Source organism: Thermoplasmata archaeon, assembly GCA_038851035.1.
Classification (GTDB): domain Archaea; phylum Thermoplasmatota; class DTKX01; order VGTL01; family VGTL01; genus JAWCLH01.
Genome location: JAWCLH010000003.1, coordinates 57,672 through 115,342, shown reverse-complemented (window position 1 = coordinate 115,342; position 57,671 = coordinate 57,672). Strand labels below are relative to the sequence as shown.

49 protein-coding genes and 3 tRNA genes (2 of these 52 cut by a window edge) are annotated in these 57,671 nt (G+C 59.0%); 17 read left to right on the top strand and 35 right to left on the bottom strand.

Features of this window, described 5'->3' with window-relative positions; all coding sequences use genetic code 11:
* The 5 genes from QW379_01785 to QW379_01765 all read right to left on the bottom strand — a co-directional run.
* A protein-coding gene (locus tag QW379_01785; protein ID MEM2869139.1) for a hypothetical protein crosses the window boundary here: on the bottom strand, positions 1–1,650 show its 5' end (the start). 7,788 nt of this gene lie to the left of the window's left edge; the window shows 1,650 of its 9,438 coding nt (coding positions 1–1,650); the start codon lies at positions 1,648–1,650; the stop codon falls past the left edge of the window.
* Positions 1,647–2,555 (bottom strand): ThiF family adenylyltransferase, encoded by a 909-nt coding sequence (locus tag QW379_01780; GenBank protein MEM2869138.1) that lies wholly within the window; start codon positions 2,553–2,555, stop codon positions 1,647–1,649. The genes QW379_01785 and QW379_01780 overlap by 4 nt, the downstream gene beginning before the upstream one ends.
* Complete coding sequence (locus QW379_01775; protein ID MEM2869137.1) at positions 2,455–5,364, bottom strand: tandem-95 repeat protein; 2,910 nt, start codon at positions 5,362–5,364, stop codon at positions 2,455–2,457. The genes QW379_01780 and QW379_01775 overlap by 101 nt, the downstream gene beginning before the upstream one ends.
* A 766-nt stretch (positions 5,365–6,130) precedes the next feature.
* On the bottom strand, positions 6,131–6,805 hold the full coding sequence (locus QW379_01770; GenBank protein ID MEM2869136.1) for a hypothetical protein: 675 nt from the start codon (positions 6,803–6,805) through the stop codon (positions 6,131–6,133).
* A gap of 177 nt (positions 6,806–6,982) precedes the next feature.
* On the bottom strand, positions 6,983–7,258 hold the full coding sequence (locus QW379_01765; GenBank protein ID MEM2869135.1) for a hypothetical protein: 276 nt from the start codon (positions 7,256–7,258) through the stop codon (positions 6,983–6,985).
* A gap of 476 nt (positions 7,259–7,734) precedes the next feature.
* Between QW379_01765 and QW379_01760 the strand changes: the two genes are divergently transcribed.
* On the top strand, positions 7,735–8,838 hold the full coding sequence (locus QW379_01760) for an AAA family ATPase (protein MEM2869134.1): 1,104 nt from the start codon (positions 7,735–7,737) through the stop codon (positions 8,836–8,838).
* Positions 8,839–8,992: 154 nt separating this feature from the next.
* The gene (locus QW379_01755; GenBank protein ID MEM2869133.1) at positions 8,993–9,805 is read left to right on the top strand and encodes a hypothetical protein; all 813 of its coding nucleotides are present in this window, start codon (positions 8,993–8,995) and stop codon (positions 9,803–9,805) included.
* Between the two features lie 80 nt (positions 9,806–9,885).
* On the opposite strand, the gene QW379_01750 is transcribed toward QW379_01755, so the two are convergent.
* Positions 9,886–9,958, bottom strand: a tRNA-Pro gene (locus tag QW379_01750).
* A 264-nt stretch (positions 9,959–10,222) separates the two neighbouring features.
* Here QW379_01750 and QW379_01745 point away from each other — a divergent pair.
* Positions 10,223–10,296: transfer RNA gene (locus QW379_01745), tRNA-Gly, on the top strand.
* A 184-nt stretch (positions 10,297–10,480) separates the two neighbouring features.
* On the opposite strand, the gene QW379_01740 is transcribed toward QW379_01745, so the two are convergent.
* Entirely contained in the window at positions 10,481–10,723 is a 243-nt protein-coding gene (locus tag QW379_01740; protein ID MEM2869132.1) for a hypothetical protein, read from the bottom strand.
* Between the two features lie 263 nt (positions 10,724–10,986).
* On the opposite strand from QW379_01740, the gene QW379_01735 reads away from it, so the two are divergent.
* The 3 genes from QW379_01735 to QW379_01725 are packed head-to-tail and all read left to right on the top strand — an operon-like array spanning position 10,987 to position 15,057.
* Complete coding sequence (locus QW379_01735; protein MEM2869131.1) at positions 10,987–12,315, top strand: bifunctional lysine ketoglutarate reductase /saccharopine dehydrogenase family protein; 1,329 nt, start codon at positions 10,987–10,989, stop codon at positions 12,313–12,315.
* A 15-nt stretch (positions 12,316–12,330) separates the two neighbouring features.
* Positions 12,331–13,686: a saccharopine dehydrogenase C-terminal domain-containing protein gene (locus QW379_01730; GenBank protein ID MEM2869130.1), complete on the top strand. Its 1,356-nt coding sequence runs from the start codon at positions 12,331–12,333 to the stop codon at positions 13,684–13,686.
* A 39-nt stretch (positions 13,687–13,725) separates the two neighbouring features.
* Positions 13,726–15,057 carry an acetyl ornithine aminotransferase family protein gene (locus QW379_01725; GenBank protein MEM2869129.1) on the top strand — a complete coding sequence of 444 codons (1,332 nt, stop codon included), beginning with the start codon at positions 13,726–13,728 and terminating at the stop codon, positions 15,055–15,057.
* A gap of 98 nt (positions 15,058–15,155) precedes the next feature.
* Here the strand turns inward: QW379_01725 and QW379_01720 are convergent, their stop codons facing one another.
* Positions 15,156–15,356, bottom strand: a complete 201-nt coding sequence (locus QW379_01720) for a DUF6485 family protein (GenBank protein ID MEM2869128.1) — start codon at positions 15,354–15,356, stop codon at positions 15,156–15,158.
* A 198-nt stretch (positions 15,357–15,554) separates the two neighbouring features.
* On the opposite strand from QW379_01720, the gene QW379_01715 reads away from it, so the two are divergent.
* Positions 15,555–15,629: transfer RNA gene (locus tag QW379_01715), tRNA-Glu, on the top strand.
* Positions 15,630–15,811: 182 nt separating this feature from the next.
* Here the strand turns inward: QW379_01715 and QW379_01710 are convergent.
* From QW379_01710 to QW379_01700, 3 genes are all read right to left on the bottom strand, one after another.
* Positions 15,812–16,240, bottom strand: coding sequence for a PCI domain-containing protein (locus QW379_01710; protein ID MEM2869127.1), 429 nt, complete (start codon positions 16,238–16,240; stop codon positions 15,812–15,814).
* A gap of 97 nt (positions 16,241–16,337) precedes the next feature.
* Complete coding sequence (locus QW379_01705) at positions 16,338–17,438, bottom strand: hypothetical protein (GenBank protein ID MEM2869126.1); 1,101 nt, start codon at positions 17,436–17,438, stop codon at positions 16,338–16,340.
* A 91-nt stretch (positions 17,439–17,529) separates the two neighbouring features.
* Positions 17,530–17,991 (bottom strand): hypothetical protein, encoded by a 462-nt coding sequence (locus tag QW379_01700; protein ID MEM2869125.1) that lies wholly within the window; start codon positions 17,989–17,991, stop codon positions 17,530–17,532.
* A gap of 133 nt (positions 17,992–18,124) precedes the next feature.
* Between QW379_01700 and QW379_01695 the strand changes: the two genes are divergently transcribed.
* Positions 18,125–19,327: a saccharopine dehydrogenase C-terminal domain-containing protein gene (locus QW379_01695; protein MEM2869124.1), complete on the top strand. Its 1,203-nt coding sequence runs from the start codon at positions 18,125–18,127 to the stop codon at positions 19,325–19,327.
* Between the two features lie 72 nt (positions 19,328–19,399).
* Here the strand turns inward: QW379_01695 and QW379_01690 are convergent, their stop codons facing one another.
* Positions 19,400–19,768: a hypothetical protein gene (locus QW379_01690; GenBank protein ID MEM2869123.1), complete on the bottom strand. Its 369-nt coding sequence runs from the start codon at positions 19,766–19,768 to the stop codon at positions 19,400–19,402.
* A 106-nt stretch (positions 19,769–19,874) separates the two neighbouring features.
* On the opposite strand from QW379_01690, the gene QW379_01685 reads away from it, so the two are divergent.
* From QW379_01685 to QW379_01670, 4 genes are all read left to right on the top strand, one after another.
* Positions 19,875–20,153 carry a hypothetical protein gene (locus QW379_01685; GenBank protein MEM2869122.1) on the top strand — a complete coding sequence of 93 codons (279 nt, stop codon included), beginning with the start codon at positions 19,875–19,877 and terminating at the stop codon, positions 20,151–20,153.
* Positions 20,086–20,613 (top strand): GIY-YIG nuclease family protein, encoded by a 528-nt coding sequence (locus tag QW379_01680; GenBank protein MEM2869121.1) that lies wholly within the window; start codon positions 20,086–20,088, stop codon positions 20,611–20,613. The genes QW379_01685 and QW379_01680 overlap by 68 nt, the downstream gene beginning before the upstream one ends.
* Positions 20,613–21,446, top strand: coding sequence for a DNA-3-methyladenine glycosylase 2 (locus QW379_01675; protein MEM2869120.1), 834 nt, complete (start codon positions 20,613–20,615; stop codon positions 21,444–21,446). The genes QW379_01680 and QW379_01675 overlap by 1 nt, the downstream gene beginning before the upstream one ends.
* Before the next feature lie 577 nt (positions 21,447–22,023).
* On the top strand, positions 22,024–22,377 hold the full coding sequence (locus tag QW379_01670) for a hypothetical protein (GenBank protein ID MEM2869119.1): 354 nt from the start codon (positions 22,024–22,026) through the stop codon (positions 22,375–22,377).
* Between the two features lie 211 nt (positions 22,378–22,588).
* On the opposite strand, the gene rpl12p is transcribed toward QW379_01670, so the two are convergent.
* From rpl12p to QW379_01580, 18 genes are all read right to left on the bottom strand, one after another.
* On the bottom strand, positions 22,589–22,897 hold the full coding sequence (rpl12p, locus tag QW379_01665) for a 50S ribosomal protein P1 (GenBank protein ID MEM2869118.1): 309 nt from the start codon (positions 22,895–22,897) through the stop codon (positions 22,589–22,591).
* 68 nt (positions 22,898–22,965) lie between these two features.
* Complete coding sequence (locus QW379_01660; protein ID MEM2869117.1) at positions 22,966–23,826, bottom strand: 50S ribosomal protein L10; 861 nt, start codon at positions 23,824–23,826, stop codon at positions 22,966–22,968.
* A gap of 10 nt (positions 23,827–23,836) precedes the next feature.
* Positions 23,837–24,475, bottom strand: a complete 639-nt coding sequence (locus tag QW379_01655; protein MEM2869116.1) for a 50S ribosomal protein L1 — start codon at positions 24,473–24,475, stop codon at positions 23,837–23,839.
* 135 nt (positions 24,476–24,610) lie between these two features.
* Positions 24,611–25,087, bottom strand: a complete 477-nt coding sequence (locus tag QW379_01650; GenBank protein MEM2869115.1) for a 50S ribosomal protein L11 — start codon at positions 25,085–25,087, stop codon at positions 24,611–24,613.
* Between the two features lie 37 nt (positions 25,088–25,124).
* Positions 25,125–25,667: a transcription elongation factor Spt5 gene (locus QW379_01645; protein ID MEM2869114.1), complete on the bottom strand. Its 543-nt coding sequence runs from the start codon at positions 25,665–25,667 to the stop codon at positions 25,125–25,127.
* Positions 25,668–25,689: 22 nt separating this feature from the next.
* Positions 25,690–25,929, bottom strand: coding sequence for a protein translocase SEC61 complex subunit gamma (locus QW379_01640; GenBank protein MEM2869113.1), 240 nt, complete (start codon positions 25,927–25,929; stop codon positions 25,690–25,692).
* 3 nt (positions 25,930–25,932) lie between these two features.
* Positions 25,933–27,060: a cell division protein FtsZ gene (ftsZ, locus tag QW379_01635; GenBank protein MEM2869112.1), complete on the bottom strand. Its 1,128-nt coding sequence runs from the start codon at positions 27,058–27,060 to the stop codon at positions 25,933–25,935.
* A gap of 135 nt (positions 27,061–27,195) precedes the next feature.
* Positions 27,196–28,305: a cell division protein FtsZ gene (ftsZ, locus tag QW379_01630; GenBank protein ID MEM2869111.1), complete on the bottom strand. Its 1,110-nt coding sequence runs from the start codon at positions 28,303–28,305 to the stop codon at positions 27,196–27,198.
* A 104-nt stretch (positions 28,306–28,409) separates the two neighbouring features.
* Complete coding sequence (locus QW379_01625) at positions 28,410–30,017, bottom strand: PAS domain S-box protein (GenBank protein MEM2869110.1); 1,608 nt, start codon at positions 30,015–30,017, stop codon at positions 28,410–28,412.
* Positions 30,018–30,090: 73 nt separating this feature from the next.
* Positions 30,091–30,333: a hypothetical protein gene (locus QW379_01620; GenBank protein MEM2869109.1), complete on the bottom strand. Its 243-nt coding sequence runs from the start codon at positions 30,331–30,333 to the stop codon at positions 30,091–30,093.
* Positions 30,321–32,792 carry a hypothetical protein gene (locus QW379_01615; protein ID MEM2869108.1) on the bottom strand — a complete coding sequence of 824 codons (2,472 nt, stop codon included), beginning with the start codon at positions 32,790–32,792 and terminating at the stop codon, positions 30,321–30,323. Before QW379_01615 ends, QW379_01620 begins: the two co-directional genes overlap by 13 nt.
* Positions 32,793–33,134: 342 nt before the next feature.
* A complete protein-coding gene (locus tag QW379_01610) occupies positions 33,135–33,359 on the bottom strand; it encodes a hypothetical protein (protein ID MEM2869107.1) in 225 nt (74 codons plus the stop codon).
* 111 nt (positions 33,360–33,470) lie between these two features.
* Positions 33,471–34,526, bottom strand: a complete 1,056-nt coding sequence (locus QW379_01605; GenBank protein MEM2869106.1) for a tetratricopeptide repeat protein — start codon at positions 34,524–34,526, stop codon at positions 33,471–33,473.
* 69 nt (positions 34,527–34,595) lie between these two features.
* Complete coding sequence (locus tag QW379_01600; GenBank protein MEM2869105.1) at positions 34,596–35,189, bottom strand: hypothetical protein; 594 nt, start codon at positions 35,187–35,189, stop codon at positions 34,596–34,598.
* A 23-nt stretch (positions 35,190–35,212) separates the two neighbouring features.
* On the bottom strand, positions 35,213–35,902 hold the full coding sequence (locus tag QW379_01595; protein MEM2869104.1) for an ATPase domain-containing protein: 690 nt from the start codon (positions 35,900–35,902) through the stop codon (positions 35,213–35,215).
* 4 nt (positions 35,903–35,906) lie between these two features.
* On the bottom strand, positions 35,907–36,551 hold the full coding sequence (locus QW379_01590) for a hypothetical protein (protein ID MEM2869103.1): 645 nt from the start codon (positions 36,549–36,551) through the stop codon (positions 35,907–35,909).
* Complete coding sequence (locus tag QW379_01585; protein ID MEM2869102.1) at positions 36,548–37,111, bottom strand: hypothetical protein; 564 nt, start codon at positions 37,109–37,111, stop codon at positions 36,548–36,550. Before QW379_01585 ends, QW379_01590 begins: the two co-directional genes overlap by 4 nt.
* The gene (locus QW379_01580; protein MEM2869101.1) at positions 37,108–37,803 is read right to left on the bottom strand and encodes a hypothetical protein; all 696 of its coding nucleotides are present in this window, start codon (positions 37,801–37,803) and stop codon (positions 37,108–37,110) included. Before QW379_01580 ends, QW379_01585 begins: the two co-directional genes overlap by 4 nt.
* Positions 37,804–38,261: 458 nt before the next feature.
* On the opposite strand from QW379_01580, the gene QW379_01575 reads away from it, so the two are divergent.
* The 3 genes from QW379_01575 (at position 38,262) to QW379_01565 (ending at position 41,412) form a co-directional block, all read left to right on the top strand.
* Entirely contained in the window at positions 38,262–38,807 is a 546-nt protein-coding gene (locus QW379_01575; GenBank protein ID MEM2869100.1) for an ASCH domain-containing protein, read from the top strand.
* Positions 38,808–38,809: 2 nt separating this feature from the next.
* The gene (locus QW379_01570) at positions 38,810–39,913 is read left to right on the top strand and encodes a DUF835 domain-containing protein (GenBank protein ID MEM2869099.1); all 1,104 of its coding nucleotides are present in this window, start codon (positions 38,810–38,812) and stop codon (positions 39,911–39,913) included.
* Between the two features lie 95 nt (positions 39,914–40,008).
* On the top strand, positions 40,009–41,412 hold the full coding sequence (locus tag QW379_01565; protein ID MEM2869098.1) for a PAS domain-containing protein: 1,404 nt from the start codon (positions 40,009–40,011) through the stop codon (positions 41,410–41,412).
* Between the two features lie 72 nt (positions 41,413–41,484).
* Here the strand turns inward: QW379_01565 and QW379_01560 are convergent, their stop codons facing one another.
* Positions 41,485–45,810: an FG-GAP-like repeat-containing protein gene (locus QW379_01560; protein ID MEM2869097.1), complete on the bottom strand. Its 4,326-nt coding sequence runs from the start codon at positions 45,808–45,810 to the stop codon at positions 41,485–41,487.
* A 267-nt stretch (positions 45,811–46,077) separates the two neighbouring features.
* On the opposite strand from QW379_01560, the gene QW379_01555 reads away from it, so the two are divergent.
* A complete protein-coding gene (locus tag QW379_01555) occupies positions 46,078–46,461 on the top strand; it encodes a HEPN domain-containing protein (GenBank protein ID MEM2869096.1) in 384 nt (127 codons plus the stop codon).
* A 57-nt stretch (positions 46,462–46,518) separates the two neighbouring features.
* Here the strand turns inward: QW379_01555 and QW379_01550 are convergent, their stop codons facing one another.
* From QW379_01550 to QW379_01535, 4 genes are all read right to left on the bottom strand, one after another.
* Complete coding sequence (locus QW379_01550; protein ID MEM2869095.1) at positions 46,519–50,262, bottom strand: hypothetical protein; 3,744 nt, start codon at positions 50,260–50,262, stop codon at positions 46,519–46,521.
* Positions 50,263–50,389: 127 nt separating this feature from the next.
* The gene (locus QW379_01545) at positions 50,390–56,194 is read right to left on the bottom strand and encodes a tetratricopeptide repeat protein (protein ID MEM2869094.1); all 5,805 of its coding nucleotides are present in this window, start codon (positions 56,192–56,194) and stop codon (positions 50,390–50,392) included.
* A gap of 100 nt (positions 56,195–56,294) precedes the next feature.
* Complete coding sequence (locus QW379_01540) at positions 56,295–56,762, bottom strand: helix-turn-helix transcriptional regulator (GenBank protein MEM2869093.1); 468 nt, start codon at positions 56,760–56,762, stop codon at positions 56,295–56,297.
* The gene (locus QW379_01535) at positions 56,759–57,061 is read right to left on the bottom strand and encodes a hypothetical protein (protein ID MEM2869092.1); all 303 of its coding nucleotides are present in this window, start codon (positions 57,059–57,061) and stop codon (positions 56,759–56,761) included. Before QW379_01535 ends, QW379_01540 begins: the two co-directional genes overlap by 4 nt.
* Before the next feature lie 265 nt (positions 57,062–57,326).
* On the opposite strand from QW379_01535, the gene QW379_01530 reads away from it, so the two are divergent.
* Positions 57,327–57,671, top strand: partial view of a S26 family signal peptidase gene (locus tag QW379_01530; GenBank protein ID MEM2869091.1) — the start only. Its footprint extends 648 nt past the window's final position; only the first 345 of its 993 coding nucleotides appear in the window; its start codon is at positions 57,327–57,329; the stop codon falls past the right edge of the window.

Sequence of the window (57,671 nt, the reverse complement as noted above, 5' to 3'; positions counted from 1 at the left end):
AGAGACGTCCAGCTCCGCCATCAGGGCCTCGGTTACAGCCTCCTGGGCCTTCTCGAGAACGTCTTGGGCCAGGACACTGGCGCGGGAGTGGGTCGCGACCGCCTTCTCCAGAGCCGCGGCAGCCTCGGATATCTGAACTGCGTCGCCACTCTCAACGATACGGAGCGCTTCAAGCGCCAGGCTTTCGGCGTTCTCCAGAGGCGGGCCTTCGAGCTCCGCTCCCTCCAGAAGTGCCAGAGCACGTGAGACGCCCTGGGCTATTAGCCCGGTCCGTGCCTCGATTTCCCCGAGAGACTGCCTCGCGAGCAGGAAGGCTTCGGCGTATCTTCCGGCCTCGCTGGCGGTTCTCGCCCTGCGCAGTGTCTCCTCGGGCGCCTCCACACTCGCGCCCGTCGCTTTTAAGGCATCCAGCTCCCCCTGAACGGACTCAAGGACCTCCGCGACTACTCTCCTCTGGCTGGAAATCTGGGAGTCGATGACCTTACGCGCCAGTGAGAGAGCCTCCTCCGGTTTCCCGCCTCTGAGGCGCTCCTCCGCCTCATTCAGCTTCGACAAAGCATCCGATGTATCCAGACCCATCTTTCTGCTCCCTTCGACGAGCTCCCGGGCCTTTGATAGCTCGCCCGCAGCCTCGTCTCTCCTTCTGAGTAGAGACTCTAGGGCGACACGAAGTTCGACAGCGGCCTCGAGAGCAGGGCCGGCTTTCCCGGCAGCGGCCATGCCTTGGAGCCTCACGAGCTCCGCCCTCTGCTCCGCCACTGGAATTCCAGAGGCTTCGACCCGCTCTATCAGGCCGGCCACGGTTCTCAGGGTTTCTCCTACATCGGCGGTCTTCTTTGTAAAGGAAGCTGCGTCGCTCTCGAAGCCCTTCAGCAGCTCGTAAACGGTTTCATAGTCCCTGACGTCTATTAATGACCCTACCCGGGGCAACGACGCTTCCCAGCGTGATACGTCCATCCCCTGAGCCCGGGCCTCTTCCAGCGCCTTCGTCACCTTCGTCATTAGTTCCCTGAAATGTGCCCTGCGCTGCCTCTCAACCTCTTCATATAGGGAGTTCATTATCTCGACGGCCTGTATAAATGCGCGCTTTGCAATCAGGCCCCGGACCTTTTCCAGCGAGGCTCTGAACGAAGACACGTCCATGCCCCATCTCTCGGAGTCGTTGACAATGCTCTCGGAGTTGGAGAGCCACTCAGCCACTCCTGCCTCCAGAACCCTGGCACCCTCTTTGATTGCAGTCTGGGCGAGCCTGCGGGCCTCGTCAGGGTCCTTCCGTACCTTCTCCTCGGCCTGGACCTTCAGCTCCATTATCCTAGATGCGTCAACGCCCAGTCTCTCGATGTCATCTATGATGCTCCCGGCAAGGCTGAGCTCCTCCTCCACCGTCCTCGCCCTGAAGCTCCGAAGAATCTCCTCGCACTCCGTCAGAAGCTCCTCTACCCTATCGAACTCTTTGCGCTCGAGTGCGGCCTCTGCCTCCCGCAAGAGGCCTTCGAGGCGGGAGGTGTTAGCCCCCTCCTTCCTCGCCTCCTCCACCCTCCCGCCCATCTTCGCCAGCTCATCCTGGAGCCTCCGCCTACGAGTGGGGTCTCCGGCGAGCTTCTTCTCCAGCGACTTGGCGTACTTGAGCCCCTTGAAGCTCTCTTTCACGCCCTCACCTCCTTCGAGTGGTGGGGGCACTCAGGGTTGCGGTCCACCTCCAGAATTTCGCTGACATTTCTTTTTCCATCGTAGTAGAAGATGTTCCGGAAGCATAGCTCCCGCTGCCTGCTCGTCAGCTTCAGAGCCTCCCTGACCTGAACCGCCGCAACGACGCTCGTTGTGGTGATTTCAGCGGCAAGCTTGGGGTCGAAGAAGGTGAAGTCCCTGCCCGTGCACGAGAACCGCTTCTCCAATACCCGCATATGGGTCCTATTCATACCGCACTCCAGGCATGGCGTCTCTGGAGGCAGGACGTTCTGCACCTTCCCCACCGTCCCCAGCGTGGCGCCGTCGATGTACGGAATTCCGCGAGGATAGGTGTGGGCATTAAGGTGGAGGCGGGCAGCGATGTTGTCCAGGCATCCCAACACGACGCCGTGCCTATAGATGAACCTCTCCGGCATCTCCTCGATTCTGCACACGTGCGGCTCTACTTTCGCTCCGGGGTCGAGCCGGCGGGCTCTCTCGGCGAGCACCTCGGCCTTGAACCGCTTCTCTGTTGAGTCTTCCTCCGTGAAGAAGACGCACCGGTTAAGATTCGAGAGCACGACGCGGTCCATATCGACGAGGGAGATTCGTCGGTAGCCAGAGAGGATTAGATTCTTCACAACCTCATTGCCCAGCGCCCCAGCCCCCACCACAAGGACCCGCTCCTTTGCTATTAGCCCGAAGTCCAGCCAGCCTATTCTCTTCGCCCTCTCGAAGCGGTCCGCGTCCTGGTACCCGGGCCTCAGGACAACCAGCGCTCCACTCTTACGGGGCCTGCCTCCCTTTTCTTTTTTCGTCCATCCCCCTCCCGCAGACCGGGCATCGCCCGGTTTTTTTGAGGCACTGGATGTGATAGGCGGTTCCACAGGAACAGGTATAATTGCCCGGCGAGGCCTTAATACTTACCGCCTGCCTGCACAGCCCGCATCTGGTCTCCCTTTGGGCCACGACCTTCCGGACCCGCCTCTTTGCTCCCGCCCCCCTCTCGCGCTCCGCCTCCTCCCTCTCCGCTGCCCTCAACCTCCAGTAGTCCACCAGGAAAACCGCCACGACCACCGCCCAGACTACCGTCACGAACCAAGGGCTCAACCCGCCCAAACCGGCGAGCCCGAAGCCGGCCACCCTCCCGAGCTGAAGCTCGTCCCCTCTGCTCCTTACTTCAATAACCACCTCGGTCTCATCCACAAGCCCCTCTGGGTCCGTGACCCGAACCCTGAATAGATGCACTCCCACATCCCCCGGCCCTGGTGTGAAATAGAACTCACCGCTTGTGGCGTTGATAACGAAGAGTGCTGAGTCCGATGAGAAAACGAGTTCGTCCCCATCGGGGTCATAGGCCTCGATTCTGCAACTGAACCTAACCCCAACCACGGCCCGCAGGAGACCAGGGGAAACGACTTTCGGGGGCTCGTTTGTCGGGAGTAGTGTGATATTGAGAGGAGCGTCGACAAAGGCGCCGCTTGGGTCGGTTACCCTGACGATGATGTGGTACTCGCCCAGCTGGCTCGTGGGTGGGTACCAGACTAGCAGGCCGGTCCTTCTGTCGAGCTGCATGTCGGGGAGAGCCGTGAGAAGCGAGTAGTGGAGCTCGTCTCCGTCGGGATCGTACGCCTTCACCACGGCCACGTAAGGCCGGCCCTGATAGGCCGTGCCTGGAGCGCCTCCGAGGAAAATTGGCGGGTCGTTGACGTCCTGTACCATTATCTGAAAGGCCTGAACCGCCACCCCACCATGGCTGTCCGATGCGACTATGACAACCTCGCGTTTCCCGATCGATGCCTGGGAGGGTAGCCACTCGAGCACGGCCGCGTCCCCACCCTCCTGGGTGAGGCTCATTCCGTCGGGATGAGAGGCGAGGGTGAATTGGAGAGAATCGCCGTCGGGGTCCTGCGCAAGCACCCTATACGTGAAAAGGCTCCCCTGGCGCGCGGTCACAGGGGGAGAAGTGATGATGAACGGTGGGTCATTCACATTCATAACCCTGATATGGAAGCTCTGGCTCGCCCGCCCTCCTAAACCGTCGGAGACCTCCAGACCGACCAAGACAGTCCCTACCTGGTCCGCCCGGGGCGTCCACGCCACTAGACCTTTTTTTTGGTCAATGGTCATATTGGCCGGGGCTGCGCTGAGGAAATAGGAGAGCTCGTCGCCGTCCGGGTCGTAAGCCCGAATCTGGTACTCATATAGCACACCCTGCTGGGCGATGGTCGGAGGAAGGGAGTGAATCTGCGGGGGGTCGTTGGCATTGGTTACATTCACCTCGAAGCTCTGGTAAGCCGTGAACTCGCCGTCTGAGACGGCCAGCACAATACGGTTCAGCCCTACCTGCTCATTGGTCGGGGTCCAGCTGACGAGACCCGTGAATGCCTCGATGGACATTCCGCGAGGCCCCGCCACAATTGAGAACACAAGCTGGGCGTCGTGGTCCGGGTCCTCGGCCTCGGCTTGATAAAAATAGGGCCGCCCCTGAAGGGCGATGAGCACCGGGAGGCTCTTAAAATACGGTGGGTCGTTGATGTTCTGAACGGTGAGGAAATAGGACTGGCTGGCCGGTGAAGCTATGCCGTCCGTGACGCCAAGAACCACCCTGAAAGTACGGTTTGCGTCTGTGACGCCCGGTTTCCAGGAAACAAGGCCGGAGCTAGAATCCACAATCATTCCGTCCGGGCCCTCGAGTTTAAGGAAGGTGAGGGTGTCGCCGTCGGGGTCTATGGCTCTCATTAAATATGTGTAGTCCCTACCCTGGACCCCCGCGCTCGGAGGGATGGAGATAATCTCTGGGGGCTGGTTGATGTTCAAGACGGTCACAACCAGGGTGTCTTCATCAGAGTTGCCGGCCGGATCGGTGACGTTCAGCACAACGGTGTAGCGCCCAGGGGCTTTGTAGGTGTGGGAAACAAAGGAGCCGCTGGCCACGCCATCGGACCCAAAGTCCCCAAAGGACCATATAAATCGCGCAATCCCAACATTGTCCGTTGAGAGGCCCCCGTAAAATGTGCACTCCTCCCCCTCCTCTGCGGTAAAGTCATCGCCGGCGCAGGCGCGCGGCTCGATAGCATCAACAGTGATCACCCCAGTCCCCACCGACGAGAAAACCAAGGGGACGCCATCAACCCATACGTCTCCCGAGGCTAGCGAGGCGGTGAAATTGTCACCGTTAGAGGCTAGGGCACTTGTTCTGATGACAATGAAGAAATCCGGTCCTGAATAATTGGCGAGGTCGCTGGGAGGGATTTGAAGGCCGCTCATCTTGAGGACGGTCCTGAAGGTGTTGCCGACGACGGTCCAGGCGGGGACCTCCGAGAGTGGCGCAGGCTGGTCGTACTGGTCGAAGAGCCCTGTTGTGCCCTTCGTCTTGTTGTCAATATAAATAGCCACACCGCTCGAGGAACTCGTTGAGAGGGGCGCGAGGTCGGATGTATCGAAGTGGCCAGCCCCGCTGGCGTCCGTGAAGTTTACCGCCACGGCCGTCAGGAGCTCGCCCCCGTCCTGGTACATATTGACTCCAAATATCGCAACCGGCCCGGAGAGGGGCTTGACCCATTCAGGAGCAAGGGAGGAGACGCTGAGCTGATAGACCGAGGCCTTGGAGGTCGGAAGTACTGACCATCCAAGAGCTAGGCCAAGCGCCAGCAGCCCGACCGCCGCCCTTTTAAAGGGTGCCCCATGGGTCATAATCAATTACAATACAGAAAAGGAGAATTTATATCTTCCCTTGCTATCTTCTAAATCATTTATTAATTTCTATTTTACATGCAAACGCCTATTTTCCCGTCCTTCCAACCCGTACGAATTGCAAAAGCGCATGACCCCAACTGAAATGACTGCTTAAGGTAAGGACGGGCCCTAACCAACTGCGTAGTGGGCCCGTCCGGATTTAAAAATCGCCTTTTTTACTATCGGTGGACCCATTTTCAATCAGGCAAGTATTGAACCTCTGGGCCATGCACGAAAAACCCGGTCTCAATGGCCCCCGGATAGCATTCCGGGGAATTCCAGAACCGCCCTGTGTCCTGTTCTCCCCTGGTCCTAGAAACGGGGCCGGGGGTTTTTTCTTTTTTCAATGATTCAACCCAGGTTATAGAATTTTTCACAGCTGATTCACGGTTTGGCCATAAATCGATTTGCATTTGCCTAAAAGGCCATTTCTGGGCTCTGTGACAGGCCCAGGACAGAGGATAGTTGGGGAGAGGCTTGATGGTAGAAGAACTCGCAATACAGTTCAGTTCCGGGCATAATGAAGCATGTTTTTCACAGCATCAGAATGCGAGCATATGAATAAGCATTGGAGGCTTGTTGACTTTAAATACGCGCTCGTTGAGTGTCCAATAACCCGTGTTATTGGACGGAAGACGGTATCTTGTTACCGGTTCTATGATACCAAGAATGTCCGTCAGCAGGCTATGAGCAGGCCCCAGGTCACCGGCAGCAGACCGGCAGACTATCGCCCTTGAGGTGGATAATATGGCGGTTGGGGAGGCTGTTGTGGATACTGAGGCGGATATTGAACAGGGACATATTGAGGCTGTTGCTGATAATATTGCTGTTGCGGGTAGGGCTGCAGCGGTGGAGTTTTCTGGGATTTTCTCTTTACATAGATTACAATTCCAACAATAATAAGGACCACAATCACTATGAGAATCACTATGACCGCGAGACAGAAGAAACTGAGTGCTTCACCAGCTGCTTGTACATTCTCTGAGAAAGGGTCGCTACGAGTGAGAGAAATAGTCACCGGACCGACAGGATTCGCGCTGCCTTCGATATCATTGACTCTATTATCAATCACCAAGCAGTAAGATTGGTCATCGGGTTTTGTCCAGGAGAAATGCGCTGTTGTGACATTGAGCATCTGAAAGGTGGGCGTGAAATTCGAATAGATGCCGAGATAACCGCTCCAATATTGATTGTTGGATATGATGTAAATATCGATGTTGCCCGTTGATGTAACATCAATGTCTATCTTGTCACCCTTGGAGACTCCAAAGAGCCAATCGGAGTAATGATCATTTTCATTTACCGTCTCATTCTTGACATTCGTCTTCGCTGAGATAATATCCACAGGTGTCAATAAACACAATAGCGTAAGCACCGCCAATATCGTTCTCACCCTCATGGTCTCCACCCTCGATGCCTGGCAGTATCGGCAGTCCCAGAGCGCCCCCCGGGCGGACAAAATAATATACGGACGGGATATTAAAGATTATCCTGAAAGCTCCATACGGAAAAACTGACTCATCAAAAGGGGGAATAGCACTTTCTGAAAAATGTTCAATTCCCGGATGGCGAAATGTCACGAAGGCTTCAGATTCGGTCCGATATAGAGAAGCTTTCTCAATAACCCGAACCTCATTTCATTGATTCTTTTTGTCTCATCTCCTGAGAGCCCCCCTCTTCCGAGAGATTTATCGAGGTCATTGATTTCATTAATTATTTTTTCGACAGGACGATTGTCAACATAGACATAAGTGGGCCCCCTTCCAGGACCCATTTTTCCTTGGTTAAAAATGTAGTGAGCAGGGTCTTTTCCCTTATCTCGCTCCCCATATTCGCGTCCAATTTTCTCCAAGTGTGTCCGCTGCTTTTTTAGATAACCGAATTTGACAAGTTGTTGGATCCATCATAAACATCGGGCCGGGATGATTTCGGAAGATGAAGAAGTTCCATAATATGCGGGATTGAATAAGGTCCGGAGTATTAAACGAGTTGATATATCTCATATTGAAGATATGAGAGGCCAACAAACCTTTTCCGCTTCCCTGCCCTGCGATTATCTCCCATGCCCATCACCTATTGTAGGATTCTATTCCTACACCACGCAACGCATATTACCCTTATTAAATATATTATAAAATAGCCAAATATAGGGGGTGAGGGCACGGGGGATATTTCAGTTGTTTATCGCGACCCGGACGAGGGTGTGCGGCGATGCAGAGGGATCCAGCTTATTGAGGATGACCCTCAGTTTCTGGTCTTGGTCCGCCGTGATAATACGCGGATTCGGTTCAACCGCTCAGCAGTTCTGAAAATCGAGGAGGTGCATTCATGACCGAGGACCTGAGAGGCCAGGACCATCAGGTCCAGGAACAGCAGGGCTCGGAGCCGCAGCAGCAAGGCGGCAAGGACCCCAATGCTTGGAAGGAGAAAACTGCCGGGGTTATTCCAGATAAATGTGGGGGGATAATTCATTGCCTCATCCCCTCAGCCAGGGAATACCGCAGGCAGTGCTTGGAGAAACCTCGACCGCCATTTATTATTGAGGACCTGATACCGGACCCCATCGAGCCCGGATACATTATTATCGGCGGAAGAGAAGGCACGGGGAAAACCCAATTTGCTTTGCAGATGGCTTACGCTGTGGCCAGCGGAGAACTATTTCTCGGGTTAAAGACTCGACGGACTGTGGTTGCTTATCTTGACCTGGAATCTTCCCAGTATGATTTGGTTCAGCGGACGGAAAAACTGGAGAGGATGTATCCAACCGCTAGAGACTATATTCGATGTCAGCATTTGGACCCTTTGCGTCTGCCCACCAGGGAGCAGGATTTCCGGAGATTGATAAAAGGTGCAGAGTTGGTGATTCTTGACAATCTTCAGCTGGCAGTCGCCGGAAATCCGGACGACCCTGGCGACGCCAAGCGGTTCATTGACAGCATAAAACAAATATCACAAAAGGAGAAGGTCTTTTTCGTTTTAATCCATCACCTTCGTAAAAAATTCAGGAGCAACGGGCGAATAATGGACACGGATGCTGATGACATTCGTGGTCCCTCTATATATAAGGATTTGGCCACTACCAATATCCTGTTTGAGGAGACGGCACAACCAAGAGACGCGCGAGGTAATTCTAGGCCGAAGACCCCCGATGAACAAAACAGCAGACAGTTTACTTTTTGGAAGGTCAGACTGGGGAAAAAATCCGACGCGGCGACAAGAAGATTCTTGACTATGACCCCCAGACCGAAACCTATTATCCCAAGGAAGTATCCGAGTCCTCAAAGAATCCTGAGGAAAAAGAGCGCAACCGGAAAAAAGGTACAACCGGATATCTATGGTGCAACCGGCGCAAGCGGTGCAACCGGCAGTATAAGGGCCAAACCAGACCCACCATCCCCACCGGCCATTCCGGTTGCGCGGGGGGTCTGCTAATGAATTCAAATGTTAACATGGGGGCGAGATATACCCCAATACCAAATTCCCCTGTGTTAGAGGTAACAGTCATACGGAACAGAGCCGAAGCCGGACCTGGCAGGCAGCAGGGTTCAGGCCCTGTACCCCGGCAGCATGGGCAGAGGGGTCTCTCTTGACCAGGATGTCCCCTGAGGCCCGCCTGAGCCTCAAAGCAGATATCCTTAAAGGAGACCAGCCCGCCACTGTACTGGCCCGGAAGTATTCCACAACGCCAGCAAATGTCCGCCAGCTCGGGCACAGGCTCCATAAGCCCGCAAGCGTCATAGTGAATGTCACACAACCCATATTGGTGGCAGAGGACCGAATAGCCCGGAAGAACGGATGTCACACTTCTTCAGATGTCACAAGTTCAGAAATCGATGTTGGCTGGGAACTTGCCAGGTATCTTGACCGACTCAAGGGGCTCGAAGCCGATTTGGCCTCTGGCGGCCATGCTCCGGTTCAGGTCCTTTTGGCCCTGACGGAGCAGATACGGCGTGTCTTGGAAACCCAGTTGAAAGCAAGGTCTCTTGGTGCCGGAGCAAAAGAACAGGAAGATGGCCCGGTTTTCCTAGGTGAGCCGCGGCTCAAAAAAGCGTTTATGCAGGGATACCGGCAGCGTGATGCCGAACTTCAGGACGGCGAATGGATTATGGAGAGAATGGGCAGAATTCTGATAGGGGAGGAGAAGCCGGGCGAGTGTCCCTGGCCTGGCAGCATCCTTTCGGAGGCTCAGACACCCGCAGCACCGGAGACGCGCTCTATTCCGGCCAGGATTAAACCGGAGGCCTCGGGCCAGCACCCCCCACAGGAATGCCCTCCAGGACCCCCAGAAACCCCTCAGGAAATGCAGTCTGTCCCGGGCCAGGCTGATGCCCCCTCGGAAAGAAAAACAAGGCCAGGGCCAATTCCAGGCCCTATAAAGAAGGAGGAAAGTCAAGATTGACCGACAGCTCCCCAGTCCCCGGAAGAGAAAGCTTATCCCCTTCTGGACCTTCATTCACTATCGGTAAAAGGGGGTGAAAATGGGCCCGTCCGGATTTGAACCGGAGTCTGAAGCTCCCAAAGCTCCTAGGATACCAAGCTACCCCACGGGCCCTTGGGCAGGGAATATGGCTGGAGCTAATAATTGCTTCCGGTCGTACTCCACTCGATTCCCCATCCCAGTCAGATGTAGGAAAAGGGCCGGATGCAGTGGTACGGCGTGATGCCCTGCAGAAGAGTAGGATCCCCTCCGATTGCCCCTGTATAGAATTTGGAAAACCCCGCGCGATCCTTTTTCTGAAAACCCCGGGGCAATCCTTATGCCCGGAGAGGACCAGTAAAACCTTTAAAAGGGGCAAGATGATACACGCTGGCCGGTGCGGGTGTAGTGTAGACTGGTTATCACTTGAGCTTGCCAAGCTCAGAACTCGGGTTCAAATCCCGACGCCCGCACTTCAACTTTATTGGAGGGCGTCGGATTTGAGAGGGGGACCTTCCGATACGGTAGAGAGGAAGGGGCCCAAATCAACAATTAACAGGAGCCTAGCGAGCCGTTAGTTGTTGCCCGAAGGGAAAATCCCCGCACCCCCACTTCACCATTTCCCGGCAGGGCCTGTGCACCCCCAGCAACGCGGCGCTAGATTTTTTCCCCTTTTTCTCCAGAACCGAGGTTTCTCTCGACCTTCCTCCGGCGTTCCAGCTCCATGCTCTGGAGGGTATCTTTTAAGATGAAATATACTATGAAAAATATTATGCATAAGCCGATTGAGATAGTCGCCCACCATCCTATGCGCGTGGGTGCGTCCGGGAAAGCTTCATATATATAATAATAAAGCAAGCCGATACCCACCAAGCCGAAGAGCACCCCGATCCCGCCCACAAGCTTAGAGATAGCGGTAACAGTCTCGATATTTCTGTCATCGGCACCGCGCGTCCCTATCCCTCCCCAATGCTATTGCCCTTCACGACTATTCAATTTTGTGGTATTTTCAAAGGATAACATTTTCGCACCGTATGTTTAGGTGGGCACCGAGGACCTCCGAATGTGCAGGAGCGCTTCGAGTGGCCCTTAATGGAACTCCGGGTGTCCCATTCAACAACCCCCCCGTGATAGCGTATGTCCAATAAAGATTATCTAACCTAATCTCGATTGCCCATGGGGGTAGAGCACTGGTAGCGAGGATAGGCATTCGCCGGGAGGATATCAACCGCCGGGAGCGGAGGGCCCCTCTCACCCCACAAGACGTCCGGTGGCTGATTTCTGAGCACGGGCTCGAGGTCATTGTTGAAGACTCAAGCCTGAGGGTCTACACGAACGTGGAATACGTGAGAGCCGGCGCAAGGGTGGAGAAGAGTCTTAAAGAGTGCCCTGTGATATTTGCGATTAAAGAAATTCCCGTGAGCGAGCTCGAGGAAGGAAAAACCTACATTTTTTTCGCACACGTCATCAAGGGCCAGGAGCATAACATGCCCATGCTCAGAAGGCTCATGGACCTGAAATGCCAATTAATAGACTATGAGAGAATAGTTGACGATCGCGGGCGGCGGCTGATCTTCTTCGGCCGACACGCCGGTCTCGCCGGAGTTATAGAGACGCTCTGGGCCCTCGGCCAGAGGCTCAGGTGGGAGGGCCTCGCCACCCCATTCCTCAACCTAAGGCACGCGTTCGATTACGATAACCTCACGGCGGCGAAGAGGGCCCTGCGCGAGCTTGGCAATCTGGTCTCGAGGGACGGTCTTCCAGAGAGCCTCTCCCCTCTCATCATCGGTGTCACTGGCTACGGGAACGTGGCGGGCGGGGTCTGGGAGATGCTCAGGGAGCTGCCCGTTAAGGAGCTCTCACCCGACGAGATAGAAGAAGGGCTAAAGGCGCCGTCCAGGCACTTGATCTATGCAGTTACCTTCAAAGAGGAGCACATGGTGGAGCCGGTTGAACCGGGCAGAAAGTTCGAGTTGCAGGATTACTATCAGCATCCGGAGAAGTACAGACCGCGCTTCGAAAGGTATCTTCCCCACTTGACGGTGCTCCTGAATTGCATATATTGGGACGCAAGATACCCGAGACTTGTGACCAGGGAGTACCTTAGGAGGGAGGGCCAGCACCGCCTCAGGGTCGTTGGGGACATCAGCTGCGACATCCGGGGCTCTATTGAATTCACTTATAAAGCTACGGAGCCAGACAGCCCCGTCTTTGTCTACGACCCGGAGAGCGACACTATCAGAGACGGGGTCGAGGGGAATGGGGTTGTTGTAATGGCCGTCTACAACCTCCCATGCGAATTTCCAAAAGAATCGTCTGAGAGCTTCAGCGCTGCTCTCAGGCCCTTCGTCCCAGAGATTGCGAAAGCTGACTATTCAGCCAGCTTCGAGCGAATAGCTCTCCAACCGACCCTGAAGAACGCAATGATACTTCACAAGGGAGAACTTACACCTCCATACCGATACATTGTTAAATTCTTGGAGAAACGATAGAGCGGAGGCATGACAATGGGCGGCGTGCTTGTTCTAGGCGCGGGAATGATATCGAGGCCTATGGTCAGTTACCTTCTGGACCATACGAAGTACCCCGTGGTCGTCGCTAGCAGAACAATCAGCAAGGTCCGGAGAATTCTCGGTGGCCACCCGCGAGGTGAGGCAAAGGAGGTTGATGCCACAAAGGCTGATGTCCTCGAGCCGCTGGTCAGAGACGCGGAGCTTGTCGTCAGTCTACTTCCTTATGTACACCATCCAATGGTGGCCCGTATATGTCTGAAGCATGGGAAGCACCTAGTCACCACATCTTATGTGAGCCCTGCAATGAGGGCCCTAGATCCAGATTTTAAGAGCGCTGGCCTCATCAGCCTCAACGAAATCGGTCTCGACCCCGGCATAGACCACATGTCGGCAATGAGGGTGATTGACAGCGTAAAGAGGGAGGGAGGGGAGATAGAGGCATTCAGCTCATACTGTGGCGCCCTGCCCGCCCCCGAGGCCGCCCTCAACCCCTTCGGCTACAAATTCTCCTGGAGCCCGAGGGGCGTCCTCCTCGCCTCCCGCAACGCCGCCCGCTTCCTCAAGGATGGGAAAGTGGTCGATATTCCCGGAAACGAGCTCTTTGAAAACTACACCTTCAAGGAAGTCCCGGGGGTCGGCTGGTTCGAGGAGTACCCCAACCGCGACTCCATTCCCTATCTTGACACCTACGGCATCCGGAGCGCGAGGACAATGTACAGGGCCACCCTCCGGAACATCGGCTGGTGCGAGACGATGAGAAAGATCGCGGAGCTTGGCCTGCTGGACGACACAGAGAGGGGCGGCCTCGAGAACCTCACCTGGGCCGGATTGATGGCCGAAAAGCTGGGCTGCGGCTCCGGCGACATAAAGTCCGCCCTAGCCAGAAGACTTAAAGTCCCTGTTGGCTCCACCGTCATTAAGCGGCTTGAGTGGCTGGGCCTGCTTGCCGATGAGAGAGTACCTGCGGAAAAAAGCGTTCTGGACGCCCTCACAGCGCTGATGCTCCGGAAGCTCAGCTACGGCGATCGCGAGAGGGACATGGTCGTGCTCCACCATGAGTTTGTGGCGAGGATGGGAGACGGCGCGACGAGGTACCTGACCTCCACACTCGTGGACTTCGGCGTACCGGGCGGAGACACGGCCGTGGCGCGGACCGTGAGCTATCCTGCGGCGATAGCCGTCCGGCTGATTCTGGAGGGAAAGATTACTGCCCGCGGGGTTCAGGTGCCCGTGATACCAGAAATATACGAGCCCGTTCTGAAGGAGCTGGAGGGGCTGGGAATTAAGACCGTCGAGAGGAGCGGGGCCTCGGGAATGGAATTCCGGGACGAGTCCAATCGCACAAAGTAATTATACGCGGTCTCCATCACTCACAGGAGGTCGAGCGGGATGGAGCAGAGGCCTTTCGTAAGGGGAAAGCTGCCGGGACAGCGGGGAAAGGAGATAGTTGCTAAGGATAGTGAGTTGCTGGCCACATCCACAAAGGCTGCGCCCGTAGTGGCGGCGCGGGGTAGGGGGATTTATATTGAGGACGTTGATGGAAACGTTTTCATGGACTTCACCTGCGGCGCGGGCGTGACAAACACCGGCCACTGCCACCCGACGGTCGTCGAGGCGATTCAGAGGCAGGCCGCAGAGCTGCTGCACTTCGCCGGCACAGACTTCTACTACGACGTTCAGGTTAGGCTAGCCGAGAGGCTCGTGGGGATAACGCCTGGGAAATTCCCGAAGAGGGTCTTCTTCACCAACAGCGGGGCCGAGTCTGTCGAGGCCGCCGTCAAGCTGGCGCGGTGGACGACCCGCAGGCCCCTTTTCATCGGCTTCATAGGCGCGTTTCATGGCAGAACGATGGGCGCTCTCTCGTTTACCGCAAGCAAGCTCGTTCACCGGGCGAGGTACTTTCCGACCATGCCCGGCGTCACCCACCTTCCCTACGCTTACTGCTACAGATGCCCATATAAGCTGGAGTATCCGGGCTGCGACCTCTGGTGCGCGAAGATACTGGAAGAACTCTACTTCCAGACCCTCGTGCCGCCAGACGAGGTCGCGGCGATCGTGGTCGAGCCGATTCAGGGCGAGGGGGGCTATATGGTCCCTCCCGATGACTTCTTCCCGGCGCTGAAGAGAGTCGCTGAAAAGCACGGGGTCCTTTTCATTGACGACGAGGTCCAGGCGGGCTTCGGGAGGACTGGGAAGTGGTTCTGCGCGGAGCACTACAGCGTCGCCCCCGACATCATCGCGATGGCGAAGGGCATGGGCTCCGGGTTCCCAATCGGGGCGATAGTCTTCAGGAGGGAGCTGGACTGGAGCGTCAAGGGCGCCCACTCTAATACCTATGGGGGCAACCCCGTTGGCTGTGCAGCCTCGCTGGCGACAATCGAGGTGATCGAGAAAGAGAGGCTCTTGGAGAACGCGGCTAGAGTCGGGGCGCATCTTCACAAGAGGCTCCTCGAGCTTCAGGAGAGGCACGAATGCATCGGTGATGTCAGGGGGAAGGGGCTGATGCAGGCGACGGAGTTTGTGAAGAGCAGAAAGACGAAGGAGCCCGCGCCGGAGCTGCGCGACAGGATAGAGCTCGAGGCGCTCAAGAAGGGCCTGATTCTGCTGGGCTGCGGCCGGAGCACGATAAGGTACATTCCGCCTCTGATAGTAACCGAAGAGCAGATAGAAACGGCCGTTGATATTCTTGACGGAGCAATTAAAAGGGCGGTCAGGGCATAGAGGAGCCGGAGCGTCCTGGAGAATGGCTGAATGCCCAGGCGGGTGATCTTGGTGACGGCGCAGGGAACTCCCTAATTCTTCGAGCCTCTGCCCTTACCTCATCTGCTGTAGGCCCGGACAAAGGCCTCGATGCTGCGGTCGTAGGTCTTTTCAATGTCCTTTGGGAAGAGGCAACCGGGGAGCTCCCCGTGGGCGCGATGGTGGGCTATGCACTCGCAGCACAGCCCCTTCCTCGAGCAGGTCGGGTAGGTGCAGGTACATTTCTGGAGGTTTCTCTCCTGGGTGCAGGTTCTGGGCATCGGCGTCACCGGGCGTTGATTGGCCTACGCGGTGATAACATTTGCCTATTATCAAGGGGCTTTGCTCCCAGGACCCCTTCGTGGGGGGCTGGTGCGTCCCCGGGGTGGTGGTGGGAAAGGCTAAATACCCGCGTGTTCCGTTCGCTGAACGGTTGCGCGGGGCCTGAAGGTGTCGATGCCCGCAGGCGCCGCCTCAATGCTCCCGTAGTGTAGTCCGGTCAATCATGCCAGCCTTTCGAGCTGGTCACCCGGGTTCAAATCCCGGCGGGAGCATCAGACTTTATATTGAGCGCACAGAAAGTCTGATGCGAGGAAGAGCCACTTCCGCGGCAGAGAAGCGGCTCTTCTGAAGCCACAGGATACGGGAGCGTATGTGAGCCGTATCCTGTGTTTGCACATGGATGCGATTTGGAGGGTTGAATTGCGAACCCTGAAGCGCACTCATTAGCTGAGACTCACCTGTTGCTGTCGGCGGTGAGCGGACTCCCACAGTAGGGGCACTTCCCCGTCTCGCCCTTCATGAGCATCTGTTCAACCGGTCCACCGCACCGGGGGCAGCTGATGAGAACCCTCCCATCCATTCCTGGGGGGTTGAAGAATTCGTCCGAGGCCCTGTCGATATAGCCCGTGAGCAGCCGCAGCCTCACGCACCTGATTATGCGCCTCTCGGTCTCGTACTCGCTGAGCTTCATCTTCGAGGCTAGGGCAGGTATTTTTATTCTCCGGTAGGCCTTGAAATAGGCCGCGAACTTCTTGAAGTCGCTCACTTCACGCTTGGCTTTCAGGCCAATGTGCAGGAGCAGAATTCCAAGTATCAGCGCGAGTGGCAGACAGACTCCGAAAGCCTCGTAGCCGAAGTGGGCGGTTTCCTGGTTTCTCATCATGTCCCAAGCGAACGCCGCCAGCCCCAGTCCGAAGGCGATGGACAGGATGCCTAGCCACTTGCAGGTGGCTTCTCGGATGTTGAAAAGGAAGCCAGTCTCAGCTCACCTCCGGGAAATATATCAGCCCGCTGCAGTAGGGACACTTCTCGCTCCCGCCCCTTATTACCTGAATGTTTATGTTCGGGCTGTGGCAAATAGGGCAGACCCTCACCGACCTCACGTCCTCCGGCCGTAGGCTGACTACAAACTCGCTCTCGTCGGGGGTGAGGTAGCCATCGACAAGCTCGAAATCAAGACGAAGGACCAGGCTCCGACCCAGAGAGGAGTCGCTGATATATATTGCGGCTGCGAGAGCTATAAGACCCAGAATGAAAAGTGAAAAACCGACGGCCTTCATTGTTCCCGATTTCATCGAAAAGAGAAGGAACCTGACCCTTCTTTTCCGTCTGGGCATCACAGGTGGAGCGGGTGGTGCGCCCGCGGGATAGGATAGAACGGTCCCTCCCCCCGTGCCCGGTATCGGAAGGGCCGAAGGCTGCGAGGGCGGGACTGCGCGCGCACCGGGAGCCTTGCCCGCATACTCCGACGGAGGACCGGGGGGCGCTGCCCGATACTGGGCCGGTGCTCCCCGTGGAGGAGCGTAAATCAATGGCACATGAACTCCGTGCTGGGGAGGCGAAACGAAGTTTGGCCTTGGCTCGGAGTTGCAGTAAGGGCATTTCGCCGGTTCCCTCTTTGAGACCCACGCCGAGATTATGGCGCCGCAGGACCCGCACCTCGGGACGAACTCCATGCTCTCCAGGCTCGCGTCTGTAAAAAACTCCCTCGTAACGCGGTCGAGATTTCCAGCGACCTTGTTCTCTGATATGGCGGCGACTATGCGCTCCTCGGCCTTGGCCTCTGTCCATTTGAACTCAAAGGCCACCCCGGAAACACTGGCGCGGCCCTTTTTCGCCAGATAGAGACCGAGCCGCTCCAGCTCCATTCGCTCCTTCGCGAGCCGGACCGCGAAATGGAAGAAAATTATAGCGGGTAGAAGGCCGGAGAAGGCGCAAACCCCGAGAACATAACCAGCGCTGGCCGTATCACCCTGCACCAGATACATCGCTCCGGAGACAAGCCCCAGGCAGAAGAGCAGAAGGAATACAACGCCCAGGACGATGTGAGCGCTCTCTCCGAGACCAGGTATTTTTCTCAAGGGTGGAGGCAACCCCGAAAAGCTGTATCCACGGTCAGCAGATAAGGATTCTGTCCTCCCCAAAAGGTATGTTGCGTTTTCAGAATTCGCCTCAAAGCGCTTTTAATTCAGCCGGGGCTCCGTCCCAGGTCCTCAATTGCCCATTCAAATCCTCCTTTAGTTCAGAGAGCGCCTTTTCCAGTATATCAATAAGAACCTCCCTCTCTGTGGGGTGGTCCGGGTAGTCCGTGCTCCAGCCCCGCCAGTGGGGCCTCTTGTGCGCCACCTTATGCTTCACTCCCTCCATAAACGTCTCATAAGTGTCCGCATCCAGCTTCCGCACCCTCTGGTGCGCCATTATGAACCAGTGGAACTGCGTTCCGGGCGGGGCGCCGGAGCCCTCCGGGGCGCCCGTCGCCCTTCTCTTTATTGATGAAAACGTGAACTCCCACCTGTCGGGGGCGACCTTGCGCTCCTTCCACAGGCCGTTGGGGTATTCCCATACGTGTCTCCCCCCGACGGGCATGCCGGTGTAAACGCGGTCCCCGTGCCGCTTCAGGTCGTCGTAGACCACGGGAATTGAGGAGGGGGCAGCGGTCTATCAATCTTCCGGGGTGGTCTGTGAAAGTGCTCGTGGGTTTCGGGTGGAGGATGGGAGAGTGAAAGTTGGATATATCCGGAATGAAATCTGTGGAGGGCGATAAAGGATGCGCGCTCTCGTGCTCGGCGCCGGAATGATGGGCAGGGCAATCGCCTACGACCTCTGCAGGTCGGAGGAAGTCGAAGAGGTGACTCTCGGGGATATCTCGCTGAAAGTAGCTCGCGAGGCCGCGCGCTGGTGCCGGAGCAGGAGGGTGAGGCCCATCAGGGTAGACGTAAGCAAGGAGAGGGATGTCCGGGTGTTGATGAGACACAACTTCGACGTTGCTGTCGGGGCGGTCTCCTACCGGTTCAACCACGCGCTCGCAAGGGCGGCCATATGGGCGGGGGTGAATTTCTGCGACCTCGGCGGCAACAATGAGGTCGTGAGGAGGGAGCTCGGGCTGCACGAGCGGGCAAGAGAGGCCGGTGTGAGTATTATTCCCGACTGTGGCCTCGCGCCCGGCCTCGCAACAATCCTCGCCGCGCACGCCGTTAAGAGACTGGGGGGGAGCGCCGACGAGGTTCGAATTCGCGTGGGTGGCCTGCCCCTCCACCCGAGGCCTCCCCTGAACTACAAGCTCGTCTTCTCGCCAGAGGGGCTGACCAATGAGTATCTTGAGAGAGCGGTCGCGATTCGGGAAGGAAGAATCGTGGAGCTCGAGTCCCTGACTGAACTCGAGGATATCGAGTTCCCGGAGCCTTTCGGGAGGCTGGAGGCCTTCGCGACCTCCGGAGGCGCCTCGACCCTCCCCTGGACCATGCTCGGGAGAGTGCGAAATCTGGACTACAAGACCATCCGCTACCCGGGCCATTGCGCAATGATGAGAGCTATATTCTCCATCGGCCTAGGCTCGACGCTGCCCGTGAGGGTCGGGGAGTCGAAGTTCGTACCCAGAGAGCTGCTCCACGAGCTCCTCCGGAGAAGCCTTGGAGATGGGGGAAGGGACGTGGTTCTCCTGAGGGTGACCGCTGGAAAAGGCTCCATTCGACTGACATATCAGATGGTGGATGAGGGGATGCCGGGGAGAGGAATCAGCGCGATGATGAAGACCACGGCCTTCCCCGCTTCTGTGGTCGCCTGGATGCTCGGCACCGGCCGAATCAAGAAAAAGGGAGCCGTGCCTCAGGAGCTCTGTGTACCAGCTGGTGATTTTTTTAGGATGGTCCGGGAGAGACGCATCGTGATCTCCGAGGCGCGCGGGAGGGCAGCCAAATCCGACCCTATTAGTAATGGACGAGGTAGCGGGTGTGGTATTTTCCCCTACTAGTCACTGGGGGATGAGGCGATTTTTCTGCAGAATGTACGGCAAAGTGAGTTCTTTATCTAGCGGTCTGCGAGTTCATTCCTCCTCTTCTTCCTCCACACCTTCTGTACTCCACCCAGAGATATGGTTCTTTATTCTGGTCAGATTCCCCTCCCCGCCGGTTAGAATATACTCCTTTTCCCGGTATCGCAGGACTAAAGCCTTATCGCTCGACAGATAATACAGCGCGAGAAGAACTACCCCGAGGCCGAAAACGGGAATAAGGATGGCGCCCATCGCCAGAATCGCCCTGCCGTACCGGTACCTTTTGCACCATTTCATTGATGGAGGAGAGGACCTCGGCATCTCAACTCGCCTCTCGCCCTTTCTGATCACCACCCGGTCCTCCGCCAGAATGGCCGAGAAGCCCTCCTCGCCATCAACAGCAATTCCTCGGATTCTCATCGCTATCCGCCTCCGGGTGGTTATTGCGAAAGCCGCTGCTATCCTGTGAGTAAATTGCAATATTGATTTAATAAGGTTCCCAGCTGATTTAAGTATCCCGAGAGCAATGGACGGGATGATTCCCATGGAACCAAGGAACGATACGGATGTGCCTGACGCGTGGTCCCGCAGCCCCGTTGCCCTCTGCCCCCGCTGCCATACCCCTATGGAGAAGTTCGACGGTGCCGATGTGAAGGAGAGGAACTACAGGGGTCTGCTCTGTCCCAAATGCCATTGGTTCAAGGGCACCCGCTCCCTTGGTTATGGCATGAGGCGCGTTGGACCGAAGTCGGACGGAAGGTACGACGAGCCCTTCGAAGGGAGAATTCGACCCAGACGGAGGTGAGTGTACGAGGGGTTGCTACATCCTCCTCATCCGTGTCCCGCGGCCCCTCAGGGTGCGAGTGGGGGCACTCGGGAAAATTAGTTTCGCCCTCGGGAGCTACGCTTACGTTGGCTCGGCCATGGGCGGCCTCAGCGCGCGCCTCTCCCGTCACTTCACAAAAAGGAGGAACAAGCGGTGGCACATAGACTATCTTCTGGAGAGTGCGAAGCTCGATGGCGCGACGATCTTTCCATCCACGGATAGGCTCGAGTGCGCGCTGGCAGAGGCGGTCTCCTTCATTCCCGGCGTGGTGGGCGTTAAGGGCTTCGGGAGCAGCGACTGTGGCTGCCCGGCCCACCTTTTCTTTCTCAGAAACACATCCATAGGAGAGTTTCTGAGCGCAATATACGGCGTTGGTTCCGGCCAACTGCCCTACATCCTCGGAACAACTCTAGGCGCCGATTCGGGAGATTCGAGCTGATGTTCATACCCTTCGAAGGGCCTCTCAACCTATCGCACACGCTTGGGTGCGGCCAAGCATTCAGGTGGAGGCAAGAGGGGGACTGGTACCTCGGCACCGTGGGGGGCTTTGCCCTGAAGGTCCGGGTCAAGGGGAGGACTCTTGAGGCTCGCTCGAATTCCCCGCTGTCGCCTGGCCAGCTCAGCTCCTATTTCCGCCTCGAAGACGACCTCGACGAGATCTACGACAGCATCGCCGTGGACGACCATATTCGTGTTGCAATACGGAGGTACCGGGGTTTGAGGCTCCTGCGCCAGCAGCCATGGGAGTGCTTGGCTTCATATATCATCTCCATAGCCTCGAACATCCCGAGGATATCCGCGACAATTGAGAGAATATCGGAGAGATATGGGAACAGACTCCAGCTTGAGGCATGGGAGACGCACTCCTTCCCATCTCCCGGTGCCCTTGCTCGCGCGGGGCCTCGAGCTCTAAGGAGACTGGGGCTGGGCTTCCGGGCGCGCTATCTCTGCTCCGCGGCGAAGGCTGTCCAAAACGGCCAGCTGGATTTTGACGAGCTCAGCAAGCTATCCTCAGGGAAAGCTAGGGAGGAGCTGATGGCCCTCGCGGGTGTCGGGCCCAAGGTCGCCGACTGTGTCCTCCTTTTTTCTCTGGGCAGGCTCGAGGTCTTCCCCGTGGACAGGTGGGTAAGAAGGGCGGTCGAGCGGCTTTTTTTCAACGGGAAAGAGCTCACAGAGAATAATGTTAGAGAATGGGGCATGAATCGCTACGGTCCCTTCGCGGGCTACGCCCAGCAGTACCTCTTTCACTATATAAGACATCTGGGGCTCTGAGCCCCGGTTCCCTCCCGTGAGCACCATCCCAACCAGCCAAACCCACGCCCCATTCAGTGAGCGCTTTCGCCCGCCTTGGCAGCTTCATCATGCTTCGTCGGGCAACTTGAGCCTCCCCACCCCGAGCAATTCTCGCAACTTCTGTTTCCCTACCTGCCCCTAACCCCGCTCTCCCCCCCCCCATCCCCAACTTTCACCCACCCCCCCTCCGCGGGTATATAAAGAAGCGGTTCCAATTTACATTCCAGAATGAAAGAGGCAGAGGGGATGCCTGAGGACGAGGACTGCAGCTGGGAGGAAGTATACAGCAGCTACGGCTGCGACACCCATTACGACTGAACAGAATTCTCGTAAAAGCGGCGGGCCGCGGGCACCCACCCTCCCGCAAATGGCTCTCGGTCATCCCCCGGGAGGGGCTCCCAGACCGCTCGTCAGGCCCGCTGCTTTTTATTTGGCCGCCTTTTTGCGTCCGCTTTTGAGCCCCATTTGGCCTCGTCCTGTTCTCAATTTAACTCCGTTTAAGCTATCATTTAAATTATTAATACTCAAAGCGGCATCAGGTATCTGGGTGCTGTAGATGAATAATGAGGAGAAGAATATTGCTCCCCTTATAAAATCAGCCCTTTCCGATGTCATCGGAGCAGAGGATCTCCTGCTCGAAGCGACCAGGGATCTTGTCAGGGATGAAATCAAGAGAGTTATCCGAGCCAAACTCGAGGAGAATCCCGCACTGAGGGACGAAATCAAAGAGGCAATATCGATGTACCTTGAGGCCCGGGGCCGCCAGGTCTTCGCCGCGCTCAAGCTCGGGGTGGCCGGGGCCAGACTGGGGCTCGAGCTCCTCCCCCCAGCATTGAAAAAGGACGTTTCCAAGGAGCTCATGGCAATGTTTGAGAAGGAGCTACGGGAGATTCTAGCTAGAGGACTTTAAAAAGTCAGTGAGGGAGCTGCTAGGGAGGGTCTTGGACTTTCCACCGCTCCGGGGGGTTCCGGCGTTCGGCTCGAGGCGCTCGCGGAACCTGTGGCATGGCGACCGGGGGATGTGCCCGGGCCCTCCGGTCCGAACCACGCGGTGCTGACGCCTCGGGAGCCCGAACCGCTCCATTTTTTCCCAAGTGCCTGAGGGAGGGGACTAAGAGAATTCAGCCGAAGAGGGCGCTGAGGCCTGCCGCGGCCTCCTCCTCCGTTACTGTCTTCTCCTCCTTCTTCTCCTTCTTCTCCTCCTTCTTCTCCTCTTTTTTCGCTTCGGGGGCCGGCGCCGCCACCACTGGTGCCGCGGCCGCCGTCGCTATCGCCTTGGCGATATCAACTCCCTGGAGGGCTGCGACAAGCGCCTTGGCGCGGGTGGCGTCCACGGCCACGCCCGCGGCCTTCAGCACATTGCTCAGACTCTCCTCGGTTATGGGCTTTCCTGCGGAGTGCAGGAGGAGCGCACCGTACACATACTCCATCTCTCACATCCTCCTTTTTAGTCCACGGTCCTTCCCATTATTTATTGTGATCATAATTCTGGAATACCTCACAGTCCTATTGTTGCCGAAAGCGCGGCCGCCCGTGCATGGGCAGCACCGAGCAGGAGCTCGATTGTGTCTCTGTTGGCGACGCCGGCCTCTAGTGCGAGCGATAGGGCCTCCAGTCTGGCCCTCCGAATGAGGGGCTGGATGGTAGCAGCGGTCGGATATGCGGCGAAGACCGCCAAATTGAAAGCATAGAGGGCCGCGGCGGCCAACTCTGCGGCCGTCTTCTGCTCGTCTATTGCCAGCATGCTCGCCGGATAGACCGTGCCCGCTTCCCAAGCGAGTCGCAGGTCGAGACCGACGGTCAGAGGGAGTATCTCGAGCTTGGTCAGCATCGGGGCGAGCTCTCGTGGTATCTTCTCACCCTTTTTCACGAGAAGCTTGTCTTTCTTTATGACCACCTTGCCACCCTCGATGCCCGCCGGTATCCCCGCCTTCTGGAGTTCCCCGACGATGGGGCCCGGCTTAAAAGAGGTCTCGCCTGCCGGGACTATGATGTCCTCCGGGGCGGTCTCCCCTCCCCTAGCCGGCGACCTCTGTTTGGTCGCTTCTAGCTCCTTATACATGAGGAACGGGCTGAGGCCCGTGGCAACAAGTGCGGTCTGGCCGCTAACCCCCTCCGAGAGCCCCCCGATGCCTGGCTTGAGCTGTTCGCCTTCCCTGAATGCTATCTCGAAGAGGTTGTTCTTGGAAACCAGAATCTCCGCCTTTCCCCTCAGCCGCCTCCGGATGGCTTGGAGCTGGGGGCCGGGGACGCCGGCGACGCTGGCAACTCCTATGACTGGGTATCTCTGGATTAGCTCCGAGATTCGCCTCACTGTCTCCTTCTTCTGCGGAGCCACATGAGCTTCCCTCTTCGCCATTCCCCTCACCTCACATTATCCTGACCGCGGGCCCCATTGTGGTCTTCACGAAGACCGACTGGATGTTTCCCTCCCCCCTTTCCAGCTTCGAGGTCACCCTCTTCAGAACCGCCTCGATATTGTCGGCCAGGTCCTCGGGGGACATTTCGCGTGTGCCCACCGTGGCGTGGAAGGTCCTGCGGTCCTTGCTCCTCACCCTTACCGAGTTCCGGGCGGCGTTTATTATTGGAACAGGGTCGGCTTGGGGTGGTATGGGCCGGGGCATCTTTCCCCGGGGAGCGAGAATTCTGCCGAGCTTCTTGCCTATGGACGGCATCAGGGGAGCTTCGGCGATGAAGTAGTTGTAAGTGGAGGCGAGCTTTCTGCTCTCCCGCTTGTTTTCGGCTAGCTTTTCCATCTCCTCGGGCGTCAGCACACGGTCTGCCACGCTCTTCGCCCTGAATGCCAGCTCTCCAGTTCCGAAGACTGCGACCTTCACGGGCTTCCCGCGGCCCTTTGGGAGCGGTATCTCCTCATCTATTCTGTTCTTCGGCAGGGAGAGGTCGACGTCTTTGAGGTTGATACTTATCTCCACGCTCTCCAGGAACTTCCTCGGCTTGCCTGCCTGGAGAGCCTTCCGGACCGCTTCAACTATCTTTTCCTCAGCCATCTCATCACCCCTGTAGTGCCATTTGAAGACCTTGGTCGAGGGGTCTCCCTCTCCTACAGGGCCGTTACTTGGACTTCCGGTGGGGGGGCACAGAGCGGTGGAGGTATATCAAAGTTTCTGACTGGCCACGGGCCGTCAGCCAGAGAGGAGCCGGTCGTGCTTCCCCTCGTCGATCTCCTTCTGGACCTCTCGCGGGTCCCTGCCCTCCACCGTGACGCCCATCGAGACGCAGGTACCCACGACCTCCTTGACCGCCTTCTTGAGATCCCTGCCGAGCATCGACTCCTCCTTCATTTTCGCGATCTTCTTCGCTTGCTCGAGGCTGAGGTTTCCGACCTTACTCGCCTTCGGGTTTCCCGACCCCTTCTCGAGCCCGAGCTCCTTCATTATCAGGGCGGAGGTTGGCGGGGAGCCCACCTCAATGGTGAAGCTCCTGTCCTTTTCAACAATCACTTTCACGGGAACCTTCATGCCCGTGAAGGCTTTCGTCTTCTCGTTTATCTTCGCGACCACTTGGACGACATTCACCCCCAAAGGCCCCAGCACTGGGCCTAGGGGGGGGCCCGGGGTGGCCTTTCCGCCCTCCACCAGAACCTCGATTTTCTCAGCCATCCGATGCACCTTCCGTGAGCGCGAGCGGTAAGCGGCGCTACTTCTCCTCCTCCTCTTTCTCTATCACACGAACGCAGTCGCCCTTGACCGTGACCGGAATCGATATCAGGGCCTCGAACAGCTCGACGGTTATCTCCTCCTTGGCCTCGTCTATCTGCTGGACCCGCGCCTTCTCGCCCTTGAAAGGTCCGCTGACGAGCTCGACGATGTCGCCCTCGACAATACCCGAGACTAGAGGCTTTGGCGTGAGAAAGTGAGATATCTCCCCCATTATCGTGCTGCCCTCGACCATTCCCCTTACCCTTGGAATTCCCTTAACGAGGTTCTTGAACTCGTCCTTGTCCAAGGTCTCGACTAAGAGGTACCCGCGTAGATTGGAGGGGGAGAGAATCGAGAACACCTTCGCTCCCCTCCGCTTCACCCGCCCCGCTATGGCGTCGGCCACGATCTTCTCATGCCCTATTGAGGTCTTCACAACGACTATCTGGGGCTTCGAGGGAGCCTCCTCCTCCTGCCCGTGCCCGACGCCCTTCTCCACCGCCTCCCTTTGAGAGTCCGTCCCCTTTATACCCTCTTCCAACCCGCTCACCCCGCGATTCCGCTCAAATCCCCAGAGCGCTGCGGAAGATACCGGGACCGTAATTCCATATCAGGTATATGAGAAAACCTAGGCCGCCGATCAGCACGCAGCCGGCGCTGGTTATCTGAAGGGTTTTCTTGTACTCCTCCGGCTCGGGCTTCTTGGCCATCTTGAGCACCCGGCCATACTTCCCCTTCCCGAACTGCTTGAGCTTTTCGTCGAATCGGTTCTGAATTCTCCAAGAGCGCTCTATGATATCCATTTCCTATCTCCTTACGAAATCTATTCCGTGCAGCTGTGAGTAGACCGGCCGGGAGGTTGGCCCCAGTATCTGCCGGCTCTTCACTCCTGTGACCACTATCATCACTCTCAAAGTGCGCTCGAGCGCGGGGTCTACCGCCGCCCCCCAGATGATTCTGGCTCCGGGATTGATGCGGTTGTGGACCTCCTCAACCACCCTGCCCGCCTCGGCTATCGTCATGTCCGGGCCGCCCGTGACGTTTACTAGGGCCCCGTTGGCGTCTGATATGTCCACCTCGAGCAGGGGCGAGTTGAGGGCCTCGTTCACCGCCTCGAGGGCCCTGTTGTCCTCGGAGGCCTCCCCGAGACCAATCATCGCCACCCCCCCGCCCTTCATTATCGTCTTAAGGTCGCTGAAGTCCAGATTCACGAGGCCGGGCTTGGTGATTATCTCCGATATTCCGATTATCGAGCGCATCAGGACCTCGTCCGCGACCTTGAAGGCTGCGTTGAGCGAGAGCCGGGGGACGAGCTCCAGAAGCTTGTCGTTGGGTATCACTATGACTGTGTCGGCGTTCCTCCTAAGCTGCTCGAGGCCCCACTCGGCATTTTCCATCCTCACGATGCCCTCCGCCTTGAACGGCAGGGTGACGACGCCGATGGTCAGTGCCCCCAGATCCTTGGCGATTTTAGCTACCACAGAGACAGACCCCGTGCCTGTGCCCCCGCCCAGGCCGCAGGTGATGAAGCATATGTCTGCCCCGTTCAGGGCCGCTTTGAGCTCCTCCTCCGACTCCCTCGCCGCCTCCTCGCCGACATGGGGTATCGCGCCGGCGCCCAAGCCCCTGGTTGTCCTCCTTCCCAAGAGAATCTTCCGGGGGGCATGAATCGCCAGAAGGTGCTGGGCGTCTGTGTTGGCGGCAAATAACTCCACCCCCGGAATTCCAGCCTCAACGATTCTATTTATCGTATTGCAGCCCCCGCCCCCGCAACCGATTATTTTTATCCGGGTCTTAAGACCCTGGAGCACCTTCTCCAGCTCCTCGTCGTCCGCCCCGGCGGGCCCGGGCTGGGGCGGCGGGGTGCCGGTGGGGGCCAGGCTCGGCCGCTCGCTCGCGGGCCTGGAGAGCATGTCTCGGACGATTGACTTCATTTCGGTCCCTTCCCTCCCGCGGGCCAGCCGCGCTGGGATAGACCGGACTAATCTATCTCTGAGGCGCGCCCTGCCGGCGGGCTCGCTGGGTCCTAACGGGGTTTATATTTTAATACGTTTCGGTTTGTCCCTGACCTACCTGAGGAACTCGAGCCCCTTCTCCGCCCGGTGCGATATCTCCGAAAGCTGGTACCGGCTCTTCACGCCGGTCACGACAAGAAGCACCTTCATGCCGTGCTCGAGGCTGGGGTCCACGGAGCAGCCCCAGATGATTCTTGCCATCGGGTTGATTCTGCTCCCGACGATTTCGGCCATCTTCTCCGCCTCTGCCACGGTCATGTCCGGGCCCCCGGTCACGCTGATCAGCGCTCCCGTGGCCTCCGATATGTCCACATCGAGGAGCGGTGAGTTCAGGGCCTCCTGGATGGCGTCGTTGGCCTTCTCGTCGCCCTCGCCCTCGCCCATACCTATCATCGCCACCCCGCCGCCCTTCATTATGGTCTTCAGGTCGCTGAAGTCCAGGTTGACCAGCCCGGGCTTAGTTACGACCTCGGTTATTCCCTTTATCGCGAGCATCAGCACCTCGTCTGCGACCTTGAAGGCCTGGTCTAGGGGGAGCCGGGGGACGAGCTGAAGCAGCTTGTCGTTGGGAACCACGATCACTGTGTCAGCGACCTTCTCAAGCCTCTCAAGTCCCTCGAGCGCATTCTGCATCCTCATCGCGCCCTCGGCGTGGAAGGGCATCGTCACGACCCCGATTACCAGCGCGCCGGCGTCCTTCGCCATCTTCGCAATGACGGGCGCAGCACCCGTTCCAGTTCCACCGCCCATGCCGCAGGTGATGAATGCGATGTCGGTGTTCGCCATCACGGGCTTTATCTCCTCCTCGGCCTCCCTCGCAGCCTCCTCCCCGACTTGCGGTATCGCGCCTGCGCCGAGGCCCCTCGTCAACCTCTTGCCCAGCAAAAATTTCCTCTGGGCGTGGACCGTCAGGAGGTGCTTGGCGTCGGTGTTGAGCGCAAAGAGCTCCGCCCCGAGCACTCCCGCTTCGACGAGCCGGTTTATCGTGTTCGAGCCGCCGCCCCCGCAGCCGAAGACCTTGATCCTGACCTTCATCCCCTGAAGAATCTCCTCGAGCTCTCGGTCGTCGGCGCCAGGCTCCGCCGGGGCGGACGGCTGGGCCAGCGCCAGCGGCATTCCCTCGGCTCCCCGTCGGGAGAGCGCGTCCGTGATTATCGACTTCACGCCAGCAGCCTCCAGTTGCTTTCGCTTCTCTGTAATGCTTAGAGAAGATTAATATTTATCTCTCAACCCTCGGCCCCGGCCAGAGACACGCACGAGCCTCGCTCTCACCTTTTTCCGCGGAGCTGTCTGAACTCGAACCTGCAGCACTTCCCGCCGCCGGCGATTGTGCTCTTCACGCCCACAGCCCCGCCCGGGCAGGCCCATGAGAAGCTCCGTGAGACCATCGTCCTGCACAAGATGCAGAACACGGGGTTGTTCTTCGAGTATTCTATCCAGGGGCAGCTGTGGAACTCCAGATGGCCAGAGCCGGCCTCTGAACCCGAGCTGACAGTGAGGCCGAAGCTCCTGAAGAGCTCCGCACACCAGTGAACGTATTTGTCCATGGTAACTGCGCGTCCATTTCTCTTCGCGGCCCCGCTTTCTGACGCCTCACCCTCCGCCTCCATTTCTTTTTCGTATCTGGGCCTGAAGTAGGCCTCGAAGCGCTCGGCGAAGGTCTTGAGAAGATCCATCCGGATCTCCTGGTAGGGTCCGGGCACAATCAGAGGGAGGGCGCTGACCACGAGGCCGTAGAGCTCGGACCTCTCCCTCTCCCTCCTGAGCCTTTCGACCTCCTTTCTCTCGCTGATGTCCCTAAACGAAGAAACGAAGAGACGTCTGCCTTCGTATGGAATCTCCCGCCCTACGACCTCAACGGGCAGGGGCTCGCCGCCCTTCCTGAGCAGAAGGAACTCGTGGGGCCAGCTGAGGCCTTGGGAAAAGCACTCCCTCGCTAGAGCCCTCTGCTCCTGTGATATCAGTTCGCAGAGATCGGTCCCGACGAGCTCGGCCGGCTCCCTCCCGACCATCTCTGCGAACCTGAGGTTGCAGTCGATAATTCCCTCCGGGCCGTGAATCACTATTCCCTCAAAAGCTGCCCCGGCAAGCCTTCGGAACCTCTCCTCGCTCTCCCTAAGCGTCTGCTCCGATATTTTTCTTTCAGTTATTGGAACGACGAGCTCCAGAACGGCCTCGATCCCGCCGCCCTCGCCTCTGATCGGAGAGGCCATTATCTGGTTCCATCGTACCTCACCATCCCTCTCTACGCTCTTCTGTTCCTTGACGACCGCATCCCTTCCGGTGAGGAAGACCTCCATAACAGCGCACTTTGGGCACAGGGCCCGCCCGCGGCCATGCGCGAGAGGGCATATAGTCCCCTCTATTTCTCCATAGCGCCTTTTTAGCACGCTGTTGGCCCAGATTACCCGTGATTTTTTTGATATTAAAGCGAGACCCGCACCGAGGAGCTGGGTGACCCTCTCGACAACCTCCAATTCCCTTTTTTTCCTCCTTTCCTCCTCCATCTGGAGAGTTATGTCCAGCTGGGTGCCGATATAGCCCTGGACTCTTCCCTCCCTGCCCCGGAGCGGGACCGCCTGCTCCAACACCCACACCTCCTTCCCCATCCGGCTCCGGAGCCTGTGCCGGCTCTTCCATATAGCGCCCCTCTTCACGGCAGCGTACCAGTCTCTGACCGTCGTAGCCCTATCTTCCGGATGCAACCCCTCTTCCCAGCCCCTGCCCCTCGCCGCCTCCATCGAGATTCCAGTTATCTCGGACCAGCGAAGGTTAACATACGTGTAGAGGCCCTCGGAGTCCGCCGCGAACACCCCGACCGGGAGGATGGAGAGCAGGGTCCGGATGTCCGCCTCGCCCCATTCCCGCTCACTCATCGTCTTTCCAACCTCCTCTTTCCATACCGGTTACCGGTGGCTTCTAAAGTTCCGCAATGGGCCTCCGTACCTTTCATTCTTCTTCCTCCGCACTCGCCCCGACCTTGCGCAAAGGAATCAAAAAAATCGCGATTCCGACCCCGCAGGAGACAAGGCCACCAATGACCACTGAGAGCTGGAGTGGCCCAATGGCCCCAGTCCCGAGGCCGCGACCCCAGAACGAGTCCCAGAGGAGACCTAGCGTGAACCCTGCAAGGCCGAGGGCCGACAGTGCAAGGGCCGTCCAGAAGAGCGTCCGCGCACTCAGCCAGACCATTCCCTCAACGCCCCCTCAACGGAGAACGCCACGGTCACCGCTCCATCATTCCTTTTTTCTCCCCTTCGGACGCGCGCGTTCCTCCGTCTCGCTCCTCTGGCTCCTGCGAATATGCCGATGACTCCTGCTATAGGCAGGAGAAGCTCACCGAACTCAGGGGCGTGAAGGGGCTCATCGCCCGAACCCTCTGGCGACCCAAGGCCCGGCCCGGCCCCCGGCGGGTCGCCGGCGCCGGCTCCCCTCCCCCATCCCCCGCCGCTAAGGCTGTACTCGATTTCCGTCCCGGCATCCCGGCTCTGGCCCCAGCCGGTCATGTAATAGAACAGGGAGACCACTCCCACTGGGCTCTCGATGGTTTCCAATGCCACGGCTAGCTCGATTCCGGTCCCGCCCGCCGCGGCGGGGAGCTCCGTCCCCCTGCCCCAGCTCCACTGGCTCCGGTCCGCCCCACCCGTGAAGGGCATAACGAGGTGGGATGTTATTTTCCCACCCCGACCAGTTATTTTGACCAGATAATCCGCTCCCGGCGGAGCCCCCTCGCCTGCGTAGCCTGTCTCAGAGAGACCATCGATGTCGAGGAACACAAAGAGGGCGTCCTCTCCCGTCAGCTCGGGGAGGGGCGCGGGCACGCCGCCACCGCCCCCGCCTCCTGGCTGTGGCCTCTGCTTCGTCTCCGGCACCCACGCGCCCGCCATTATCTCTCCGTCAACAGCGGCGTAGAGAAAGAGTGAGGCTGAGTCGTTGGTCACCCTGAAGTCCCTGAGGTCCACGGAAGGGTTGGTCGCGTCGCCGATGGGGTCTGGGTGGCCCGGGATGCCCTCCCAGTCCTGAAACGCTCCATCAATGATGATTCGACCGGGCTGCGCCTGCTCTCCGATTTGCGTCAGATTCCCCCCGCGGCCCTCCACCATCACGGTGTCCGCGCTGGAGATGATGCTCTGCGGCCCTTCGAGCGAGAGCCCGACCGCCCGACCCCTCTCCGCCTCAAAGGCTATCCAGGCCACCACTGTGAGGTTCATCGACTCGCCGCGCCTGAGCTCCAAGGGGCTCCCAGGGGCGAGCAGCGCCGACCCATTTGCAATTGGGGCCGATGCCCCGGGCACCTCCGCACCAGAGGCGGTCATCAGCGAGAGCCGGCTGATGTCGCGCGCCCCTGTTCCCTCGTTCACGGACACCCGTAGCGATGAGACCCTCACGGAGCCCCCTTGAGCCCTGAGCTCCACCCTGAGCAGAGGCACACCCGCCTTGCCAGGAGGGACGGAGACGGGACCGACGCGGGCCCAGACCGCCGTAAGCGCGGCCCGCCCCGTCCCGACGACCGGCCCGATGTCCTCCCCGCCCCCGCTGTGCCGCGCTAGGGTCTGGACGTTCGGCCCGGAGCCAGGTCGGAGCCCGAGGTCCGAGAGAGCGACTTGGGCCTCGAGTTCGGCCCCGGAGGCGGCCGCTCTTGCGGAACCGACGGGGGTCCTCGAGTTCCAGTCGCTAATGGACCGCCCCGCCCCCCCGAACCTGTAAAGCCCGCAGGCCGAGACGCGTCCATCGTATCCGTCCACGACGAGAACATACTCCGCCCCGACGCTTGGCGCGGGATATCCCGTGGCTGGGTTCCTGTCCGTGTCGAAAAAGAAGCAGAACATGTCCACACCGCCGTCCCTTCCAGCCAGGACCCTCCCCCCAACTCGTACATAGAGCGAGACCGATGAGTCCTCCACGGCCAGCGCGAGTTGTGTGATGTCGATGTCAGCATTCCGCTGGTCGCCGGCCTCGTCGTGGTACTTGAGGAAGGGGGTCCAGTCCGAGAACCCGCCGTCGACCCTTACTCCTCTCTCGGTCGAGAGGAGGGCGTAATATGAGACGGTGATGAGAACCAAGGCAACGATGATGGCCAGTGCGGCTAAGGGCCCCTTCTTAGTGAGCCTGCGGGGCGGGGCCTCGACCACTCCTGTATCGCTCCCGTTAGTGATTCCCTTGTCATTGACGATGCCTCGGCCGTTGATTGCGCCCCTTTTTCCACCGTTTATTAAACCCGTTTTGGCGCCGTTGACTAGGCCGTTGCCGTTGACTATGCTCCGACCGTTGGTCAGGGCCCTCCTGTTCAGAAGCCCATTGCTCCGGCCCCTCTCACCCCTCCTGTCGCCCGGAATCTCAACCGGTCCTTCAGCCCCACCCAAGGGTGTTCCGGGGGAGCCGGCACCTGTCTCCATCGCCCCCTCGCTCTTCCTAAAGGCCTCCTCACCCTTCGCCTGCTCGACCTCTGCAATGTCCTCTTCCACCTCCACGGCCTCCGCTTCCTCCATCTCAATCTCCTGAATTCTCTCAGGAGGGGGCACGGGCCTCAGGACGCTCTCCTGTTCCCCCGGACACCCATCAGTGGTCGCATCCTCTTCTCCTCCGGCTCTCCCCTCCAGCCCATCTTCCTCCCTATCACCCAATTTCTCCTCGCCTCTCTCTCCGACCATGCGACCACCACACTCGGCATTGCCCGTTTCGACATTGCAGATCGCCCAACGTCGACTAGATATATTTACTGGCCATTGCTATGATTAACAGCCGATATATATTGATTTTGTGAGTTCGCGAAACACATTGCGCGGTTGAGCCATATTCTACTCGACCGTGGCCCGGGGCACCAGCCTGGAAAATTATCCAGCACCGATAGTAAATTCGAAGTGACATGGCCAAGTGACCTGGCATTGCCCGCCGCTTCGCACCCTTTACATACGACGCAACTTAACCGTGGAAGGAGGAAAGCCTCACGACTGCCGCTCCCTCTCCAAGAGGACCGCCGCCCGTCTATGCGCCTAGCCATCTCCGGAACTTTTCTGCCCCTCTTCCCTTCGCTCCCTGTTTGCTATAAGAAGGAACTCCTGCCCCGCCGGCACGAGCTCCTCCACCCTTGCAATAATCACGCCGTTGCAGTTCACAATCGAGACCTCTTCGAAGCCGCCGGGGCAGAAGCGCTGGTGGAGGCCCTTTATGACACCGATCCTCCGGCCCTCTGCATCTCTCACGGGACGACCCAGCATATTTACAGGTGTGGGCTCCATCATTTTTACTCTATAGGAATTCTTTATATGCCCGAGTATTTAGGTTTTGCTCTGACTCAGGGGGGCGCCGGCCCGGAAACCCTTCACGGGTCACTCGCGAAGCCACTCCGCCCTCACGCAAATTCTCTCTCGACAGAAAAAGGGAAGGAGCCCAAGCAGCTCCAGCGCTCTTCTCGTGGGAACAACTACGAAGCAGAAGATGTTGAGCAACGACAGCTCCCCCAAGAAGCCCGCGACGAACCTCCTCACGACCTCGCGCCCGTTGTAGAATTCCATCGCTGTTATATCGTCTATGATGACGAAGTGCTCCTCCCCGCCGTACATCTCCGCGACCTTCTGGAGCCCCGCCCTGACTGCGGCGTCTATCCTATCGGGCTCGAAGGCGGAGAGGCTTGTGACCCACTCCCGTGCCCCCTCGGCCTCGGGCGAGGGTCCGCCCGCCACCACCTCGACGAAGTGTGGGGGGTGGCGGGTGTGAACCCTAGCGGCAAGCGCTCTCCGGTAGACGTCCGCGGGCCTGCCAAGCGAAACCAGGACGCCGTCCATGTCCCAGTCCCTGAGAAGAATCGAGAGAAGAAGGACGCTAGTCCTAAAGGTGAGTGCGGGGTCTGTCTCGACCCGCACGCAACCGCCGCCCTTTTCCATCATTCCGGTCATCAGCTCGTGAATTCTTGTCTCGAGCCCGGATGGCGCGGGCCCGGACGGCACGGGAACGCTCAGCTCCGGCGCCCTGCCACTGGCCCGCTCGTAGCACCGGAAGGCCTCCTCGAGCCTTCCCATCCTACCCAGAGCGATTCCCATCCATTTCCAGGCCTCGAGCAGTTTCGGGTCAAGCTCCAGTGCCCTCCTGAAGGCTTCCACGCTCTCCTCATACCTGCCCGCGGCGCTCAGGCACACCCCCAGCTCGTGGTGGGCTCTCGCCGAGCCGGGGAGCGCGGAAGCGAAGGCCTCGGCCGAGGCGACGGCCTCGCTCCGGCGGTCGAGGGCCCTTAGAATTCCGCATCGAAGGATGTGGGCGCGCTCCAGCGCAGGTGCAGCCTCAAGAACCCTGTCGAGGAGCGAGAGAGCCTCCTCCCACCTCCTGCCCCGGGCCGCGAGCTCCGCGACCTCCAGGAGTGATTCGTCAGGATGTAGCGCGGGCTGCAAAAGGGTTTCCCCCCTTCCACTGGCTCTTGAAGCTCCGGGGTGCTTCCCACTTAGTGCTCCCCTCAGCGCTCAAATCAGCCACTCGTCCTTTATGTCCACCTCGACGGGACATACTCTCCTGGCAAGTGCCATGACCTCCGGAGGCGCCCCTCTTGCCGTGACGAAGACGCATCTTAGGTTTGGGAAGCGCAGGAGGAGCTCCTCCATGCCCCTAAAGAATCGCTCTAGATTGCGAGGGCCGCTATAAAGAGCCATAGATGAGAGGTTGTCAACCATTATGAATTGGAAGGACCTCAGGTCCTCCTCGAGCGCAGGGGCCCTCTCCCTGTCCGAGAGGCGGGCGAGGACCTCGTCTAAGAACTCCACGGGGCTGATGACGCCCGCGGCCACGACTATTTTCTTTGGCCTCGTCTCCTGCGAGGAAGATGCCTCGCCAGGGGCGGCGAGGTTGTGCCTCTCCAGAAGCTCCAGCATGTGCCTGTCCGGCCTGTCGAGGGAGAGAAATATTCCTCGCTCCCCCCTCTCTGTAAGAAGAACCCTGAGGACCGACAGATTGATTCTTGTGACCGACGTGGCCCTTACCGTGACAAGAACACCGCCCGCCCCCGGCCGCTCCAGAGCCCTCCGCAGCTCCTGAAAAATCAGCTCAGACCTGTAGGACATGGCGGCTCCGTCTCGAATGAGCCCTACTTCAGCCCCATCGTGACCGTTATTCCGTCTCTCGATATGTCCATCAGGTGCTGGCCCGTCGCGTGAGTGGTGCCGCGCATCTTGAGAATCTCGCAGTACTTCCTGCGCGCACCCTCGGGGGTGAGGCCGAGACTCAGGATGATGACCGTGTCCACGATGTACGATATCTCGACCGGGTAGGGCTCGTTGGGCAGGACCTCACCCGTCAGTATGGACACGGCCTGCCAGTTCTTCAGGTGGGTGGTCAGGTCGTATAGGAACATCCTGTAGTCCCCCTTGATCATTCCTCCTATGACTGAGACGGGGTCGATAACGATTCTCTGGGGCATGTGCTCGGCGATCTGGTCGTCTATGAACTTGAGCATAGCCGCGGGGTCCCTCTGCTCCCTGAGGAACGGTCCGAGGTCGACGTACTTTATCTGCTTGCCGAAGGTGTCTTTGTCCAAAAAGCTGAATCGAGAGACGAACCTCAGCATCCATTGCGTGGGCTCGCTCAAAGTGGTGAAAAAGATTCCCTGCTCTCCCTCCCTCGCGCCCTGGCTTAGGAACTGGAGGGCGAACGTAGTCTTCCCCGTTCCAGCGCTTCCGGCAACGAGCACTGTAGAAGGGAAGGCGAACCCGCCCTCCATCATCTCATCGAGCCCGTGGATCCCAGACTTGATTCTTATCAGACCGATCTCGCCCATTCCCTCACCACCCGATGTCGACCGATTTTTCAGTAAATATTTTTGCTTCGTTATATATATATTGCCCCTGACCGTCCATTATTATCGCAATCTTCTTTATTCGTCCCTCGTCGACTTCTCTGCTTAGGGCTGCAAGAAATTCTCGGACGCGGTCATTGCTGTTGTAGTAGCTCAGCGCGGAGACGTTCGAAACCACGACCGAGGTCTCTCCGCCTTCTACTCGGGAAAGGTGGTCGAGGGCATCTAGAAGTAGCTTGGGGGCGAAGAGACCGGCAACATGGGAAACCCTCGCTTGATTTATCATCGTATAGTCCCTCCAGACCACTTTCCCGCTTGCAGGGCAGTACCTCTCTACCATTTTTGACATGTATCCTTTGGGTCGGTCCACGGAGATGAACAGAACGCTTCCGGGATGCTTCTGGAGATAACAGACCACGTACAGGCTCACTAGATTCAGAAGGCGTGGGGAGGTGGTTACGAGCAGTTTCCTCCCGGTGCTTAGTTCTCTGACAAGGCAGGCCCACCTGTCCGCCGGGAGAAGGCTTGAGCCCGACGTGGGGAGACGGGGCCTGGGGCGCTCCCCGCTCGCCACTGCCTGGTCCGTTCGGGCGCTTTCCCATGGGGCGGCAGGCCTGGGGCCAGCATTCAAGGGCTCACCTCCCTCGCACCCATCGCCCTAACCATTTCGTAAATTCTTGGATGAGCGTCTTTGTCCAGAACAAAAACGCACCTCAGCCCGGGCGTCTGCCTACTCAGGACGAGGAGGCTTTCCAGGAATCTCTTGAGGCACTCCTCGGAAACGTACGACGTGAGAGCGCTGAGGTTGTCAATCAGCAGGAAGCCCGGTCTCTTCTCGCTGAACCTAGGCCCACAGACGTTGATGAAGTCCGATAGAATGTTGATGCAGAAGGGCGCGGGCAGCATCTCCGCTCCCCCGTCCGGCTCTGGGCTCTCTCCCGAGATCCCCATCACTGCGTCTATATAGAGAATTCTGTCCTGGGGAATTCCGTTCTTCTCCACAAGACGGCTGATGTAGCTGTGCGGCCTGTCGAGGGAGAGTACCGCCCCTATGCCTTGCGTCCGTCTCAGGAGCTTGTCCAGAATTCCAATCATGACTTTTGATATCATCGGGAACCTGACAGGGCAGACAACGAAGCCCTCACCTTCAAGAAGAGCCCCGTGTTCGGCTGAGGCAGGAGTCTCACTCAAAGCCCGGCCTCCAGCAGGGAAATCTCTCGGTCGCAGGTGCCTTTCACAATCGAGTAGAGCTCCGGACTGACGGATGGGTCGAGTGTGATGAGCGCTCTCATGTCCGTGAACTTTTTAACCGCCTCCCCCAGCAGGGTGACCGTCCTCCTGACCTTCTCGAGCGTGGTGTACTGCAGCATGACCACGATATTATCCAGAAGGACGAAACTCAGGTCCTCCAGCCTGACGAAGTGCATCTGGATGCCCTCCGGCAGGTAGGCCCTGCTGAAGAGGTCGTCGAGGAGGGGGAGGGAGTAGCCGCTGGACAGGAACCTGACCATGGAGCCCTCAGCCCTCATGCCCGTCAGCTTTGAAACGGCGTCAATAAATATCAGGCCATCGAGAGGAACACCCATCTTTCTCAGTGCGGTCTGGACGAAGCTGTGGGGCCTGTCTATGGAGACGTATATGCCTCTCTCCCTCCTCCGGCCGAGGAGAACGCGGAGCACGGCCATATCCACTTTAAGAATTCTTGTGTAAGGACAGGTCAGGAGGAGCCTGCTACCCGGCCGTGAGTGGGAGAGGTGGCCCGCAAGAATTTCTTCCAGGGGGGAGAGATAGGCCGGCTGTCCCCCGTTGGGCCTCACGAGCCCCGGGATGGCCGGGGCAACGGATGATGCCGGTTCTGGCTCTTTCAGACCGCCGCCGTCCATACAACCCGCACCTCCGCCGCGACCCATGCACCGCATCCTTTGTTTCCGACCTTGGTTCCGCCGCCCTCCTGAGGCGTTGTGAGATAATTGCAGTGGTGTGTTATTTAAAAATTCCGGTGTGGTTTCGAATCGTTTGAAATTCTCTCCGGGTCGGGCAGGAAATCGCGCCCCCCAGCCCCCCCGTGCAGCCAATTTCCCTCGCTGGCATCCCTGCCCGCTCTCGGTGCTCCGACGGAAATACAGGTGACCCGAGCCTTATTTTTCAAGTGACCCGCAATTTCCCGCAGCGGCCCCTCCGGCTGTCCTTTTCTTGAACGCGGGCGCGCGATTTCTGAAAGGGGCCGGCGCCCCTCGGGCCAACGGCCCCGCCCGTTCGTTCAGCCCATAGGCCGGCCGCGCAGCTCCCCGGTGCCGCCCCACTCCGAAACGGATATCTCCCCTCAGCTCAATAATGTCTCGTGACCGAGAAACGCCTGCAATCCTCCGCTGTCCGGAACGCGGTGCTTCTCCTGGTCTCGATGCTGCTCGTCATAGGTTTCTGGGGTCACGCGGAGTTCTACAAGCTTGGCCAGCTCCCCCTCGTCCTCATCGGCGGCCTCGTCACCTTCGCCTTCCTGAAGGTTATCTTCTGGGCCGGGGGGAACACCTCTATCGGGAGGCGCTCCGCGGGCGCCCTCGTTTTCCGGCCGGAAGAGGTGAGGCTTATCCAATACGGCTCCAAGACTCTCACAATTCGCCCGCTGAGGAGGACGAGGATGAGGGCGGGGAGCGTCTACGACGCAAAGCTCAGGGTTGCATCCGGGAGCTCCTTTGCCCAGCTCCTAATCACCGATGTCTACCGGAAAAGGCTCGCGGACCTGACCGAGGAGGACGCAATAGCCGATGGGTCCGGCTCGCTCGAGGAGTTCAGGCGCAAGTGGGAGGCGGCCTACCACCGCTGGAACCCATTCGAGATCGTCAGGGTGATCGAGTTCAGGCCCCTGAGGACCCTGAGAGGGGGCTGAAGATGAGGGAGGTCTCCCCGCTCACTCGGCTCCTGGACCAGTGGCTCCTCCTTCCCCTATTCCTCCACGTCGGCCTTCTTCTACTGCTCGTTCGGTCTGCCCGCGGCCGCGTCGCCACACTTCTTGCGGTCCTCATCGGCACATTCTCAATCCACGACCTGACCTATCTCTGGCCGAGCGATCCGACAGCGTCCCTCGCTCTCTCCATTGCGGAGGCCCCTCTCGTCGCCCTATTCACCCTCGGCTACACATCAGGAAAGCACCTCTCGGGGCGGGGAATCATTCGGGGGCCGCTCTTATTCATTCCCGCTCTACTCTTACTCGCGGCTGGCGTGAGTTACGGCTGGAGCCCACCCCATCCAGCCTACCTGCTACACGGCGCGTTCTTCTATCTCCTCGCCTCGTTCTTTTTATACGCCGGCCGCTCGGAGGCCGTTCTATCCGAGAGGGAGCCAGAGATGATTGCCTCGGCCCTGACCGTGCTCTTCGTCGCTGGCCCCGTCTGCGACGCCCTGTTGCCTTTCCTCGGCGTCTCCATTGCGATTTTTCCCTACGCGTCCGCGGGGGCCTCGGCGATTCTTACCCTCCTCGTCCTCAGGTACAAGGCATTCAGCCCGGCCCCCGCAGCCGAGGGACCCGGCAGCGGTGAGGGCTGGACGGGACCCGGGCCCGGGGTATACCTGGCCGGAGAGGGCGGGGTCGCCGGGGCAAGGGAGGCGCTCTTGGCCGCGGCGCGCGCCGGGATACCCGGCCTCGTCGTCACGCGCACCCACCCCGTCTCGCTGAGGGCGGCGACGGGCCTCAGGAGGGTGCCCGTGATATGGATGGCCCAATCGGTCTACGAGAGGGCGCTGCCTCCCTCGGAGTGCGATGTTCTCCTCCACACCGTGCGGGACTACATCGAGCAGTCGGAGAGGTCTGTGGTCCTCATCGAGAATCTGGACTACATCGTCACGAACGCGGGATACTTCGCCGCCCTCGACCTCGTCAGGGACCTCGTCCGGGTCGCCAGAAACACCGGGGCCACGATTCTCCTGAGCTCGAGCCTCCTGACCCCCGAGGAGAGGATGGAAATCCTTCAGTTCGGCGTGCTGCCCCTGTGTTGATTCTACCGTCGGTGGCGGAGTTTTAAGTATTTAGGCTTTGCTGTTAATTTTTCCAGCAAGGTATTTATATCACGAGTTGTAATAGATATGAGCGGTTGAGGACCGGGATGGGAGGTCTCCTGAAAGAGGTAGCCGCATGCCCCCACCTTAAGGCCGGCGGGGATCTTCCCCTGATTCCTCTGGGAGTACGCACCATCCCTCGGCCATCGCCGCCCCGTCCAGCCCTTGTAGATGGTGGAACAGCGGGCGGCCGGGTGACTGGTGGTGCCCCTCACCCCCGACTGCTCAGAACCAGGCCAGTTACTGGACAGGAGGATATAGCTGGGCTGCTCGAGGACCCTGGAGGAACCCCGCTACCTCTTTTTCTGGCGAGCTCGGATGGCGAGATTCTCAGACTCAATGATGAGGCTATGAGTCTCTTCGAAAGCCTCAAATCGCTCTGCGGAGAAGAGGAAAGGCAGAAGTTGCGTAGAATTCTGAAAACAGTGGGCCAGACGGGCTCCGGGCAGATTGTGGAGCTAAGCGGTCCGGACGGGTCCATCCAGCTCACAGTGCTCCCCATGCCACCGGCGGCGGGCGAGGGAGGGGATGAGAAGGAAAAGAGAAAGGCCTGCGGCACACTCCCAGTCATTCCATCTCCTGAAGCTCTTCCCGTTTTCGTCTATTTTCTTTCGACCAGCGGCTCGGCTGCGTCGAGCTGGGTCGGAGGGAAGGTGAAGGAGCTCACGGGCTTCAGCCCCTCGGAGTTCATCGAGCGCCCCGCCCTGTGGAAGACACGCATCCACCCCGAGGACCAGAGGAGAGTGCTGCGCGCTCTCCGGGAGCTGGCTTCAGGGGACGCCGCCCGGTTGGTTTATCGGTGGCTCCGCGCCGACGGCGTCTACCGCTGGGTGCTCGACTGCGCTTCTCCAGTCCCCGACTCGACAGGTGAGCGAGCGGGGATAGCCGGCGTTCGCGTCGACATAACTGATCTGAAGGCCGTGGAGGAGGCGAGAAGGTCCGAGAGCGAGTTCTGCGACGAGATGCTCTGGAGCATGCCAGCGGGGGTGTGCATTGTGGACCGGAGGCTCCGCTGCATATTCATCAACAATCGATTCGAAGAGATGACAGGCTTCAGGAGGGAGGATGTGGCCAGAGGGAGAGTGGTTCTCGAGGCCCATCCCGAGGACCTGAAGAGCCTCCTCGCCTGTATCGGAGGTGTGATGAAGGGCGAGAGGCGTCGTCTCCGGTGCCGGCTGATGACCTCCGGCGGACAGTACCGCATCGCAGAACTCTTACTCTCGCGGCTCCGCTGGAAGGGTCTCTCCTTCGTTCAAATGGTGGCGATTCCGCTCGAACTCCAGCCGGTTGGGCAGCCCCTCAGCAGAGGTGGGGAAGGGTTTCGGGGAGTAAACGTAGATGACCACGGTCTGCCGGGCCCGGACCCCGGCGCCTCCAGACCGCCATCTGCGTCCGGAAAGCGGAAGACCCCGAGTCTGTCGGGACAGGATATCGCCTGAGGAAAGGCGCGGGGTGCCCCCCACTCCATTGTCCCCCAGCCACCCCTCAGCGCAGATGCACTACGAGCAGGCCTACTTCAGCATACCCATTCTCCCGCAGTGGGGGCAGGTGACGACGAGCGGCCTCTGGGTGCTGAAAACGGGGATGGCAGCCCTGCAGCCCGCGCACCTGACCTTCGTGACGGGTTTGGGCGGTTGCTGTTCGACCTCTCCGGGTGGGCCTTCCTCGCCTATCGGGCCCGGCGCGGGTGCTGGGCCGGGGGCCGGGGGCTCCTGAGGCAGTGGAGGGGAGGGTTGAGGAGCTGCCTCCGCTGGGGCTCTTCCCTCCAGTGCTGCAAGCAGCTCTGCGGCGCTCTTAGTGCCCATGGGCGCGGCGGGCCTCTCTTCCGGCACGCCGCCGGCGGGCCGCTCCTCAACTCCTGGAGCGGCCGGCGCCGGGAGCTCCTCGAAACCGGCTCCGGCCGCGGCCCCGGCCTCTCCCTCCGTGTGGGGGGCTTCCTGTGTCGGCTCTGCTCCGGCCTCCGGCGGCGTCACGTCAGGAACGCTCTCGGGGACCTGAGGTACCTCGGCTCCCCCCTCTGGCAGAGCCGCAACCCCGGCCCCCGGCATCTCCTCGACCGAAACGACCTCGAAGCCCGTTTCCTCCTTGGGGGTGGGTGGCGCGGGGCCCTCCGGCGGCACCTCGCGCTCTTCAATCAGTGCCTCTGGCGCGCGCGGCCCGGCGGTCTCGCCGGGAGCCGGGACCTCACCGCCTCCAGGGACACTCTCCGGCGCGCCCTCGCCGGTCGGCGGCACGGGCGGCAGCACACCGCCTTCCTCAGGAGCGGGGGTTACCGCGCCTTCACCCGGTGGCCTCGGCTCCACCCTCGACTCCGGTGCCTCCGGCGGAGCCCCTACCTCCTCCTTCCTTTCGACCGCTCCTGCTTGGGGGGGAGTCGGGGGCGGCTTTCTCACCCTGAGGCCCACATCGACAATCACAGCGACCACGAGGACGATGAGGAGGGCGATCAGGATGTAGTCGAGGGTCCTGTCCTCGACTGGGGCTGGCGTCGGAGGGGGGGTCGCGGGCTTCTCCAGAACGGTGACGGTGAAAGATGCCCTGACGGTCCACTGGCCGTCTGTTACGTTGACGACGACGAGCGCCGTCCCCTTCCACTCAGATGCTGGCCGTACATGGACCCAGCCTTCTGTGTCGATGGAGACGCCCGAGGAGGGCTCGTTGTTGCTTTCTATAGCGAAGACAAGATTCTCGATGGGTGTGTCGGGGTCGGAGGTGTAGTTGCGCAGGTTGAATGCTCTCTCCATCACACTGCCCTGCTGGAGGCTGATGCTTGGCAGGGCCGAAACAACCGGGGGCCTGTTCGCCCTCTCTACCGTGATGTTGAGCTGGGCGAAGGCGCTGAGCTCGCCGTCGAAGACCTTGATTCTCGCCACAGCGGTGCCGTTCCAGCCGAGTCTCGATGATACCTCCACATTGCGGCTCGAATCGATGAGAACGGAGACGTTTCTGTTCGAGACCTCGACGACCGAGAATATTAGCGCGGTCTTCACCGTATCCTCGTCTTCAATATAGTCCAGCAGGTTGAAGAGCTGGGGCGCGCTCTCTCCCTCCGGAACACTCACGTCTGGCAGGGGGGCGGTGAAGAAGGGCGGGTCCTCGACCGACCTGACCTCGACAGCGAAGGAGAGCTCGGCCTTCTCGCCCGAAGGGTCCGCGGCCCTGACCGTAAGGCGCTCGGTGCCGAACCAGTTGCGCGCGGGCGAGAAGCTCGCGCTGCCGTTGGTCGCGATAATGACGTTCACGTTCCGTCCGCCCGTAAGCGTGAACTGCAGGGGGTCGCCGTCGAGGTCCCTGAAGAAGTTGTTGAAGTTGAGCACATTCTCTATTGTGGTGTCCTCGAGCATCAGGAAGTCCGGAATCGGGAGGAAGGCCTCGGGGGCGTAGTTGCCGGCGATGCTAAGGCCGCGCAGCCTCAGGACGCCGGGCCTCTCCGACGCGAGCCTAAGGGGCACGGTCTGGTTCCCTATGCCGACGCGAGGCACGAGCTCCATGAGGAGCGTCACAAAGCCCTTCCCAGCGACGCCCGGGGTGCTCTCATTGACCGTGACGCTCTCTGGGAATTTGCCGGGCCAGCGCCAGTCAACCGTGCCGTCTTCCCCGACGTCCAGCGTCACGTTGTGGGGGTAGCTCTCCTTTTCATAAAATATCGTGATGTCTTTGAAGACAGGCGTCTCGACTGCCCTTGGGTCTGAGTGGAGGGCAACGCGGTACCTCAGCGATTTCGTCGGGGTTGTGAAATCGAGCCTCTCGCCCTTTGAGACCTCGATCCAGCTCGCGCCGCCGTCGCCGGAGAGCGCAACGGTCACGTAGCAGCCGGAGGGCTGGGCGGGGACGGTGGCGTTCCAGGTCGCGGAGGCGGAGAGAATTCGCTCGTCCTCGACGAGCTCTGCAGATACGTAGCTCCCGGAGGGAACGTAGCGCCCCTCGGGGACGCCAGGGTGGACGATGGGAGGGCTCAGGTCCCTGGACATGTCGTACCTGTCCACGTCCACGATGTGGACGTCATTCGCACCGTGCGTCGGGAGGAATATGTCAGGCTGCTGGAGCCCGATACATGGCCCCAGGAATATCGTGCTGTTGATGTCGGTCGAAACGCCATTGTAGTAGTTCGCGAAGGCCACATCCGGAATTCCATCATTGTTCACATCGCCCACGGAGACGCCGTAGGCCCACGATGTCTGGAAGTAGGCGCCGGGCGTGGTCGAGAAGCCCGAGGGGCCGCCGAAGTAGGCATGGCTCATCGTGTTATAGGTTGCGCCGTCGTTGTAGTTCGCAAAAATTATGTCAAGCCAACCGTCCATGTTCAGGTCCGCGATTTTGGCGTCGAGGGCGCCGTATGTAGGAAGGAGGACGTCGGGGGTGGAGTTGAATCCCCCCGGCCCCCCGTAGTATACAAAGCTGTTGATGTTGTACTGCGCGGAGCCCGAGAGGCTCGTGTTCTTGCGGTTGGCGATGACGATGTCCACCCAGCCGTCCCTGTTCAGGTCCGCGGCCTCAACTGCATAGGCATTCTGGCTCGGGAGTCGGACATCCGGCACAGGGTTGATTCCGCCCGCGCTATTGTAGTATATGAAGCTATAAATGTTTCCGGAGCTTCCGTTGTAGGCGTTGGAGAAAACGATGTCGTTAAGCCCATCGCGGTTGAAATCGGCAATCGCCGCGTCCGTGGCGCCTTCTGTATAGAAAAGAATCGCAGAGTCATTCGACGGGCCCGCCACGTTCCCCAGATAAACCCTGCTCCCGATGCTATAGTTAGAGCCGACTCTGAGGCCGGGGAAGGCGATGTCGTCGATGCCATCGCCGTTCAGGTCTCCGACGGCGCAGCCGAAAGTCCCACAGGTCAGGAGGGACCATTCGGGAACATTGTCTGGCCCCCCGGGGCCTCCGGCGAAGATGTCGCTCGTGATTTCGTAGGACGAGCCATTGTACCAGTTGGCGAAGACGGCGTCGGGGTAGCCATCCCCGTTGAAGTCCCCGGTAATCACAGCCGCGGAGGCGTTAGTGGGGAAGCTACCTGACGGCACATTGGAGAAATTCCCGTTGGAGTTTCTGTAGAGCAGACCGAAGTTGGTGTAGGGGGCCCAGTTGGAGAAAAGAACATCGTCCCAGAACGCCAGCCTCGCGTCGCTTTCGGGCTTAGGGGTTGCGGTGGTGTCGTCGAAGTATAGATGGAACCTGCGCTCCCTATTCTGCGGGGTATCGCCAGCGAGGAGCCACTCGAGCCTTATTATTTCATTGCCGGGCGCGCTGTAGCCCGGTGCCCTCGACCACCTCATCGGGACCTCGTACTTTTCGGGTCCGGCAATCGAGGCATTGAAGATCACAGGGTCGCCGTTTGCATCTACCTCAATGATTCTCAATGATTTCGCATCCAGGGACCTTCCCAGAATACCGAGGTTCGTGAATAGAAGAGAAATATTGATGTCGGCGACAACGGTGATGTTGCGCCTTGGTTTGGAACCGGAGTTGACCGATATGGGAGCTCTGTAAGACCATGAAGTATTCCACCACCGGTCCTTCTCGACCAGCCGCAGTTCACTGGCGCGGGTCAGGTTCTGGATAGACCCGGAGGCGAAGGTGTTTTCCATCAGCAACGCAGAGACCGATGAGGCTGATGAGGAGATGCTAAGCTCGGCTCTGGACAGATTTGTAGCGCGCGGAATGGACAGCTGGACCGTTGCGAATAGCGATTCCGCTGTGAAAACCAGCTCCCTCTCCAGCGCCCCGTCCATGAAGCGGGTTATCTCGTATCCGGAGGCCTCAGGCGCGATTGGCAGGGCGCAGGGCAGGACAAGGGCGAGGAGGACAGCACACACCACCGCTCGCGTATTCGTCACAAGGCTCCCTTCGGTATAACCATTCGATTTATTATATATATTATTATCGTTCATTTTTCCATTTTGCCACCGCTGCCGGAGGCTCCATCGACCGCCTCCGGCGAACTCCGAAACTTCTCCCAACTCATCCCCCTTTTCGATTATTCCGGATGGATAGAGACCGTTGCCTCCTTGCTTCCTACTCCAGCGACTTGCCTCCAGACGCTCCGGGCTGTTCCCAGATAACTTCATTTACCCCTAAGCATCTAGATAGTCCGGGTCTGGGCGGTGAAGGATCGCGTCCTGATATGGGTGAAGCAGGCGAAGCGAGAGATGGAGAGCGCCGAGAGGGCCCTCGCCGCCGGCGACTTCTATCTCGTGGCGTGGCTCTGCCATCAATCGGTCGAGAAGATGCTCCGGGCGCTCCTGATGCACAAGAACCTCGAGCCCCCGGAGGAGAAGCACTCGCTGATAAGGCTCGGCCACATCGCCAGCGTTCCTCCCGAGCACGACACGCGCCTTCGCGAGCTGACGCCGCACTACACGCTGTCCAGATACCCCGACGCCTCCGGCGAGCCGCCCTATGAGCTCTACACAAAGGAAAAGGCTGAGGCCCTCATGGAGGACGCGAAGGAAGTTATCGTCTGGATTGAGGAGCAGATGGCGCCGTGAGGCACTTATGGAGGCGCTGAAGAGGCGCCACTATGAAAACGGGAAAGGATGATAGGTTTAGAGCTCGCTGGTCCGCCTCCGCGCGCGGATCGTCTTCTCCGCTCCACTCTTCATGCGCCTCATACCCCCGGTGCGCCCCCGGCCTGCGGCGCGGATTACGACGATTACAGCAATAAGGCCGGCGAGTGGATAGATAATATCTTGGAACTCGGGGATTAAATCATTTTTATTTCCAGGTGTAGGCTCATTCTCATCATACCATTCATCCGTGGGATTTTCATCTGCATCTCTATAACGAGCCATTGAATAGGCACCTTCTGTTAATTCAGAAAGAGTTTTTGAATCTTTCAAATTATTATTATTATCATACAAATAAATTGTATTGTAAGTAGAATCTTTTTTCCAATATACAATATCTTCGCCGATTGCATAATATTTACATTCTCCATTTTCTAAAGTAATAGATATGCTCCATGATCCGAGAGATTCTGAAATTTTCCAATCTGAAATCTTATTTCCTGATTTATTAAGAATTTCAATCCATTCAACTTCGTAACCACTACTTTTCTTTTTTATCTCATTAATTACACATGCTGTCAGTGATTGCCATCTTCCATTCGTTTTGACAAATACGACATCTCTCGTCTCGCTCTCGATAATAGTATCCACTTCGACTCCGCTGCTCTCCACCCTCTTTATCCCCGCCCCAAATCTACCATACTCCCCCGCCCCCTCCCTAACGTCAATCGCCACGATTAGGACCACAATCTCCCCCGGCCTGACGACGACGGGCGGCGCGAGGGTGAAGTTAGCGCTTCCATTGACAAATACCGTCGCCGCGAGCTCCCGGTCTCCCACCGTCAGCTCCCAGTCGCCGTCGGCGTCCTGCATCAGGCGAACGAGGCAGATATCCTCATCCGGGGCGGTTCCGTCCCTCTGGAGCTCGATTCCGCTGACCTCGACCTCTCCGTTGAGCGCCTCCAGCTCGATTCTGAAGAGCGGGTTGTTCGAGGAGCCGATTCTTATCACGTGCTTCGCAATATCCACCTCGTTGACTATGAGCGTCGGCTCTCCCCCGCTCCTCCCGGCGCCGACGAGCGGCGCGTCGCTCCGGTCGGCGTTGCAGGTCCAGTCCTCCGCTATTATGATGGTCCTGTGGGCCACGAGGGCCGCGATGCCCGACGCGGAGAGCTCTATCCTCTTCCCCCCCGAGGCCGCGGTGGCTGAGAAGCCCCCCTCGCGCCAGCCGCCGTCGTACACGAAGGTCCTGACCTCTAGCACCACTCCGTTCTTCCCTATCGCCACGGCGCAGTACCTCGCTCCGATCAGGAGGTCCCCGTCCTCCGTGTAGAGCGGGTAGCCGGTGTTTTTGTTGCCATCGTCATCTATCAGAACGTAAAAAGCGTCCGAGCCCACGAGCTTCAGCTCCTTCGGTGGAGATGGAGGTCCGGAGGGCCCCGGCGTCCCGCGCCTCGTCGCCGGAACCGGCTGGCCCGCCATCGCCTTCCCGGCGACTCTGGCATAGAAATAGAGGGGCCCGCCTCCGGAGTCGTACTCGGCCACCTCCTGCAGGTTGATGTTGTCGTTTGGGTAATAGGCCAGCCCGCCCCTGTCAATGAGCCCCGGCGTCCCGACCCTCCCGGACTGCTGTACATCGTCGCTCCTGTCCAGCCGGGAGCGGTACCCGGCGCTCCCGCGGGTGGCGTCCCAGTCCTCGAAGGCCCCGTCTATGATAATTCCTCCGGGCACACCACCGGCGAGATTGACGAGCGCCGTTGAGTAGCCCGAGACCGACACGTGGACGGTGCGGCCGTTCGTGCTGGCCGTGACCGCCGTGGGCGATGCCAGGCCCATTCCAAATACGCCGCTCATACCGCTCGCGTAGAGCGTGACCGAGACCGTCCGGTCTCTCTCGACCGTCAGGACGAAGCCTGTCAGGCTCCCCGTGCCCGCGAATGAGGCCGTCCTCTCAAGCCCTCCGGGCCCGCTGAGCTGGAGCATCCCCCCTCCCCCGCTCCCGAAACGCGTGACCGTTATCGATGTCACATTGATTGTACGGGCGTGCGCGGTCAGGTCGAGAACAAGGCTCCCTCCTCCACCCCCAAGGCTCGGCTCCCTCTGCCTGACGCTAAGGACGCCGGTGCTCATTCCTATCGTAAAGTCGGAGTAGTCCTCCTCGCCGTTCGAGTCGCGCAGGTAGAACAGGATGCTGACCTCGGAGTTCCGGGACATACCCGTATCCCTGAACCAGACCTGCGCCTCGAGCTCGCTCCCGGAGACCGCTGCCCTCGCCGCCCCGAGGCTCTTCCAGCCGGAGTAGTCGTTCGGGTTGGCTCCCTCGAATTTCGAATATGAGGCGGACTTGACGAGTCCGTCCCAGCCGAAGACCTCGAGCTTCAGGTCAGCGTGGATGACCCCTCCGGGGCTATTGACCAGATAGCCGTTACCGTCGTGGTCTTTGTCTATGAAAATAGTAAGTGTATCAACCCCGTTGCCCGCGCCCTTCAGCACCTGTCCCGCGACCTTCAGATAGAAGGATAGGTCGGTATCGCTCGCGCTCGCTCCGAACATGTCGATGTCGACATTGTTGTCCGTCGATGGCACGGGCGAGGCGCCGCCGTCGTTGTACTTGTTGCTCACGCCGCTCCAGTCGGCGAAGATGCCGTCTATCGCTATGCCCTTCTCCACCTGCACTATATAAAATATCGGGATGATTATCAGGAGGGCGATGGCGACCGCGAGAGCGGCCATCATCAGCCTCTTCCGCGGCCTGGGGCGGCTGGGCACGGTCTCCGCCGCAACGAGCTGCCTTCCGTTGGTCAGACCGCGGCCGTTTATCAGGCCCTTGCCGTTGACCAGCCCCCGGCCGTTGATAACACCCTCACCGTTTATCAGGCCGCCACCGTTTACCAGACCCCTCCGCCTCCGGCCGTTGACGAGGCTCGCGCCGTTGACCAGCCCCCTCCTGCGGCCGTTGACGAGGCCGTTCGTCGCTCCGCGCGCATTGACCAATCCACGGCCATTGACAAGGCCGTTTGTCCTGCCCCTCGCGTTGACCAGCCCCCGACCATTGACGAGGCCGTTGGCCCTCCCGCGGGCGTTGACGAGCCCCCGGCCATTGACCATGCCCGCCCTCCTCCGGGCGGCCGGTCTGGTCTCGGGGGCCTCGGCCTCGGCCGGCGGGGCGGTCCTGAGCGAAACCGGCGGCGCCTCCTCGGCCTTCACTTCGAATACCTCCGGCTCGCCCGGTAGAGCCTCCTCGGGGCCCCTGGGGGTGACTGCCGGGGAGGGAGCTTCCGGCGGAGGGACTGCGGGTTGCTCGGGAGGTCCGGGGGCCGGGGCCTCCTCGAACTCCTCGGGTGGTGGAGCTTCTCTCGAGGGACCGGGACCCGGAGCCTCCGTGAACTCCATGGACGCTTCGGGCGCTGGGGGACGTGAAGGCGCTTCCTCGAACTCCACAGGTTCCCCGGGCGCGGCCGGCTGGGGCGGAGGAGGAGAGGGCGGTAACTCTTCAGGACTCTCCGGGGCTGGGGCTCCGGACTGGCCGGGGGCCGGCGGTGGAGCCTCCTCGAATTCTGCAGGCCCCGCGGGCGCCGGTACCGGTCCAGATGGGGGAGAGGTTGCCTTCTCAGCCGGCCCGCCGGGGGGAGGGGGCGGCACCTCCTCGAAATCGTCATGTCCCTCCGGAGGAGGTTGCTCCCTTCTCTGGGGCGGCGGCTCCTCTCCATCAAAGTCCGGGGGCTGGGCCTGCAGAACTGGCATGAGCCCGAGTGTCCACCACCTTACTAGTCTCCCTCTCACCTGCGCTCCCCCATTGTTCCTAGTGGGGAATTCGCCATTACCGCTGTGTGGGCTTTAAAGCCTTCGGTTCCCCGGGGGCCTCCGGCTTCCCCCTCTTCGCCCACATCCGGTCTTTCAGCGCACATCCTCACTCCATCTCCACAGTCTCGATGCTCTCGAAATCGTCTCTCACATCGGCCCCGCGCGGGCCGGGGGCGGCCTGAACGGCTCCAGGTCCAGCCGATGGCGACGAGGCTCCTGTTCCCTCACGCCTTTGGGCCTCCCCCGCAGCCACAGGCCCTGATGGCTCTGGGGCCGCGGGGCCGCTCCTCTCGCGGCCCTCCTTGCTTGTAGTGGGCGCAGGCTCGGGCACCGTGGGAGCTGCCTCGGGCCCCGCCCCGCCAGCCTCCTCCTCCTCGCTCTCGAGCAGCTCCCTCATTTCTATAGCCCTCTCGTTGCGCGGATTTATTTTGAGAACCCGCTCTACGCACTTCATCGCGTCCTTCACACGACCCAGCTTCCTCAGTGCCACCGCGGTCGCCAGCCATGCCCTTTCGCTCTTCGGGTTCCTGTCCAGCGCCTTCTTCAGCGTCCGGACCGCCTCCTCAGCCTTTCCAGCCCGAGTTTGTATGTCGGCCATGCCGAGCCATGCCTCCTCCATGTCTGGCTCGAGCTCCGCAGCCCTCTCGAAGGACTTCAGGGCCTCTTCGCTCCTCTCGAGTTCCTGTAGTATCTTGCCACGTAGCGCCCAAGCGCGGGCATGGCTTGTGTCTAGTTGGACCACCCTGTCCAGCGCCCCCAGCGCCTCCTCCCTCTGCCCATTCTCGTAGAGCGCTGCGCCCAGAAGAAGCCAGCCCTCGGCGCTCTCCTTCCTCACCTCCACGAACCTGTACAGGGCCTTCAGAGCCTCGTCTCCCCTACGGAGCTGCATCGCGAGCTTCGCCTTTTCCAGGAGCGCATCGGCATGGGCGGGGTCAGCCTCGAGCGCCTGATTGAGCGCGGCGATCGCATCCTCGGCCATTCCCTGCTTCGCCAGCAGCGTTGCGCTCAGGAACCAGGCCTGAGCGTTTGCTCTGTTCAGCTCTATTGCCTTCGCAAGGCTCGTCGCGGCCTCATCATACCGCTCCATCGCCATCAGAACTTTTCCTCTCTCCATCCAGACCCTGTCGTCCTCAGGCTTCAGCTCGAGGGCCTTCTCGAGGCTCTTGAGCGCGTCCCCGTACTCCGTAAGGTCGGCGTAGGCAAGGCCCCGCCCCAGCCAAGCCTTTGCGTTGTCAGGCTTCAGCTCCAGCGCTCGATTGTAGGCCTGAATGGCAGCGTCGTGGTTCCCCATCGCCTGGAGGGCGTTCCCCTTCTCGAGCCACGCTCGTTCGCTCTCCGGCTTGATTCCTATAGCCTTATCGAGGGCCGCCACCGCCTCCTTGTGCTTGCCCATAGTCTGGAGGGCCTGACCGACCGCTAGCCAGGTCTTGTCGCTGCGGGGGTTGAGCGTCAGCGCCCGGTTGAAGGCCGCCAAGGCGTCCTCCGTTCTTCCCAGAGAAAGGAGCACATTGCCCTTGTCCGCCCAGGCCTTCTCATAATCCGGCTTTATCTCAGTCGCCTTGTCAAGTGCTATTAAAGCCATCGGAGCCTTGCCGGCTTTGACCAATGCCGTCGCCTTGTTGGCCCAGGCCTTCTCGAAGTTCGGGTTGATGGATATGGCGGTGTCAAAGGCCTTGATAGCCTCGTCCAGGCGGCCTAGCGCAAAGAGCGCGCTGCCGTAGCCGGACCAGCCCTCCGCGTAGCCCGGCGCAAGCTTCACCGCCTTCTCGAAGCACTCCAGCGCCGACCCCGCGTTCCCGCTCTTTAGGTATGCCATCCCCATGCCGCTCCAGGCCTCGCCGAAGTCCGGCTTCAGCTCTAGCGCCCTCTGAAGAGCCTCACTAGCGGCCTGCGCGTTGCCGTGATTGAGCTGGACCATTCCCTTTCCGAACCAGGCCCGCGGGTTCATCTCGTTTGCAGTGATCGCCTTCTCGAAGGCTTTGCTCGCACCCTCCCACTTCTCCGCTTTCATCAACAGCTCGCCGAGAGCGGTCCAGCCCTCGGAATGCTCAGGCTTCAGCTCAACGACCTTGTTCAGAGCCGCGATCGCTTCGTCAGTTTTTCCTAGGTCCCGGAGCGCTAGGCCCTTCTGGAACCACGTGTCGAGCGCGCTGGGGTTCAGATCTAGCGCTCTGGAAAAGTAGGTGACTGCGTCTGCCTTTCTGCCCGTCGCAGCAAGGCCGAGGCCCATGTAGTGCCAGCCCAGGTGGTCCTCGGGCGTGAGCTCGATCATCTTTTGGAAGCACTGCATCCCGTCTTCTATTCGGCCCAGCTTGATGAGCGCCATTCCTTTGTTCAGCCAGGCCTGCTCGTTCTGGGGGTCGAGCTCGATCACTTTGTCGTAGCAAATGATCGCCTCCGCCACCCTTCCCGAGGCCACCAGAGACTCCGCCTTCCCGTACCAGGCCTCTCTGTCGTCAGGTTTTATCGCCAGCACCTTGTCAAATGACTGCACGGCCTGCTCGTGCCTCCCCATTTTAGCCTGCAGCTTCCCCTTGAAGAACCAGGTCCTGTCGTCGTCCTTCTTTAGGTCCAGAGCCTTGTTGTAACAGGTGAGGGCCTCCGTGTCCTTTCCCGCCTCCGCGAGAATGTTGCCCTTCTCCCTCCAGTACTCGTACATCCTTCCTGCCTTCTCCAAAGTCTCGAGGCACTCGGTCCGAATTCGGATGGCTTCCTGATACTCGGGGTTTATCTCGAGCGCCCGGTCGAGCGCCTTCAGGGCCTCCAGGGTGCTGCCCAGATAGTACTTCGCATTGCCTAGATTGTACCAGGCCTCGTCAAATCTAGGGTTGAGCTTGAGCGTTTCTTCAAAGCACTCTACCGCCTCCTTCACCCGGCCGAGCTTGAAGAGGGCGGCGCCTTTGTTGTACCATGCCTCGTCGTACTTCGGCCTCAGCTCTATCGCCTTGTCGAAGCAGGCTATGGCCTCCTCCGACTTGCCCATCTTGTGCAGCGCCGCGCCGGCGTTGTACCAAGCCTTGTCGTAGTCCTTTTTCAGCTTCAAGGCCTCTCTAAAGCACTCCAACGACTCCTCTACTCTCCCCAAATTGAATAGGGCGCTCCCCTTGTTGTTCCACGCCTTCACGTACTTCGGGTCGAGCTCTAGGGCGCGGTTGAAGCAGGCCAGAGCCTCCTCCGTCTGCCCTTTTGTGAGCAGGATGTTGCCTTTGTTATTCCAGGCCTTCTCGTAGGTTGAGTCGATGGTGAGAGCGCGATCGAAGCACCGGAGGGCCTCGTCAAGCCTGTCTATAGAATAAAGAAGGTTGCCCATGTTGTTCCAGGCTTTCCCATAGTCCGGCTTGATTTCAATCGCCTTTTCATAGCACTTCAGGGCCTCCTCGACTTTGCCCTGCGAGCTGTAGGCCGAAGCCATATTGTACCAGCCCTTCTCGTACCTGGGATCTATGGCCACACACTTCTCGAAGCACTTGATAGCGTCGTGAATTCTGCCCATTGAGTAGTACGCAACGCCCTTGTTGTCCCAGGCCTCGACGTGTCCCGGGTCTAGCTCGGTAACCTTGTCGAAGTTGAATATTGCCTTCTCCATCTCGCCCAGCGTGTGCCAGATATGCCCCTTTAGGTTCCAGGCATCGATGTAGTCCTCGTCCAGATCGGTGGCTTTGTCAAGGGCGGCTATGGCCTCTGCGTGGTTCCCCTTCTGCGAGAGGGCACTGCCCCTGTGGTACCAGGCCGAGACGTTGTCCGGCTGGAGCTTCAGGACGGTATCGTAGCACTGAATCGCCTCATCGAACCTCTTCGCCTCAAGTAGTATATCGCCCCTGGTGTTCCAAGCTTCTACATGTTTCGGGTCGAGGGATAGGGCTGCGTCTATGTTTTTCAGAGCCTCTTCTGGAGACGCTTTGAGCTTCTGCAGTATGCTCCCACGACTGAACCATGCGTGGGCGTTCTTCGGATTTAGTTCCAGGGCCTTTTCGAAGCACCTCTTGGCCTCCTCATAGCGCTCGACGGCCATCAATGTGTTCCCCTTGTTCACCTGCGCGAGCTCGAAGTTCGGCGCGAGCGCTGTCGCCCTGTCGTAAGCCTGGAGGGCCTCTTCAGTCTTGCCCATGCGCGCCAAGGCGTTGGCTTTGTTATTCAGGGCTATCACGTTGTTTGGGTCGTGGGCGAGGAGCTGGTCGAAGCACTTTATGGCCTCGGTGTGCTTTCCAAGCTTCGAGAGGGTATTGCCCTTGTTCAACATCGCATCAAGGTGCCGGGGGTCGAGTTCCAGAGCCTTTTCAAAGCACTTCAGCGCTTCCGGAAGACGGTTCAGCCGGCTCAGCGCGATGCCCTTATTATTCCAAGGCTCTGCGTTCTGGGGGTCGAATTTTATTGCCTGGTCGAAGCAGTATATCGCCTCCTCCTTTTTGTCCATGTTCAACAGGGCGTTACCACGGTTGTTCCAGGCGCTGCCGTTCCGTGGGTCATAGCGGAGGGCGTTCTCGTACTGGGTGAGGGCCTCGGAATATTTCCTCTGGAGCATCAGGGCGTTGCCCTTGAGAAGAAAAACGGACACGTCCGGGACCTGGCTCAGCACCTCATCGAAGACCTGGACAGCCTCGGGCAGCTTCTGCATTCTGTAGAGGGCGTTGCCCTTGGCGTGTTTAGCAGCGAGCTGCTGGGCTGGGCTGAGCGGGGCCTCCTTGACCGCGAGAGCCTTGTCAAGAGTTGATACGGCCTCATCGAGCCTGTTTGCCCTGAGGAGAGCCAAACCCTTGTTGTAGAGCGCCTGCGAGTAGTCTGGCTTCAGGGCGATGGCGGCATCGTAGCATCGGATAGCTCCCTCCACATCATCCTTTGCATAGAGCGCCCAGCCTAGATTGTTGTATGCAGCCTCGCTCTTCGGGTTGAGCTTCAGGGCCACGGTGTAGCTTTGAATCGCGCTATCGAACTGCTTAAGGCGGGAGAGGGCGTTCCCACGGTTTATCCATACCGCCTCGTTCTCGGGGTTGGCGTCGAGCGCGAGGTCGAGATAGGGGACAGCTTCGCTGTAGCGGCCCATCTTCATGAATGCGAACCCCTTGGCGTGCCAGGGGGTCTCGTAGCCATCGACGGGCGCTTTCTTGCCCTCCCCGACATGGGAGGGCGGAGCGAGGAGGTGGGCTGCCCGAATCGCCCTGTCGTAGCTCTTTAGGGCCTCGTCATACCTCCCCGCTTTGGCAAGCTCGTCTCCTCTTGCTAGCTCGGTATCTATCCTCTTGATCATCCTTCGCTCGCGAACGTACAGAAGCACCCCGAAGAAGAGAAATATCAGCCCCACCAATATGATATTCATTCTAGCGCCCTCGTAAGAGCCATACCTGTAGGTTCCGCTGACTCCCTTGAGGAGGGCCTCCTCAAGAGGTACTATGGTCAGGAAAATAAGGCCCGTGAACCAGATGCTGTAGAAGCCCAGCCTCTCTTTGATGAGAGAGTTCGCCACCCAGACCACGGCCGCGCCGATGAGCAGGATCGCCGGTGCCCACCATGGCACAGCATTTAAATAGGTGAACCCGGCGGAAGGTAGTAGGGAGAGACCGATTATCAATCCCCCGCCCGCGGCGAGCGCCAGCGACCTTGTCCACCACTTGCTCGAGAGCTGCTTCGTGTTGGATAGCAATACAAACGCACCGGCTCCCGCCACGGCGAGCAGGAGCACCAGAAGCATCGTGTTGAATATCTCAAAATGGCCATACCAGAGATCCTGGAGCATCGGCAACTTCGCACAGATAATCGCAATGGCGGGGATTATCGAGACAGTGACGATGGCCTCGAGCACTGACCTAGAAACCTCTCCCAAGCGCGTGGGCCTCCCAATCGATAGCCTCCGCTCCATCTCCTCGACTATTGCATCTCTCGCGCTACTCTCCCGGGAGCCTTTTATCTCCGCCAACGCTCACGCCTCTATTTTATCGATTCCATCTGGGCCTGCGTTCCAGCCATCCGGTCGGTTCGCCCATTCCTTCTCCGTCACTTCTATACCCCTCTAGCCCTCAGATAAAGAGGGCACTCGCCATCCTGACTAGCCGCTTGCGCATGTCCTCGAATTCAATTGCTGTACTGCTTCGAAGAGCCTCCATCTTGATGCTGCGCCTCATCTCCTCTGGCAGCTCCTCGAGCAAATCTAATATAAGGAGCTCTACCATTATTTCCCTACGACGCCCCTGATTACCGAGGCGGGAGAGAAGACTGTTTATAACTTCGAAATGCTCCTTATCCATTAAACGCCGGCCCTCGTCCGTAAGTCGGTATATTACTCTCCGACGACTCCTCTCCTGCTTCTCCAGAGCCCCCTTGGCAACAAGCTCTTGGAGGGTGGCATACACTGTTGGCTCAGAGACCTTAAGTCTCTGCATGATCATTTTGACGAGTCTGGATGAGCGCTTGGGGCCATAATATAGTTCGGTCAGGAGCTCCATCGCAACCTCGGGGTTCTTTGAAATTGACTCTTCAGCGCTCATATCACTCCCCCCACACCCCCGGCCTTGGGGTTAGAGTGGTAGAGGCTAGAAAGTCTTTCTTCAATGACTACCTCTCCTCTTCTTGTTAGTTTGTACACTGCGTCCCCATTGATTCTATTTTTTTCTATGTTGAGAATTAATTGGTTTTTCAATAGAAAATGAAGAACTTCAACCGCCTCCTCATATGTTATCTTATGGGCGCGGATAATGTCGTCAAGAACTCTCGACCCCCGAATAGCCCCTTTATAAAGGTTACGGAGGGTGTCAAGGACGACGGGAGCGTCAATCTCTAGCTCCATCCATTCTCACCAAAGCCAAGATGGTAGTATTGCTTAATAATATTTTTGGTCAAGAATAGTTTTTGGCTTATTTTAGCTAAAGTATTATAAATAGTTTTTCTATTTTTAAGTCCTCCTACCCCTTTATTTCCTATGGAATTTGAAAATTATAAGTAGGTACTTATGGGTAAAAACTCCTTTTTTATTTGATATTTTGCCAAGATATATATATTGAACATCCTCCTTACTCGTCTCTGTCTATGATGAAAAAAACAGTCCAGAAGGAATGGCGGAGTGGGCAGGCATGAAGAGGGGATCTAATGATTTTCTTAAACACTGCTCTAATCCTAAATTAAATGATAAAAGCGTCAAGAAAAGACGTAGAAAATTATTTAATTTAAATGAAGATAAAACGATAGAAAAGAAATCTAAATCTCGTTATAAAGAATATTTTTATGGTTTAGTCAGGGATATCATTGTATCTGCGATTATAGTCTTTTCTGTTTTAGGCATTTTATTTATGTATTCTGGTGTGTGGCCGCCAATGGTAGTTATAGAATCCAGCAGTATGATGCATGGAAATGACAGTCAAATAGGCGTTATTGATACCGGGGATCTCACTCTTGTTAAA

Coding starts and splice junctions, on each gene's coding strand:
- QW379_01535 (MEM2869092.1), bottom strand. CDS start 57,061: ATGGAGCTAGAGATTGACGCTCCCGTCGTCCTTGACACCCTCCGTAAC.
- ftsZ (MEM2869112.1), bottom strand. CDS start 27,060: ATGAAGTCAATCGTCCGAGACATGCTCTCCAGGCCCGCGAGCGAGCGG.
- QW379_01760 (MEM2869134.1), top strand. CDS start 7,735: ATGACCGAGGACCTGAGAGGCCAGGACCATCAGGTCCAGGAACAGCAG.
- QW379_01615 (MEM2869108.1), bottom strand. CDS start 32,792: ATGGTCGGAGAGAGAGGCGAGGAGAAATTGGGTGATAGGGAGGAAGAT.
- QW379_01710 (MEM2869127.1), bottom strand. CDS start 16,240: ATGATGAGAAACCAGGAAACCGCCCACTTCGGCTACGAGGCTTTCGGA.
- QW379_01655 (MEM2869116.1), bottom strand. CDS start 24,475: ATGGCTGAGGAAAAGATAGTTGAAGCGGTCCGGAAGGCTCTCCAGGCA.
- QW379_01690 (MEM2869123.1), bottom strand. CDS start 19,768: ATGAGAATCCGAGGAATTGCTGTTGATGGCGAGGAGGGCTTCTCGGCC.
- QW379_01685 (MEM2869122.1), top strand. CDS start 19,875: ATGGACGGGATGATTCCCATGGAACCAAGGAACGATACGGATGTGCCT.
- QW379_01595 (MEM2869104.1), bottom strand. CDS start 35,902: ATGGGCGAGATCGGTCTGATAAGAATCAAGTCTGGGATCCACGGGCTC.
- QW379_01570 (MEM2869099.1), top strand. CDS start 38,810: ATGAGGGAGGTCTCCCCGCTCACTCGGCTCCTGGACCAGTGGCTCCTC.
- rpl12p (MEM2869118.1), bottom strand. CDS start 22,897: ATGGAGTATGTGTACGGTGCGCTCCTCCTGCACTCCGCAGGAAAGCCC.
- QW379_01725 (MEM2869129.1), top strand. CDS start 13,726: ATGGAGCAGAGGCCTTTCGTAAGGGGAAAGCTGCCGGGACAGCGGGGA.
- QW379_01540 (MEM2869093.1), bottom strand. CDS start 56,762: ATGAGCGCTGAAGAGTCAATTTCAAAGAACCCCGAGGTTGCGATGGAG.
- QW379_01620 (MEM2869109.1), bottom strand. CDS start 30,333: ATGGTCTGGCTGAGTGCGCGGACGCTCTTCTGGACGGCCCTTGCACTG.
- QW379_01600 (MEM2869105.1), bottom strand. CDS start 35,189: ATGTCCTACAGGTCTGAGCTGATTTTTCAGGAGCTGCGGAGGGCTCTG.
- QW379_01660 (MEM2869117.1), bottom strand. CDS start 23,826: ATGGCGAAGAGGGAAGCTCATGTGGCTCCGCAGAAGAAGGAGACAGTG.
- QW379_01675 (MEM2869120.1), top strand. CDS start 20,613: ATGTTCATACCCTTCGAAGGGCCTCTCAACCTATCGCACACGCTTGGG.
- QW379_01720 (MEM2869128.1), bottom strand. CDS start 15,356: ATGCCCAGAACCTGCACCCAGGAGAGAAACCTCCAGAAATGTACCTGC.
- QW379_01640 (MEM2869113.1), bottom strand. CDS start 25,929: ATGGATATCATAGAGCGCTCTTGGAGAATTCAGAACCGATTCGACGAA.
- QW379_01730 (MEM2869130.1), top strand. CDS start 12,331: ATGGGCGGCGTGCTTGTTCTAGGCGCGGGAATGATATCGAGGCCTATG.
- QW379_01625 (MEM2869110.1), bottom strand. CDS start 30,017: ATGAGTGAGCGGGAATGGGGCGAGGCGGACATCCGGACCCTGCTCTCC.
- QW379_01580 (MEM2869101.1), bottom strand. CDS start 37,803: ATGGACGGCGGCGGTCTGAAAGAGCCAGAACCGGCATCATCCGTTGCC.
- QW379_01775 (MEM2869137.1), bottom strand. CDS start 5,364: ATGACCCATGGGGCACCCTTTAAAAGGGCGGCGGTCGGGCTGCTGGCG.
- QW379_01770 (MEM2869136.1), bottom strand. CDS start 6,805: ATGAGGGTGAGAACGATATTGGCGGTGCTTACGCTATTGTGTTTATTG.
- QW379_01695 (MEM2869124.1), top strand. CDS start 18,125: ATGCGCGCTCTCGTGCTCGGCGCCGGAATGATGGGCAGGGCAATCGCC.
- QW379_01650 (MEM2869115.1), bottom strand. CDS start 25,087: ATGGCTGAGAAAATCGAGGTTCTGGTGGAGGGCGGAAAGGCCACCCCG.
- QW379_01670 (MEM2869119.1), top strand. CDS start 22,024: ATGAATAATGAGGAGAAGAATATTGCTCCCCTTATAAAATCAGCCCTT.
- QW379_01610 (MEM2869107.1), bottom strand. CDS start 33,359: ATGCTGGGTCGTCCCGTGAGAGATGCAGAGGGCCGGAGGATCGGTGTC.